General features: G+C 36.9%; 37 protein-coding genes and 1 CRISPR repeat array (1 of these 38 running past the window's edge). Of the genes, 18 read left to right on the forward strand and 19 right to left on the reverse strand.

Translation table 11 applies throughout. From position 1 onward, the window contains the following. The 8 genes from paaB to EO766_RS08595 form a co-directional block, all read left to right on the forward strand. On the forward strand, positions 1-242 hold the 3' portion of the coding sequence (gene paaB / locus EO766_RS08560; protein ID WP_081300470.1) for a 1,2-phenylacetyl-CoA epoxidase subunit PaaB. It extends 115 nt beyond the left edge of the window; the window shows 242 of its 357 coding nt (coding positions 116-357); its start codon lies off the left edge, out of view; the stop codon is at positions 240-242. Positions 243-277: 35 nt separating this feature from the next. After that, positions 278-1,117, forward strand: a complete 840-nt coding sequence (gene paaC, locus EO766_RS08565) for a 1,2-phenylacetyl-CoA epoxidase subunit PaaC (protein WP_228733218.1) — start codon at positions 278-280, stop codon at positions 1,115-1,117. Continuing rightward, the gene (paaD, locus tag EO766_RS08570) at positions 1,111-1,617 is read left to right on the forward strand and encodes a 1,2-phenylacetyl-CoA epoxidase subunit PaaD (protein ID WP_074417958.1); all 507 of its coding nucleotides are present in this window, start codon (positions 1,111-1,113) and stop codon (positions 1,615-1,617) included. The genes paaC and paaD overlap by 7 nt, the downstream gene beginning before the upstream one ends. Positions 1,618-1,626: 9 nt before the next feature. Continuing rightward, positions 1,627-2,400, forward strand: a complete 774-nt coding sequence (locus EO766_RS08575) for an enoyl-CoA hydratase-related protein (RefSeq protein WP_074420179.1) — start codon at positions 1,627-1,629, stop codon at positions 2,398-2,400. An 11-nt stretch (positions 2,401-2,411) separates the two neighbouring features. Further along, complete coding sequence (gene paaI, locus EO766_RS08580; RefSeq protein WP_074417956.1) at positions 2,412-2,834, forward strand: hydroxyphenylacetyl-CoA thioesterase PaaI; 423 nt, start codon at positions 2,412-2,414, stop codon at positions 2,832-2,834. Further along, positions 2,831-3,436 (forward strand): acyltransferase, encoded by a 606-nt coding sequence (locus EO766_RS08585; RefSeq protein ID WP_074420180.1) that lies wholly within the window; start codon positions 2,831-2,833, stop codon positions 3,434-3,436. Before paaI ends, EO766_RS08585 begins: the two co-directional genes overlap by 4 nt. Before the next feature lie 42 nt (positions 3,437-3,478). Beyond that, a complete protein-coding gene (gene obgE / locus EO766_RS08590) occupies positions 3,479-4,486 on the forward strand; it encodes a GTPase ObgE (RefSeq protein WP_074420181.1) in 1,008 nt (335 codons plus the stop codon). 334 nt (positions 4,487-4,820) lie between these two features. Continuing rightward, positions 4,821-5,240 (forward strand): hypothetical protein, encoded by a 420-nt coding sequence (locus EO766_RS08595; protein ID WP_068246008.1) that lies wholly within the window; start codon positions 4,821-4,823, stop codon positions 5,238-5,240. Between the two features lie 84 nt (positions 5,241-5,324). On the opposite strand, the gene EO766_RS08600 is transcribed toward EO766_RS08595, so the two are convergent. The 7 genes from EO766_RS08600 to EO766_RS08630 all read right to left on the reverse strand — a co-directional run bounded on the left by EO766_RS08600 (position 5,325) and on the right by EO766_RS08630 (position 14,755). Beyond that, a complete protein-coding gene (locus EO766_RS08600; RefSeq protein WP_074420182.1) occupies positions 5,325-9,116 on the reverse strand; it encodes a DEAD/DEAH box helicase in 3,792 nt (1,263 codons plus the stop codon). A gap of 167 nt (positions 9,117-9,283) precedes the next feature. Then, a complete protein-coding gene (locus EO766_RS08605; protein ID WP_074420191.1) occupies positions 9,284-10,009 on the reverse strand; it encodes a 2-phosphosulfolactate phosphatase in 726 nt (241 codons plus the stop codon). A gap of 125 nt (positions 10,010-10,134) precedes the next feature. Beyond that, positions 10,135-10,563 carry a septal ring lytic transglycosylase RlpA family protein gene (locus tag EO766_RS08610; RefSeq protein ID WP_228733217.1) on the reverse strand — a complete coding sequence of 143 codons (429 nt, stop codon included), beginning with the start codon at positions 10,561-10,563 and terminating at the stop codon, positions 10,135-10,137. A gap of 96 nt (positions 10,564-10,659) precedes the next feature. Then, complete coding sequence (gene gcvT / locus EO766_RS08615; RefSeq protein WP_074420192.1) at positions 10,660-11,751, reverse strand: glycine cleavage system aminomethyltransferase GcvT; 1,092 nt, start codon at positions 11,749-11,751, stop codon at positions 10,660-10,662. 141 nt (positions 11,752-11,892) lie between these two features. Further along, complete coding sequence (locus EO766_RS08620) at positions 11,893-14,037, reverse strand: PspC domain-containing protein (protein WP_074417954.1); 2,145 nt, start codon at positions 14,035-14,037, stop codon at positions 11,893-11,895. A 78-nt stretch (positions 14,038-14,115) separates the two neighbouring features. Then, on the reverse strand, positions 14,116-14,472 hold the full coding sequence (locus EO766_RS08625) for a PadR family transcriptional regulator (protein WP_074417953.1): 357 nt from the start codon (positions 14,470-14,472) through the stop codon (positions 14,116-14,118). 88 nt (positions 14,473-14,560) lie between these two features. Continuing rightward, positions 14,561-14,755 (reverse strand): hypothetical protein, encoded by a 195-nt coding sequence (locus tag EO766_RS08630; protein WP_143439405.1) that lies wholly within the window; start codon positions 14,753-14,755, stop codon positions 14,561-14,563. A 463-nt stretch (positions 14,756-15,218) separates the two neighbouring features. Here EO766_RS08630 and EO766_RS08635 point away from each other — a divergent pair, with 463 nt between their 5' ends. Then, positions 15,219-16,010, forward strand: coding sequence for a GLPGLI family protein (locus tag EO766_RS08635; protein WP_074420184.1), 792 nt, complete (start codon positions 15,219-15,221; stop codon positions 16,008-16,010). A 165-nt stretch (positions 16,011-16,175) separates the two neighbouring features. On the opposite strand, the gene EO766_RS08640 is transcribed toward EO766_RS08635, so the two are convergent. Continuing rightward, on the reverse strand, positions 16,176-17,369 hold the full coding sequence (locus EO766_RS08640; RefSeq protein ID WP_074420185.1) for an acetyl-CoA C-acyltransferase: 1,194 nt from the start codon (positions 17,367-17,369) through the stop codon (positions 16,176-16,178). A gap of 111 nt (positions 17,370-17,480) precedes the next feature. Here EO766_RS08640 and rlmN point away from each other — a divergent pair, with 111 nt between their 5' ends. The 5 genes from rlmN to EO766_RS08665 all read left to right on the forward strand — a co-directional run bounded on the left by rlmN (position 17,481) and on the right by EO766_RS08665 (position 21,204). Further along, positions 17,481-18,524, forward strand: coding sequence for a dual-specificity RNA methyltransferase RlmN (gene rlmN / locus EO766_RS08645; RefSeq protein WP_074420186.1), 1,044 nt, complete (start codon positions 17,481-17,483; stop codon positions 18,522-18,524). Between the two features lie 189 nt (positions 18,525-18,713). Continuing rightward, a complete protein-coding gene (locus EO766_RS08650) occupies positions 18,714-18,857 on the forward strand; it encodes a hypothetical protein (RefSeq protein WP_179853755.1) in 144 nt (47 codons plus the stop codon). A 97-nt stretch (positions 18,858-18,954) separates the two neighbouring features. Further along, positions 18,955-20,010, forward strand: coding sequence for a pseudouridine synthase (locus tag EO766_RS08655; protein WP_074420187.1), 1,056 nt, complete (start codon positions 18,955-18,957; stop codon positions 20,008-20,010). Positions 20,011-20,024: 14 nt separating this feature from the next. Then, the gene (locus EO766_RS08660) at positions 20,025-20,732 is read left to right on the forward strand and encodes an RluA family pseudouridine synthase (protein WP_287100876.1); all 708 of its coding nucleotides are present in this window, start codon (positions 20,025-20,027) and stop codon (positions 20,730-20,732) included. A gap of 94 nt (positions 20,733-20,826) precedes the next feature. Then, complete coding sequence (locus EO766_RS08665; protein ID WP_074420188.1) at positions 20,827-21,204, forward strand: GxxExxY protein; 378 nt, start codon at positions 20,827-20,829, stop codon at positions 21,202-21,204. A gap of 331 nt (positions 21,205-21,535) precedes the next feature. Here the strand turns inward: EO766_RS08665 and EO766_RS08670 are convergent, their stop codons facing one another. Next, positions 21,536-21,958, reverse strand: coding sequence for a hypothetical protein (locus tag EO766_RS08670; protein WP_287100877.1), 423 nt, complete (start codon positions 21,956-21,958; stop codon positions 21,536-21,538). 473 nt (positions 21,959-22,431) lie between these two features. Between EO766_RS08670 and EO766_RS08675 the strand changes: the two genes are divergently transcribed. Continuing rightward, entirely contained in the window at positions 22,432-23,625 is a 1,194-nt protein-coding gene (locus EO766_RS08675; protein WP_074420194.1) for a carbamoyl phosphate synthase preATP-grasp domain-containing protein, read from the forward strand. Between the two features lie 92 nt (positions 23,626-23,717). Here EO766_RS08675 and EO766_RS08680 read toward each other — a convergent pair whose 3' ends face one another. From EO766_RS08680 to EO766_RS08695, 4 genes are all read right to left on the reverse strand, one after another. Then, complete coding sequence (locus EO766_RS08680; RefSeq protein ID WP_074420189.1) at positions 23,718-24,395, reverse strand: response regulator transcription factor; 678 nt, start codon at positions 24,393-24,395, stop codon at positions 23,718-23,720. Continuing rightward, entirely contained in the window at positions 24,392-25,234 is an 843-nt protein-coding gene (locus EO766_RS08685; RefSeq protein WP_074420190.1) for a sensor histidine kinase, read from the reverse strand. Before EO766_RS08685 ends, EO766_RS08680 begins: the two co-directional genes overlap by 4 nt. Next, positions 25,180-25,818, reverse strand: a complete 639-nt coding sequence (locus EO766_RS08690; protein ID WP_143439635.1) for a hypothetical protein — start codon at positions 25,816-25,818, stop codon at positions 25,180-25,182. Before EO766_RS08690 ends, EO766_RS08685 begins: the two co-directional genes overlap by 55 nt. A gap of 97 nt (positions 25,819-25,915) precedes the next feature. Then, positions 25,916-26,407, reverse strand: coding sequence for a hypothetical protein (locus EO766_RS08695; protein WP_074420370.1), 492 nt, complete (start codon positions 26,405-26,407; stop codon positions 25,916-25,918). A 502-nt stretch (positions 26,408-26,909) separates the two neighbouring features. Between EO766_RS08695 and EO766_RS08700 the strand changes: the two genes are divergently transcribed. The 3 genes from EO766_RS08700 to EO766_RS08710 all read left to right on the forward strand — a co-directional run bounded on the left by EO766_RS08700 (position 26,910) and on the right by EO766_RS08710 (position 31,575). Continuing rightward, the gene (locus tag EO766_RS08700) at positions 26,910-29,030 is read left to right on the forward strand and encodes a ComEC/Rec2 family competence protein (RefSeq protein WP_074420372.1); all 2,121 of its coding nucleotides are present in this window, start codon (positions 26,910-26,912) and stop codon (positions 29,028-29,030) included. A gap of 42 nt (positions 29,031-29,072) precedes the next feature. Beyond that, positions 29,073-30,581: a bifunctional phosphoribosylaminoimidazolecarboxamide formyltransferase/IMP cyclohydrolase gene (gene purH / locus EO766_RS08705; RefSeq protein ID WP_074421104.1), complete on the forward strand. Its 1,509-nt coding sequence runs from the start codon at positions 29,073-29,075 to the stop codon at positions 30,579-30,581. Between the two features lie 76 nt (positions 30,582-30,657). After that, on the forward strand, positions 30,658-31,575 hold the full coding sequence (locus tag EO766_RS08710) for a DMT family transporter (protein ID WP_074420374.1): 918 nt from the start codon (positions 30,658-30,660) through the stop codon (positions 31,573-31,575). Positions 31,576-31,584: 9 nt separating this feature from the next. On the opposite strand, the gene EO766_RS08715 is transcribed toward EO766_RS08710, so the two are convergent. The 6 genes from EO766_RS08715 to cas2 form a co-directional block, all read right to left on the reverse strand. Then, positions 31,585-32,895 carry a DUF7033 domain-containing protein gene (locus EO766_RS08715; RefSeq protein ID WP_074420375.1) on the reverse strand — a complete coding sequence of 437 codons (1,311 nt, stop codon included), beginning with the start codon at positions 32,893-32,895 and terminating at the stop codon, positions 31,585-31,587. 12 nt (positions 32,896-32,907) lie between these two features. Next, positions 32,908-34,287, reverse strand: coding sequence for a LutB/LldF family L-lactate oxidation iron-sulfur protein (locus tag EO766_RS08720; RefSeq protein WP_074420376.1), 1,380 nt, complete (start codon positions 34,285-34,287; stop codon positions 32,908-32,910). Positions 34,288-34,336: 49 nt separating this feature from the next. Then, positions 34,337-34,927: a DUF3109 family protein gene (locus EO766_RS08725; protein WP_287100880.1), complete on the reverse strand. Its 591-nt coding sequence runs from the start codon at positions 34,925-34,927 to the stop codon at positions 34,337-34,339. Positions 34,928-35,265: 338 nt separating this feature from the next. Continuing rightward, entirely contained in the window at positions 35,266-35,598 is a 333-nt protein-coding gene (locus EO766_RS08730) for a hypothetical protein (protein WP_141676777.1), read from the reverse strand. Positions 35,599-35,937: 339 nt separating this feature from the next. Next, the gene (locus EO766_RS08735) at positions 35,938-37,377 is read right to left on the reverse strand and encodes an ATP-binding protein (protein WP_074420378.1); all 1,440 of its coding nucleotides are present in this window, start codon (positions 37,375-37,377) and stop codon (positions 35,938-35,940) included. A gap of 445 nt (positions 37,378-37,822) precedes the next feature. After that, positions 37,823-42,712: a CRISPR direct-repeat array (repeat unit 47 nt; unit sequence GTTGTGATTTGCTTTCAAATTCTTTTTATCAGATCTTTGATAACAAC). 126 nt (positions 42,713-42,838) lie between these two features. Next, a partial coding sequence (cas2, locus tag EO766_RS08740) for a CRISPR-associated endonuclease Cas2 (protein ID WP_287100882.1) occupies positions 42,839-43,125 on the reverse strand: 287 nt, incomplete at its 5' end.

Consider the following 43,125-nt stretch of genomic DNA (forward strand, 5'->3'; position numbering starts at 1 on the left):
AGCAGGGGCTCGATCATAAACATGTGGGTAGTTTACATGCTGCAGATGCTGCTATGGCAATTGAGAATGCCAGAGATGTGTATACCCGCAGAATGGAGGGCATAAGTATTTGGGTGGTTGAAAGTAAATACATTCATGCATCTAATCCCGATGAAGCGGATGCTTTGTACGATCCCGCTAACGATAAAATTTATAGGCATCCCACTTTTTATCAGCTGCCCGATGAATTGAAATATATGTAGTGCCTTGCACCGCCGGTTTTTTAAAAGAATTTTTCATGGAGTCAGATACAATTGTTATGAATGAAACAGCAATTACAGATGCATTGATTGATTGCACACTGCAATTGGCAGATGATAGCTTAATTATGGGACATCGCTGCAGCGAATGGTGTGGGCATGGCCCTGTTCTGGAACAGGATATTGCTTTAACCAATATTGCGTTGGATTATGTAGGGCAATCTCGCAACTTATACCAATATGCAGCTTTGTTATTGGAACAGTTACCCAAAGAAAAGGCACTATCGTTGGTAGATTTTGATATCATACCTGAGTATATAACAGAAGACAGCCTGGCTTATTTACGCGATGTGGGTGCTTTTAAAAATCATTTGTTGTTTGAACAGCCCAACAGTGATTGGGCCCAAACCATACTTAAAATTTTCTTTTTCAGTGTGTATCGGTTTTATCTTTTTCAACAATTACAAAATAATGCTGATGAGCGATTGGCTGCCATTGCAGAAAAATCAATAAAGGAAGTAACCTATCATTTGAAGTGGAGTAGCGAATGGGTGATTCGTTTAGGAGATGGTACTGATGAAAGTAAATTTCGTATGTTGCAGGCCATTGATGCCTTATGGCCTTTTGTGGGCGAATTGTTTGAACCTGCAGGATATGAAACTCTATGCTATCACTCAAATATGCTGACTTTTGAAAGGCTTCGTTCAGATTGGCTGAATAAAATCAATCAAATTTTCGAAACAGCAACCTTGCCACCACAATCAATTGGCTGTTGGCATCAAACCGGTGGAAAAAACGGTTATCATTCTGAACATTTGGGTTATATACTTGCTGAAATGCAATTTTTACAAAGAACTTTTCCCAATGCAATATGGTAAATGTATCCAATCATACTGAAGAAGCAATATGGCAGTTGCTGGAAACGGTAAAAGATCCCGAGGTTCCGGTGCTTTCTGTGGTTGATTTAGGTATTGTAAGAAAGGTTATCATTGAAGATGAAAACACAATTTCAATTGCTGTAACACCAACGTATAGTGGCTGTCCGGCCATGGATGTAATTCGAATGCAATTGCGAATATTGTTATTGGAAAATGGGTTTAAACAGGTAAATATTCAGCAGGTACTGTCACCTGCCTGGACTACAGACTGGATGTCTGAAAAAGGAAAGGAACAACTAAAAGCTTACGGCATTGCCCCACCGCTACCTAAACAAACAGTCTGCCATCCCGATGCTTTTCAGGAAGAAGAAGCCATTCAGTGCCCGTACTGTTTATCTTACCATACCCGTTTGGTTTCCCGATTTGGAAGCACAGCCTGTAAAGCATTGTATCAATGTTTGGATTGCAAAGAACCTTTCGATTATTTTAAATGTCATTAATCAAAAACAATGGCTGAAATTAATTTTGAAATACACAACGGTATAGCCTTTATTACACTAAACAGGCCTGAAAAGTTAAATGCTTTTAATCGATCTATGGCCTTACTGCTGCACGAAAAATTAAATGTTTGTATGGATGCATCTGTTCGCTGTGTATATATTACAGGCGCCGGTAAAGGTTTTTGTGCCGGACAGGATTTGGAAGAAGTAATGGATCCAAATGGTACTGGAATGGATAGGATTTTAAAAGAACAGTTTAATCCTATTATTACCCGATTACAAGAGTTACAAAAACCCGTTGTGGCTGCAGTGAATGGAGTTGCGGCCGGTGCCGGCGCCAATATTGCGCTGGCATGCGATATTGTTGTGGCGCATGAACAAGCATCCTTTATCCAGGCTTTTTCTAAAATAGGATTAATACCCGATAGCGGTGGCACTTTCTTTTTACCGCGTTTAATTGGCTGTCAAAAAGCAATGGCATTGATGCTTTTGGGCGATAAAGTTACTGCTGCCGATGCCTGTAATATGGGTATGATTTATAAAACATTTGCTGCCGATGTATTTGAAACAGCATCCAAACAATTAGCTCTTACCTTAGCCACCATGCCTACCCGGGCATTGGCGTATATTAAACAAGCAGTGCATTTATCTGCCGTTCAAACGCTGGAGCAGCAATTGGCATTGGAAGATCAGTTACAACAAAAAGCGGCCGCTACGAACGATTTTAAAGAAGGCGTAGCCGCTTTTATGCAAAAAAGAGTACCCAATTTTAAAGGCAATTAAATAATTCAACCATGCAAGTGCAAAGTAGTTTTGAACAGGTGGTGCAGCAAATGATGAAAGATGACCTTTTTTCACAATGGCTGGGTATTCAGGTATTGGAGGTAAAAGAAGGGTATAGTAAAATTTCAATGTTGGTAAGGCCAGAAATGATGAACGGTCTGGGTATTGTGCATGGCGGTATTGCCTTTTCGCTTGCCGATAGTGCATTTGCATTTGCCTGTAATAACCGCAACCAATTATCGGTGGCATTAGATACCTCCATTCAATTTTTGAAACCGGTGCATGTGCATGATATATTAACTGCTGAAGCTGTTGAATTACATAATGGAAAAAGTACAGGTTTGTATTTAATTAAAATTTTTAATCAAAACCAACACCTGATTGCTTTATTCAAAGGCACCTGTTTTAGAACCTCAAAAAAAATAATACCATGATTTATCGGTTTCGTCAGCATATACCCGTTATTCATCCTTCTGCATGGGTGCATCCACAGGCAGCCGTAACCGGAAATGTAATGATAGGCAGTGATGTGTATATAGGACCGGGCGCCGCCATTCGGGGCGATTGGGGTAAAATAATCATTGAAGATGGTTGCAATGTGCAGGAAAACTGTACCATACACATGTTTCCCGGTGTAACGGTTGTTTTAAAACAGGGTGCCCACATTGGGCATGGAGCCATTATTCATGGTGCTACTATTGGCGCCAATTGTTTAGTAGGTATGAATGCAGTGATAATGGATAATGTTGTATTGGGTGATGAATGTATTGTTGGGGCATTATCATTCATCAAAGCAGATACTGCATTTGAACGCCGAAGTTTAATTTTTGGCAATCCTGCCAAAAAAATAAAAGAGGTGAGTGATGATATGATGCAATGGAAAACGGAAGGCACAAAATTGTACCAATCACTACCCGCACAAATGCGGGAGCATTGGGCAACTTGTGAAGCCATTACTGAAATTCCGGTTCAGGTTGGAGAACAGGATCGTTCCATTGCTTACAAAACATGGAATGAATCAAAACCCAATCAGTAAATACATTGCCGTACCTTTGTATTTCAATCATGCTGTTATATTGTGTCTGAAAAAAACAATTTCATAGATTATATCCGGGTTTTTTGTCGCAGTGGTCATGGTGGTGCCGGTGCCAAACATTTCATGCGCAATAAATTAACTGCAAAAGGTGGCCCTGATGGTGGCGATGGTGGTCGCGGTGGTCATATCATATTACGTGGTAATGCCAATTTATGGACGTTACTGCATTTGCGTTATTACAAAAATGTGCTGGCAGAGAATGGTGAACCGGGATCAAAAAATAATTGTACCGGACATGACGGTGCGGATATTATTCTTGAAGTGCCTCTGGGAACCATTGCAAAAGATGAATTGACCGGTAAAATTGAAGCTGAAATTTTAGAAGATAAGCAGGAAGTAATTTGGTTGAAAGGGGGTAGAGGCGGTTTAGGGAATGCCAATTTTGCTACACCTACCAATCAGGTCCCGGAGTATGCCCAACCCGGCGAACCGGGAACGGAGGGCTGGAAATATTTAGAATTGAAAGTGTTGGCCGATGTGGGTTTGGTGGGATTTCCCAATGCAGGAAAATCTACTTTATTAAGTATAATTACTGCTGCAAAACCTAAAATTGCCGATTATGCTTTTACCACCTTAATTCCGCAATTAGGAATGGTGGAATATCGGGATGGCAAAAGTTTTTGTATTGCCGATTTGCCTGGTATTATAGAAGGCGCTGCCGAAGGCAAAGGTTTAGGGCATCGTTTTTTACGGCATATTGAACGCAATTCGGTATTGCTTTTTTTAATACCTGCCGACAGTAATGACCATGTAGCGGAGTTTAAAGTTTTATTGGAAGAATTAACCGCTTACAATCCTGAAATGCTGCAAAAAGATTTTATGATTGCTATTAGTAAAGCCGATATGCTGGATGAAGAATTAAAAGAAGCCATCCAACAACAATTACCATCCCATATACCTCACCTGTTTATATCCTCTGTAACCGGTCAGGGTTTAATGGCCTTAAAAGATGCGCTCTGGCAAATGTTGAACAAGCCTCTTTCAGCATAAACAATTCGTTTTTGCCGGATACTTTTAAATGTATATTTATTTATTATATGTATTATTTTTGGTGAAATATTATTAAAAATACAAACGATCGTTAGTGTTTTGTTTGGTAACAATTCGTTAATGTGACAATTTTTTGTGTATTGGGTTACCTTTTTTCTATTTTTGTATTAATAGTTGAAATGAAGTAGGCCTTACTGATTTTTTCTTCAACGCACCGCTTGCCTACTATGAAATACACCATCTGGTTGGTTGTCAAATGAAATCAAGTTTTTTTAATTAAAAAAGATGCTTCGGCATCGGCGGGAAATTATTATTTCATTTAAAACCAAAAAACATGAAAAAAGTAGCATTAAACAAAGTAGCCAACAAATTTTTTGCAGGTAGTTTAGTAGCAGCAGCATTATTTTTATCAGTACATGCACATGCAGCCAACAACATTACCAAAGCAGAAAACGACAACAACAAAGTTCAAATTAAATATACCGGTAGTAATGATGAGTATTTAAATTTTACTGTATCATATTCCAATCCAACTGGTAACAAATTTGATTTAACTTTTTATGATGAAAGTGGCGATGTAATTTATTCTAACACTTTTAAAGATCAGAATTTTGTAAAACGTTTCAGCGTTCCAAAATCTGCTTATCAAAAGTTAACGGTGGTGGTTAGCAATGCCAATGGTGTTGACCAAAAGAAATTTGATATTGCTATTCGTACCAAACAAGTGGATGATGTAAAAATCAGCCAACTGTAATAGTGTAAATTAAAAATTTTGTAAAAAGAAAAAGCTATTGCAAACAAATGTTGCAATAGCTTTTTTGATGGGTTGCAATGCTTTTTAGCTAAATAAATATTCCAGATCTTCTCTGCTCAGTGATTTTACAAAGCCTTCATCATCTGTTATTAAATCTCTTGCAAGGGCTCTTTTTCTTTCCTGAAGGTTTAAAATTTTATCTTCTACCGTATCAGTACAGATCATGCGATAAGCAAAAATATTTTTGGTTTGTCCAATGCGGTGTGTTCTGTCAATGGCTTGTTGTTCTACTGCCGGGTTCCACCATGGGTCAACAATATACACATAATCGGCAGCGGTTAAATTTAAACCAACGCCACCGGCTTTCAGTGAAATAAGAAATACCCTGCAACTTTCTTCATTTTGAAAACGTTCAATGGCTTTTTGCCTGCCTTCTGCCGATGTGCTGCCATCAAAATATTCATAATCAATACCCAGTTCATTTAATTTTTCTTTGATGAGTGCCAGCATACCCAAAAACTGTGAAAATATTAATGCCTTATGGTTACTGATGTTTTCAGTAATTTCTCTGCCCAATTCTTCCAGTTTAACCGAAACATTCGGGTACTTTTCATCTTCTTTAATAATGGCCGGGCTATCGCAAATTTGCCGTAGTTTCATTAAGCCCTGCAGAATGGTTAACTGCGATTTTTGAACGCCTTGTGTATCTACCACACCCAGAATTTTTTCACGAAAATCATTTCTGTATGCATCGTAAATTTTTCGTTGTTCTGCACCCATTTCGCAAAATAAAACCATCTCCTGTTTTTCGGGTAGATCCTGCGCCACCTGTTCTTTGGTTCTTCTTAAAATAAATGGGTATAATAATTTTCGAAGATGTTCTTTCTGTTCTTTTTCATTAAACTTATCGATGGGTATGGCAAATTCCTGTTTAAAAAATTCAACCGTACCCAACATGCCCGGATTTAAAAAATTCATCTGTGCAAAAATGTCGAATGTGTTGTTTTGAAGCGGTGTACCACTTAAGCATAGTCTGTTTTTCGCCTTCAGTAAACAGGCTGCTTTTGTTACTTTGCTGGAAGGGTTTTTAATTGCCTGACTTTCATCCAATACCACATAATCGAAAGGTATTTCTATAAATTGTTTAATGTCGCTACGTAAAGTGCCATACGTTGTAATGATTACATCGTAATTGGTATTGGTTAATGATTCTTTTTCTCTGGCTCCGCCATGATGCACGTAATGTGATAATTCAGGCGTAAATTTTTTAATTTCATTTTGCCAGTTAAACATCAGCGTAGTAGGACAAACCACTAAGGTTCTTAAATGGCCTTGTTCTTTTTTGATATGATACATAAATGCCAATGCCTGAATGGTTTTACCCAAACCCATATCATCTGCTAAAATTCCACCCCATTGTACTTCGCGTAAGTAATTTAGCCATTGAAACCCACTTTCCTGATAAGGCCTTAAAACACTTTGTAAGTGTGCCGGAGCAGGTGTAGGCTGAATGGCATGATTATCTTTTAATTTTTCATATTTTTTTTCTAATTGAATAACTAATTCTTCGTCGTTACGCTGCGCATATAGTTCTTCTATTATACCAAAATGATACTTGCTTAGCTTCATGTTGATGTTCTTTCCTTCACCAATTCTAAAAAGCAGCGCATATTTTTTTAGCCATTCTTCGGGTAAAATTCCCAAAGTGCCGTCGGCAAGTTGTACAAACTGTTGTTTGTTTGCCAATGCTTTTTTTACATCTGCTACAGTAATTTTTTGTTCGCCAAACTGAATTTCTACTTTGGCATCAAACCAATCTGTATGTGAACTGATGAAAATTTTGGTAGAAGGTTTTGCGGTATTGAACCTGAATTTTTTCAGGCTTTCAAAACCATAAATAGGTGTTGCCCTATCTTTTAAAGTATCTATAAAAAGAAAGAACCAATTGTTTTTAAGTACATCAACTCCCTTTAACGCCAATGCAGTTCCGCTATCAGATTGTAAGAAATGGGAATGGAGTTTTTGTATTTCCTGAATAAATGATTGCTCTGCTTCTGTATTGCGATAAATCATTAAAATTGTATCGCCCTGAGGTATAATTATTTTTTCATTATCGCCTGGTTGTATCTGGTAACCCTGGTAAGTGAATATGGGTTGAAACAATAAGTAATCGCCCTTTTCTTTTAGCAGAACGCCTGTTTCGGGTTTACTGTCTCTTACTTCTTTTTTGCGAATATTTCCAAATTGTATGTTGTATTGTTTAGAAAGCGGAATGATGAATTGCTCTAATTTATTTTTCCATTCTTCTGCTGCAATCACAATTTGCCCATCCGGCAAAAATTGTTCAATCAATAAAATATCTTCCGGTCGTTCCCAGTTATAAAATCTGCCATTATTTAAAAATATAAATGGGGTATTTATTTCGTTTTCATTTACACTAATTCTGCCAACAGGTAATTTGGCATAACATTCTATAATGTATTGATTATCTTTTTGCTGAATAAAAAATTCAGGTACAAGTGTTTGCTGTTCAAATTCAGCCGGTTCAATATTTGCGGTAGTAAAATTTTTTCCGGCGGGTAAATAGAAAGTAAAATTACTCTCGGCCAGTTCAACAAATAATTTTTTGAATTTAGGGTGCAGGTATTCGTTAATCAGATGTTTGGTTTCTTCCGGCAATTCATCGCCATGTTGCTGAATAATATTATCCCAAATGCCGCTGAATGGTGAGTTTCTGGTTAAATATCTGCTTACTTCTGTTGGTAATAATTTACGTAATTGTTGTACTAAAATTTTATCCTCTTCATTAAAAACTTCCGTATTAACAAATTTATTTAAATCAACTTTTTCAATTTTACCGGTGTATTTGCTAAAGTCTTCATCAATTTCTCCTTGTATGGCATCTACTTGTATGTATGGGTATTGTGGTTGATTTAATATAATAATGGTACCCAACTTCTGTTGTATTTTGCCGATAATGGTATTGGTTTCCTGAACTGCCTGTTCGGCAACATGATTTTGTTGCTGGTTTCTTTCTGCAAGATATGCAGGCTGAGGTACCAATTCGGTATGTGTATTTTGGGTAATGCGTTTAATAGATGGATCTAATACTTTTAAAAATGGCTTTCCATTGGTATAAGTAAACTCAAATTTGCCGGATAAGTCATCAGTTAATGCATAGCCATAGAGTGATAATAGTTTATTTTTTTCATTGTCCCAATTTCTGATGGAATCAAAATAATTGGGGCCATAATTATTGAGTAATTGAAGCAGTACAATGGTTTTATGAACACATAAAGGGTGATGTGTATCACTGTTACAATTACATCCTGTATCAAAATTGCGTTCTTCATTTTTTTGCAGAAAAATGGTGAACTTTTGTTGATCAATGAATAGTTCGGCAACTACTTTTTCATCTTTTGCTTCAATAATATTGGCAGTATTGGAACGAACAAAATTTTCCGCAAAAAAATAGTTCTCCTGGCCGGCGAGCATGCGGATAAGCTTTACGTCTAAAACTTTCATTTTAACAACCGTATGCTTTTGGTCGTAACTAATGTCTTTTTCGCCCAATAAATTTTTATCAATCATTTCCTGCAACTGGAATAATGCACCGGCTTTGTGCCTGCAAATTTCAGTTAAGTTATAAGGACAGGTACAACGAAGCGAAAGTGTTTTAGGATCTTTATAATGTTGAATATAAACTTTGTAAAAAGTACCGTAGGTATCGTCTTTTACCCTGAAAACAACGCTGTTCATTAAAGCATCATGTTCAATCAGTTCTACGTTGCCGGATGCATGTATTTTTTTTCCACGGCGAATGACTTCTTCGGCTCCGTTATTATAAATATGCTTAATTAAATAGGGTAATGCCATAATTCCTGAACACTGCTAATATGAATAATTTGCTTTTCAAGGATGCCTTTTTTTACTGAAAAGTGCAATTTGCAAATTTACGGCTTTGTTGCGTAGCAGGTGTCAAAAATTTTGATTATTATATGAAATGTTTGTTAACTCACTGGCTTAGCTTTCTATTAAAAACCTTAATGCATGGCCAATAATGCACCATTTTTATACAGTGGTAAAACATTGGCTACATTTGGAGTTACACAATATTCTAAATCTTTTTCCAGACCATATGCCGATAGGCGATGCCAGTGTGTTGTTTTTCGGATAAATGTGTGCATATTATCTTGATGCAAGGTATACATTTCCTGTGCCATGAGCGATGCATCACAATGAATTTTAAAATGATTGGTCACTTTGTTTACAACAGCCCCTGCAAATAGGGTATCTTCTAAATTAAATTTATCTTTCCAGGCTGAGCATCCTAAAATAACATTCTTTTTTTGTTGCATTAAAAATTCTGTTACTGCAGCAAGATTTGGAAAAGAACCTGTTATAATTTCTGCAGCACCATTGTTTAATGCCATGTGTAACAAGCGGGTACCGTTAGTAGTTGTTAATACCAATGTTTTACCCTCAATAAAAGATTTAGGATAATCACCGGGTGAATTACCATATTGTAATCCTTGAATTACTTTTCCATCCCGTTCGCCGGCGGTAATACTGTTTGGCGTGGCTTTCCCAATTGATATGCAATTTTCAACACTATCAACCGGAATAATTTTTTCCGCTCCATTGTATAAAGCAGTAGCAATAGTTGAAGTGGCTCTGAACACATCTATTATCACTACAATCGTATTGCTTAAATCATATAAATGTAAAAGTGCAGGCGATAAAACAGTATGCAAAACCGGTTGCTTCATTGATGATAATTTAAAATATGCGTTGCCGTTTAATGGCGAATGAGCAGGCATAAAAAAAATAATGAATGCCTAAACATGTACAAATATACTGGCTGTATTTGAATGTTAAGGGCAGTGATGAATGCTTATTTTCTGTATTCAATTTTTACTTTCACCACACCACTTCGCAACATATCTAAACTTTTGGCTGCATTCTTACTTAAATCAATAATTCTTCCTTTTACAAACGGCCCTCTGTCATTAATACGCACAATCACCGATTTTTGATTGGCTAAATTAATAACTCTTACCTGGGTACCAAAAGGTAAATGCTTATGTGCTGCCGTAAAAGCAGATTGATGAAAAGCTTCGCCGCTGGCAGTTTTTCTTCCTTCAAATTTATCGGCATAATAAGAGGCGTAGCCCATTTCTGTGTGTATCCTTCCACTTCCTGCTAAAGTATTTTCCGGAATTGTTTTTCTATGACAGGCAACTGCCAGTATGCAAAGCAAAAGAATAATGCTTTTTTGAGGCAACAATTTGTTTAAGTTCATTTTTCGGAAGAATATCATCATGTATTTTATTTTGTAAACGATGGGATGGGTGCAATATATTAAAAAAAACAGGCAACAAAATTTGTTGCCTGTAAACAATGCTTTATTAAAAATTTATCAGGATAAAAAGGGCATTTTTACAATTTGTGCTTTCACTAAACTATTCCTGATTTCTATAAAAATAAAATTGCCCAATGCGGCATTTGCTGTATTTACATAGCCCATTCCAATTCCTTTGTTCAATGAAGGGGCTTGTGTACCACTGGTAACATGGCCAATGGTTTCGCCCTGTTCATTTCTTATCAGGTAATGATGGCGTGGAATACCCCGGTCAATCATTTCAAATCCAACTAATTTTTTTTGTATGCCATTTTGTTTTTGTTCCTGTAAAATAGATTTGGCAGTGAACTCTTTGGTAAATTTTGTAATCCATCCTAAACCAGCTTCTAATGGGGTAGTGGTATCATTAATATCATTACCATACAGGCAATAACCCATTTCCAAACGTAAAGTATCTCTGGCGCCGAGCCCTATTGGTTTTAATCCCTGTGGTGTTCCGGTTTGCATGATGGCATTCCAAATGGTTGCTGCTGAACCATTGCTGTCTTCAAAATAAATTTCAACTCCGCCTGCACCCGTATAACCGGTGGCACTAATTAAAACATTTTCAATACCTGCAAATGTTGTTTTGATAAAAGTATAATAAGACAGGTTCAAAATATCTGCATCCGCTAATGGTTGTAAAATTTTGGTGGCATTGGGGCCTTGTATGGCCAGTAAGCAGGTTTTATCGCTAATGTTGTGCATTTCGGCACCAAAAGTTTCATTATTTTGACGAATCCAGTTCCAGTCTTTTTCTATGTTGGCTGCATTTACAACCAGCATATACGAATGGTTTTCATCTAAGCAATACACAATTAAATCATCTACAATACCTCCGTTTGTATTGGTTAGACAACTGTATTGCGCTTTACCTTTTGTTAATTTTGAAGCATCATTGGTGGTGATTTGTTGAATGAGTGGTAATGCCTGTGGGCCTTTCAGAATAAATTCGCCCATATGGCTTACATCAAAAATACCTGCATTGTTTCTTACAGTTTGGTGTTCATCGTTAATGCCACTGTAACTAATGGGCATGTTGTATCCGGCAAATTCTGCCATTTTAGCGCCTAACGCTATGTGGTACTGGGTAAAAGCTGTGTTCTTCATGTATGCATTTTGTTGGTAACAAAAATAAGTGAAGTAACAATGGTGTAAAAAAATAATTGCATACATGTATTAAATGATATATACAAAGTGCCTCTACCGTGAACGGCAGTGGCACAGAGGTATTCCCAACTTCAACCTATTTTAAATCGCGAATCGCGTTCTTATTAAGTCTGTTACATTTTGTTGCAGAATATCAATCGAGTCGTTGGTATTAGCGGTAACCTTTGTTTTTTTGGGTGCTTCGGGCTGGTAGTGATAGCGGTTGCTGTCTTTGCTGTCCGGTTGGTTCAATTCTTTTTTTAAATCTTCCGATTCTTTTTGTAATTGCTCTAATCGTTGTTGCAGTTCTTTTTTGCTTTCTTGCAGGTTGGTATCATTACTGTCATTATCATTTGAAACATCGTCTAAATCTTTTAACCCATTTTTAGTCATTAAATAAGTTACATTTGATTTCCAGTTGAATGCTCCATTGTCATTCCAACCCCAGTTCCAATTATCATCAAACCCAAGCGAAATATTGTCTGTACCATCATCCCAATTGTTTTTGCTGGTAATTTTTATTTTTTTCCCTACCGGTACAGCTATGGTAACAATTAAATGTTGGTTTCTGAATTTATTGTTTTGGTTAATAGCAATGCCATTGTTAAACCGGATAGTAGAATCGTTTTGTGTAAGCTGAAAAGTAATGGCATCTGCATTTACATTGGCTACAGTTCTGGATGAACCATTGGCTAATTTTACAGCAGTGATGTAAAAACTGTCGGTAGCTGATTGTATAATACGAATATTGATATTTCTTACAAATACACTATCTTCATCTATACTAGTAAAAGGTTCTAATCTAAACCAGCGGTTATTGTTATAGTAAAATTTATTTTCATTCCCGCGAATAATTTCTAAATAGCCTTTAGATGGTTGTTGAATGCTGATGTTTTGTTCAATGGGGTTATTGCGGTATCTGAAATCATTGCGCAATGAAACCATTAATCCAATAAAGCAAAACAATCCAATTAACCAAAGTGCCGTAAAACTATAGCGGATAATGTTTTTGTTGCCTTTTACATTGGCTATTTTTCTAATAATAAAAGTAACAATACCAATTACCGGCACCCAAATAAAGAACAGCAATGTACCCCAGGCAAAAATGCTTTGCCAACCACTTTCTAATATGTAATTTTTTAATGGCATTAATCCGGTAAACACTACACCCAACGCAAATAATGCAGCTACAATAGCAAATACTACCACACCAATAATGAAGTAGGCAAATATTTTAAACAACAATACAATTACATCACCCAATCCTCTACCTGTTTTGCGTGCTACGTTAGTTGCTTCTGTACCCATTTCTGTACTCTTTTCGTTAAAGCTTTTGCCAAATTCCTGTGCTTTATTTTTAATATCGTTTCCCATTTTTTCAGCACGTTCTTTAAAGCCTTCCATATCGCTCTGAATGGTATTTTTAATACTTTCTACATCTACCTTTTCGCCGCGTAGTTCTAATTTTTCAGCAGCCGTTTTTGCTTCGGGTAATACTATCCAGAATATAATATAAATTACCAATGCACCCGGGCTGAATGAAAAATTTACAAAACTTGGAAAATCAAATAATCCCCAATGCCAGTGCCTGAAAGCAAATGATATAAAAGGCAGTATGAATAGTGTCCTTGGTATCCAAACATTGATGCCAAAATATTTTGATAAGCCACTGCACACACCTGCAATCATTTTATCATCCGGATCGCGGTATAATTTTTTGCGTTGTGCGCCAATCATTTTGGAAGCAGTACTGGGTACTGCAATCCATAAAACCAAATAGGGAATGAAGGTTACACCAATAAAAATGGCAGTAAGAATACGAATAATTAGGGGGTCAATATTTAGGTAGTTGGCAATGCCACTACACACACCGCCCAAAATTTTATTGTTTTCATCGCGAAATAAACGATTGCCGGAAGTTGAGCTGCTGCCGGTATTGTTTCTTTTGTTTTCTGCAGTGGTTTGTTCTGCACTGTTTACGCCTTCTGCATCAAAATCCTGTGGCCTTCCCATACTATTTAATACAGATTCTACATCTGCATCTGTAATACAGGTATTGCCTTTTTGAAGCACTTCTGCAAATAGTTCTGCAATTCTTCCTTCTATGTCATTAATAATTTCATCACGCCCTTCTTCATTAGCAAAATATACACGCAGGCTGTCTATATATTGCTGTAAATTGTCATAGGCAGATTCTTCAATGGGAACAACTCTTCCCTGAAAATTAATGTTGATTACCTTTTTCATGGTTAAATGTTTTGTTTGCCGAATAAAATGGGTGCCGACATGGTATGGCCGTTTCCATCATTCCATTCAGAAAGTTGGTTAAGGTTGGTCTGTTTCGTTGTTTTGGTTTTTAGGCTTAGTTAAGGCATGAACGGCATCGGCCAGTTCGTTCCAGGTATCTTTTAATTCTTCATAAAACGCCAAACCTTTATCCGTCATCATAAAGTATTTCCTCGGTGGTCCACTACTACTTTCTACCCATCTGTAACTAAGCAGGCCTGCATTTTTTAAACGGGTAAGTAATGGGTACAATGTTCCTTCTAAAATGTTTAAGTTGGCGGCTTTCATTTGTGCAACAATATCGCTCGGATACACTTCGCCCTGGCGAATGACTGATAAGATGCAAAACTCCAATACCCCTTTACGCATCTGGCTTTGTGTGTTTTGAATGTCCATACTTTTCGGAGTTTTAATGTTTGCTTTTTTTAAAGCATTTGTTTTTCAATTCTTTTGGTATCAGTGGGTCGGTTTTTAAAACCATCTGTTAAAATGTCAAATACCTTCTCTGTACCCTAACTCTTTTCATTCTGTGAATATTCCACAAATTGGCTGCACTTAATACCGGTTTAGCGGTTTTTAAAATTGTTGCAGTGGCAACAGTTTCTTTTGTTTCGGCGGTTAATTGTGCTACTTCTACTTGGGTTAAGTTAGCGAACAATTGTTTTTGTTGTGTTTTCATTTTTTTATGTTTTAATGGTTTTTGTCTCATTGACAACACAAAGATGCAATTTTATTTGGTACTATGCAACACATAGTACCAAGTTTATTTTAGTAATAGGCTGACTAAGGAATTCTATGATTATCTCAAATAAATGATTATCAATCATTTATGTAAAAATTCATGATTTTTTTCTTCGACTGATTAGGATGAACGGTAAAATAAAGTGATGAAAACAGCCTTAGAAATAGAAAACAAGCCGGTATTTAATTTTTTTCCATCCATAATATAATAGCTTAAAAAATGCCTTTAGCTTAGAAAAAATGGCAGATATAAATGGCAGATATAAAAACACCCGCTAAACCCGTTGCAAAATTTTAATCAGTTGCATCAGGAAAATATATTAAAAAGATATATATTGTAGAATTGAGTATATGATACCTGCCTGAGGATTCAGTTTTGAAAAAAAATCATTAATAATCATATGAAATTTTTTAAAAATTTTAAAGTGGGAAGAAAATTTATTTCTTACCTGTTACTTTCTGCAATTAGTTTTCAATCTTTAACGGCACAACCAACCGGTAACCAGGGTTATGCAGTTTATAACCTGTTAAACGGTTATAATAATGAAACGATTGATTTTTGGTTTACAGATAATATTTATATTTATAAATTTCGAATACAGGACTTTAGAGAAAGCAGTGATTATAAAAATATGATTAAAACAATGTCAAAAAAAGATTCCTTAGCTTTTGAAAATGTTGTAAACAATATTAATAAAAAAAATAAAGAACTACCTACCAAATACATATTTGGTGCTTTAAATAAAAACTTTACGATGCAAAAAGAATTGAGAAAGAATTTAACGGAACTCTGTGTTATTGACACATTACAGTTTATAAAATGGGAAGTATTACCAGACACGCTAACTATCAATGGCCTGTTGTGTCGAAAAGCAAATGGCTATTTTGGTAGTATGAAATACATTGCCTGGTTTGCGCCATCTATACCTGTTTCGGTTGCGCCTATGCAATTAAGAGGGTTACCCGGATTGCTGGTAAAATTAAATAACCTGAATACCCATGCCCAGGTAATGATGACCTATTTGGAGTGGCCTTCAAGAATTATGATCAATGCAACCTCTTGTGCGATTGCTACAGCAATTGGAAGAGCCGAATTTATTGCTCAAGAGAAAGTTGCAAAAGAACAAAAGGATAAGCAAATACGCAACGCTAAAACGGTAAGTGATTTATTAAATTCAATTGAACACGAATAGTTAAAGTAATTTTATACGGGCTTCCCCTTTTTAATAACATAAAAAAATTAGAAAATTTCTTTTAAAAGCTATTGAACAAAGTGAAGCGAAGGCGTAGCCGAAGCGTAAAGAAACTCTATAGCTTGTTCTTTTTTTTCCGATATACCCTTGGTAGTAACCTGATTATCATAGCCCCTCATACACAATGGCTGCACCCTGACCAACCCCCACGCACATGGTAGCCAATCCATATTTCGCTTTTCGCTTTTTCATTTCATGTAACAATGTGGTTGAAATACGGGCACCACTACATCCCAAAGGATGGCCTAATGCAATGGCACCGCCATTTACATTTATTTTAGCAGGATCCAGTGATAAATCGCGCAGGCAGGCAATACTCTGGCTGGCAAAAGCTTCATTCAATTCTATTAAATCCAATTCACTGGCCTGCAAGCCGGCTCTTTGCAAGGCTTTACGGCTGGCGGGTACCGGTCCTATACCCATAATGGCAGGGTCTACCCCGGCAGTTCCCATACTTACTACCCTGGCCATGGGTTGTAAGTGGAATAAACGTACGGCTTCTTCGCTGGCTAATAATAAGGCCGAAGCACCATCATTAATGCCGCTTGAATTACCGGCAGTAACTGTTCCATCTTTGGCAAAAGCAGCTTTTAATCCGGCTAATTTTTCCAAACTCGTTGGGCGTGGATGTTCATCTTCGGCAAAAACAGTTGGCGTTTTGTTTTCGGTAATTTCAACCGGAATCATTTCATCTTTCCATTTACCTTCAGCCAGTGCAGCTGCATATTTTTGTTGTGAGCCCCATGCAAAAGCATCTTGTTCCTCACGACTTATTTTCCATTTTTTGGCCACATTTTCGGCAGTTTCACCCATATTGTAGGGATGATATAAAGCTGCCAACTTTTTATTGGTAAAGCGCCAGCCAATAGTGGTATCGTAAGTTTCGGTTTTACGGCTCCAGGCACCATCGCTCTTGGCAGTTACAAATGGCGCTCTGGTCATGCTTTCCACGCCACCGGCTATATACAGCATCCCATCGCCACAGGCAATGGCCCTTGATGCATCCATAATGGCTTGTAAACCACTGGCACATAAGCGGTTTACGGTATTGCCACCCACGGTAATCGGTAACCCTGCTAACAAAGCTGCCATCCGGGCTACATTTCGATTGTCTTCTCCCGCCTGATTGGCAGCACCGGCAATTACATCTTCAATCAAATTCACATCTATATTCGGATTGCGTTGGATTAGTGCAGTGATCATCAATGCCAGTAAATCATCGGGCCGCATGGTGCTTAATTTGCCGCCATAACGGCCAATAGGGGTGCGTACAGCATCAATTATATAAACCGCTTTCATATATAAATTATTTTTTATGAAGTATCATCAAATAAATGTGTTGCAAAGGAAAACAAATCACATTATCTGGCAAAATATACCTCTTGGCGCTTCTGTACTTATCTTTGCCGCATGAATCAATTACCGAATATACGTGCGTTGAGTAACGAACAGTTAGCTGGGTTTATGGAAAGCATTGGCGAAAAAAAATTCAGAATACAACAAATACAGGAATGGCTTTGGCTAAAACATGCCTCCGGGTTTGATGATATGACCAATTTAAGTAAGGTACTTCGGCAACAACTATCCGAACATTTTTCACTGCCCGCATTAACCATCGATACTACACAAAACAGCGCCGATGGTACCGTTAAAACCCGTTTTACTACCTTCGATGGGCATAAAATAGAAGGCGTTTTAATTCCTACCGATGAAAGAAAAACCGCTTGTGTTTCCTCGCAAATAGGATGCAGTTTAAGTTGCAAATTTTGCGCTACCGGTTATATGAATAGAAAGCGAAATTTGAATTTCGATGAAATTTATGACCAGGTCATGCTCATTAACCAACAAAGTGAAGCCTTGTACCAAAAAAAGTTAACCAATATTGTGTTTATGGGCATGGGCGAACCCTTGTTGAATTATAATAATGTGTTAAAAGCCATTGATCGCATTACAGCAGAAGATGGCATACACATGAGTGCCCGCCGCATTACTGTTTCAACTGCCGGGGTGGCCAAACAAATTAAAAAGTTGGGAGATGATGGCGTGAAATTTAAACTGGCGCTGTCCTTACATGCGCCCACCGATACCAAACGCAATGAAATTATGCCCATTAATGAAACCAATAACCTGAAGGCATTGGTGGAAGCACTCAATTATTTTTATGCCAAAACAAAAAATGAAATCACTTTTGAATATATTTTATTTAAAAACTTTAATGACTCACAAAAAGATGCGGAAGATTTGATTAAATTATATCGCCAGGTTCCTGCCGATTTGGTGAATATTATTGAATACAACCCCATTGATGCATTTGCTTTTCAAAAACCGGATGAAGAAGGAATGGAACGGTTTATGCAACATCTGGAAAAAAACAGGGTAAATGCCCGTTTGCGTAGAAGCAGAGGGAAAGATATTGATGCCGCCTGTGGCCAATTGGCCAATAAAGGCAAATAAAATTATTGATTAGTCCTTATTAAATCGTTAAGAATGGCAGCTCTTACATTTTGGGCTGTTTTTTTCATTATATTCATGCCTGAATAAACCTATATGCTATTTGTATTCCAAACGCTAAAATATAAGCATAATAATGAACATTAATATTTAAGTTCCTTGGTAATACAATAAAAATCAAAACATGAGCACATGAAAAAAATTTGGAGTGTACTTTCGGTAGCCTTATTGTTAAGTTTTGGTGCAATGGCCCAACCTTATCATTTCAAAGGCAAAAGCAGGCATCGCCATGCATGGCATAAACACATTAAAAAGTACAATAAAAAGCATTTGTAACGCCGGGTGCAAATGCCTGTACACTGCTTTAATGCCTTACCGTACATTAATTTACATACTTTTGCGCTGCCTGTTGTAAAACAGTAAATAGCAAAATATGGCAAAAGCATTTGAAAAGTTTATGGATAGCAGCCCAAAGGGTGCTAAGAAAAAAGAAGCTATCCGTCAGGAAAAAAGAAAAGCCAAAGCTGCTTCCCGGGCAGAAGGTGAAGCATTCCGGAAAAAAAAATGGGAAAAAAAACATGGTATTGCTACTGCAGCACCTGCCCCACCATCCCGATCAAAAAAATTTGATAAAACCGCACTTAGCCCTGAAAAAGAGGTGCGTCAGTCCTCTAAATCATTTCCCGATTCCTCAAAGCAAAAAGCAACTGCACCCGTTATTACGGTAGCTGCCGATCCCCTTGCGCCTATGCCACTAAATAAGTTTTTAGCGCATGCCGGTATTTGTGGAAGGAGAGAAGCGGCTGAATTAATTAAAGCCGGACAGGTTACAGTAAATGGCGATACCATTTTTGAACCCGGCTATAAAGTGTTGGGGAATGAAGATGTGAAATGGAAAGGTAAACGTATTTTTCTTCAGAAGAATCTGGTATACATACTGCTCAATAAACCGAAAGACTATATAACCACTGCCAAAGATCCGGAGGGCCGTAAAACGGTATTGGATTTGGTGAAAGATGCTGCCAAACAAAGGGTATATCCGGTAGGCAGGTTAGACAGAAATACAACCGGTGTTTTATTGCTCACCAACGATGGAGCATTGGCGCAAAAATTAACGCATCCTTCCTTTCAGGTGAAGAAAATTTATGAGGTTAAATTAGATAAACCTGTTGCCAAAAAAGATTTGGAAGCCTTACTCACGGGCTTTCATTTGGAAGATGGATTTATTCAGGCCGATAGCGCTGCTTATGCCGATGCAAAAGATAAATCGGTAATTGGTATTGAAATTCACAGTGGCCGTAACCGCATTGTACGCCGTATGTTTGAACATTTGGGCTATGATGTGCGTGGGTTAGACAGAGTTTTGTTTGCCGGACTTACCAAAAAAAATATAGACCGGGGCACCTGGCGTTTTTTAAACGAAAAAGAAATCAGAAACTTAAAGTTTATGAACGGTTCCGGATTTGTGAAAGATAAAAATCATGCTTAAGTTCAGTTGCAATTATGATGAAATTGGATATTATTCTTGAAAACGAACAATTCATTGCCATACACAAACCATCGGGTTTATTAAGTATTCCCGACCGAATAGGAAAGGAGCTGAGTTTAAAAGATATATTGAAAGAAAAATATGGCAATATCTACACCGTTCACCGGTTAGATAAAGATACCAGTGGGGTGATTGTTTTTGCCAAAGATGAAGCCACCCACCGCACGCTCTCTCAAATGTTTGAAGCAAGGGAAGTGAACAAAATATACCATGGCCTGGTATATGGCGTTCCGGTGCATACAACAGGCACCATTAATGTACCCATATTTGCACATCCCGGCAAAAATGGTTTAATGGTAACAGACAACAAGGGTAAACCTGCTATTACTGATTATGCATTGGTAGAAAATTTTGGAAAATATGCCTGGATGCAATTTCAAATTCATACCGGTCGCACCCACCAAATCAGGTTGCACATGAAGTATATTGGGCATAGTATTGTTTGCGATGCTTTATATGGCAATCCTGCACCATTGCTGCTTTCTTCCATTAAGCGCAATTTTAAGTTAGCAAAACAGGCAGAGGAAGAAAAACCTTTGTTACAACGTTTGGCATTACATGCTTCTGGATTATCTTTTAAATGGAACAATGAAACATTCCAATTAGAAGCTCCCATCCCTAAGGATCTTCGCGCTGTATTACAACAATTACGTAAGTGGTAATATTGCTGTTTTCTTTAAATTATTTAAATTAGCCTTACTGCAAATAAGTATAACGAAAACATTAATAGTGTTATCATTTATTTTGAATGAGTCTATGAATGAAAAAGAATTATCATATAAAATAATTGGTGTGGCTGTAGATTTGCATACCCAATTAGGACCGGGATTATTAGAGTCTGTTTATGAAACCACTTTGGCCTATGATTTAAGGGAATTAGGGCTTGAAGTGAAAACACAGGTTCCAATGCCATTGGTTTATAAAGAAGTGAAGCAGGATATTGGCTATCGGATTGATTTACTGGTTGAAAATAAGGTAATTATTGAGGTAAAGTCTGTTGAGAATTTAGCTGCTGTTCATTTTGCTCAAACATTAACCTATTTAAAACTGGCAGATAAAAAGTTAGCACTGCTTATTAATTTTAATACAAAACTTTTGAAAGACGGTATTCACAGAATTGTGAATCGATTATAAATTTTGCTCTATATTGTTCTTTGTGCTCTTTGCGAGAAAAAATATGTTGCACGCAAAGCACGCTAAGATTGTTCGCGAAGCCCGCAAAGTTTTTATTGGTATCATTTCTTTGTGCTCTTTGCGAGAAAAAATATGTTTCACGCAAAGCACGCTAAGGTTGTTCGCGAAGCCCGCAAAGTTTTTTTTGGTATCATTTCTTTGTGCTCTTTGCGAGAAAAAATATGTTTCACGCAAAGCACGCTAAGGTTGTTCGCGAAGCCCGCAAAGTTTTTTTGGGAGTATGATTTCTTTGTGCTCTTTGCAAGAAAAAATAAGTTGCATGCAAAGCACGCTAAGGTTGTTCGCGAAGCCCGCAAAGTTTTTTTGGGAGTATGATTTCTTTGTGCTCTTTGCAAGAAAAAATAAGTTGCACGCGAAGCCCGCAAAGTTTTTTTGGGAGTATGATTTCTTTGTGCTCTTTGCAAGAAAAAATAAGTTGCACGCGAAGCACGCTAAGATTGTTCGCGAAGCCCGCAAAGTTTTTTTGGGAGTATGATTTCTTTGTGCTCATTGCGAGAAAAAATAAGTTGCCCGCAAAGCACACTAAGGTTGTTCGCGAAGCCCGCAAGGTTTTTTTTGGTATCATTTCTTTGTGCTCTTTGCGAGAAAAAATATGTTTCACGCAAAGCACGCTAAGATTGTTCGCGAAGCCCGTAAAGTTTTTATTGGTATCATTTCTTTGTGCTCTTTGCGAGAAAAAATAAGTTTCACGCAAAGCACGCTAAGGTTGTTCTCGAAGCCCGTAAAGTTTTTATTGGTATCATTTCTTTGTGCTCTTTGCGAGAAAGAGAAAAAATAAGTTGCATGCAAAGCACGCTAAGGTTGTTCGCGAAGCCCGCAAAGGTTTTTTTGGTATCATTTCTTTGTGCTCATTGCGAGAAAAAATAAGTTGCCCGCAAAGCACGCTAAGGTTGTTCTCGAAGCCCGTAAGGTTTTTTTTGGTATCATTTCTTTGCGCTCTTTGCGAGAAAAAATAAGTTGCACGCAAAGCACGCTAAGATTGTTCGCGAAGCCAGCAAAGGTTTTTTTGGTATCATTTCTTTGCGAGAAAAAATTTACTTAAAAGGCATATCGCCCAAAACTTTCCAATCTGTGTTTTGTATGCTTCATTTTTCTATTTTCATATTTCATTCAAAAAAATATGCTCAAAAAAATGAGAGGTTGTTACATTTGCACAATTTCATACTCATGAGCAATAACCTTCTTCACAACGAATCCATCCCATCTGCACGAAAAAAAATCATTGTTTTAGGAAGCGGCCCCAACAGAATTGGCCAGGGTATTGAATTCGATTACTGCTGTGTGCACGGCTTATTAGCCATTAAAGAATGTGGATATGAAGCCATTATGGTAAACTGTAATCCTGAAACCGTATCTACCGATTTTGATATGGCCGATAAATTGTATTTTGAACCAGTGTTTTGGGAACATTTGTGGGAAATTATTGAATTAGAGCAACCGGACGGGGTTATTGTACAATTGGGCGGACAAACCGCATTGAAATTATCGAAACGCTTACATGAAAAAGGGATTAAAATCATTGGCACCTCATTCGATGATATGGATATTGCCGAAGACCGCGGCCGTTTTAGCGATTTGTTGAAACAATTGGATATTCCTTATCCTGAATATGGCACCGCTTTTACTGCCGATGAAGCTATTGAAGTGGCCAACAGAGTGGGCTATCCTGTTTTGGTAAGGCCGAGTTATGTTTTAGGCGGACAAAGAATGCGGATTGTAATTAATGATGAGGAAGTTGAAAAAGCAGTAGTGAGCCTTTTAAAACATATTCCGGATAATAAAATATTAATTGACCATTTTTTAGACCGTTGCCAGGAAGCAGAAGTAGATGCCATTTTTGATGGCGAAAACTTTCATGTAATGGGTGTGATGGAACATATAGAGCCGGCAGGTATTCACAGTGGCGATAGCAATGCCGTGTTGCCCGCATTTAACCTAAGCCCTTTGTTGGTGGAAACTATGGAGTATTACAGCGAGAAAATTGCACGTGCTTTAAATATAAAAGGGTTGATTAATATACAATTTGCCATTAAAGGCAATACGGTGTATGTGATTGAAGCCAATCCCCGAGCCAGCCGTACCACACCATTTATTGCAAAAGCCCATCAGGTGCCTTATTTAAACATAGCTACCAAAGTAATGCTGGGTGCTGCAAAATTGACCGATTTTGTGATTGAAAAGAAATTAGACGGCTATGCCATTAAAGAACCGGTATTCAGTTTCGATAAGTTCCCCGGTGTAAGTAAAGAGCTGGGTCCTGAAATGAAAAGCACCGGCGAAGCCATCCGGTTTATTAAAGATTTACGTGACCCTTACTTCAGAACCCTGTACAAGGAAAGAAGTATGAATTTGAGTAAGTAATAGGGAAGAAACTTCTTGGAACTTAAACCGGTGGCTCCGTTATTGAATTATAACATTGGGTAGTGCATAACTGAGCAATGGTTTCAAATGAATTACAACTGATTAATATCTACCAATTTATTTCTTAATGCATAAATGGCCAGGCCCATGCGGCTGTGTACATTCAGCTTTTCAAAAAGGGCATTGCGGTAATCATCCAATGTTCGGGGACTGATGAACAAACGTTCGGCAATATCTTTATAGGTTAATTCGGTACAAATTAAACGTAAAAAATCTTTTTCTTTTTCGGTGAGTGTTTCTGGTTCAGAGGCTTTTTGAGCGCCACTTTGCAAACCACTGATTACTTTACCGGAAATGGTATCAGATAAATAAAAATCTTTGTCCAACACTGAATCTAAAGCGCCATTCAATTCTTCCGGTTCTACATTCTTCATTAAAAACCCTTTGGCTCCTAATTTTATCATTTGAATAATATTGGTATCATCGCTTTCCATTGAAAGCGCCAATATTTTAATGTGCGGATGGTGTTTGGTTAACCAACGGGCCGTTTCATAACCATCCATTTCTGGCATATTAATATCTAACAGCACAATATCGGGCAATACCTGTTTACTTAATTTTTCAATAAATTCTTTACCATTACTGGCTTCAAAAGCAACGGTATAATTTTCGTAACTGCAAATTAAACGGGCTAAAGCACTGCGTAATAAAACATGATCGTCAACTACTGCTACTTTATAGGATGGTATATTATTGGCATTGCCAATCATAAGTCAGCGTTTTGTTGTAAAATATGGGTGGTTGATAGCGGTAAAATTATTTTAATTTCAGTTCCGTACTCTAAGATACTGCTAATTTCTATTTCTGCATTAATCATTTTTGCCCGGTTATATAAATTGCTTAACCCAAGCCCGGAGTTTTTAGATGCTTCTTCCATTTTTTCTTTTATACTAAAGCCCACGCCATTATCTTTAATACTCAAAACAAATTTATTTTCTTCCGGATAATACATACAAATATCAATAGCAGTAGCATGCGCATGTTTAATAATATTACTGAGTGCTTCCTGAAACATGCGGAATAAAAATATATTGGTTTCTTCATTAAATTTTACCTGAAAATTACTGGTAGGGTATTCAAATTTTACCTGGTATTTGCCACTTTCTCTTAAACGGTCTACTTCATTTGAAATGGAGAATTCCAAATTAATTTTTTCTGCTTTTTCTGTATGCAGGGTTTTAGTGAGGCGCGATATATCGGCAATTACAAACTTTAAACTATTGGCAGAGCTTATCAGCATTTCTTTGGCCTCAGGTTTTTGAAGCATAATGCGGGCAGTACTTATCGTTAATTTAATAACCTGTAATTGCTGGCCAATGCTATCGTGCAGTTCCTGTGCAATATTGGTCATGGTACGTTCCTGTACAATAATTCTTTCCCTTAAAATTTGCTGTTCGTGGCGTTGTTTCAGCAGGGTCATTTCCCGTAAAAAATTATGCTGGCGCCGTTGGTACAACAATACCATGCCCACAATGAAACCTACCAGACTAAAACCTAGTACGGTTCCAAGTACAATGATAGAGGTGATTTCGTTACCTTGAATCGGCATAAGAATGCAATACTAAACATTGTATACAATATAATATTCAAAATCTGAATGAAAAGATTAAAATTTTTCAGCAAAGTATGCGGTAAGCTCATAACAAAATTGGTAAAGCCATAAATGGGGAAACTCACCGCATAGAAAAACAGCAAGCCGCTGCAAATCCAAAAATCGGGCATACGCACAAGGGTAACCGGTGTGGGGCGGAACAAAATTTCAAAAAAATAATACACTGCACAAAATACTACTACCAAACAACCGGCTGCATAGGTAATGGTATGAAATACCATGATGCCCTGGATGAAGAAAATATTAATAAATGCCGCAAGGCCATACACTACTATGATATATATAAATATTTTTTTTGCTATTGGACGGTGAATGAATTGGCGAATGGTGTATATATAAAATAGGAATTCAAAAGTGGTAAAAATATTATATAATGGGATGGTAGAAATAACTTTTGAACTGAGGTAGGCTCCTGTAATTTCAATAATAAATGTAACCAATAAAAAAATAGCAAATGAGAATAATTTATTAGGCTTAGATTCTTTAATATGGTATATTAAAGATGTAAGCCAACTAGTCATTAAAATTGATAACGCAATAAAATTCATAAATGAAAATAAAAAAAAGAATCAATTATTTGATTCTTTTGAATAAAATTTTATTTAAACAATAGGAATGTTAAATTAAAATCATACCGTCTTCCCCTTTGTCTACCAAAGTAACCCCCAGTTCATTGTCATCAATACTTTTGCCCAATGTGCCTGAACAATAGGGTGGGCATAAACTCATTGCGTTATACGCCAGAATATTGCTTTGCCCGCTGGCATCGGTATAGTAAATATCTTTATTCAACATGCCTACGCCGGTTTCGTTGTGTTTGGTACCTACCATTACTAAGGTTTGGCGGCCGGCATATTCCGGTTTTTCCGCATAATCGGCATCGTAAGCGCCAAAATAAAATTTAATACCATCGGCACCATGGCTTTTGGCTTTGGCAATAAATTCCTCCATCTCTTCTATGCTCCACCATCCACTTAATGAATCTTCTTTACCAATTCTTTCACTGTTGTGTACCCAACGTTCTTGTTTGTAATTACGGATTACTTTGTCAACATGAGCGGTATTTACGTATTTACCAACCTTTAATGATTTTTTTTCAATAGTTTGCATAGCTGTAGGTTTTTTAGATGTTTAAAAATTTGTTGTTTTTGAATGACAGAGTAAAACTATTTAATAGTTTTTTTGAATTATATTCAGAACCCTTTGTTTATCAATCAATTACAGATTAATTTCATTCATAAACAATTCAGCACTAACCTTTTTTATGTACAAACCCGCAAAAAAAACCGTAAAAACACGGGGTAAAAAACCGTAAAAACACGGTATCAAAAACACGTAGTAACCCGCAGAAAAAACCCCGTAAAAGCACGGTAAAAAATACCGTTTTATTTTTTTTAACAATAATTACCTCAATTCAAAATAAGTATAGAAATTAGCTATGGGTTGACCGCCAACCGTTTTTACAAATCCAATATCCTAAGGCTTAGCCCAGTTATTTCCTCAAAATTTCTTCTGAATGTTTTGGGGAAATTTTTTTATACCCTGCCGTAAACAGCAAAAACGTCGATAACATTTTCCTGATTGTGTAATCTGTTGTATTTTTCTTTTTTCTATGCATACATCTGCCCACCCCATACCGCAACATTTTGGCCCCAACTGGCTGCAAAAAGCACCCATGCTGCGTTTGCTGGTTCCTTTTATGGCCGGTATTTTGTTGCAATATCATTTTTCCATTACTTTTTTAACGCTGCTGGTGGGTGGATTGGGCGGTTGCCTGTTGCTCACTGCTTTTCAATTATTACCACTTGCCTGGCGCTACCATTGGTTTTGGGTAAAAGGATGCATACTGCAGTTTATTTTTATAGTATTGGGCATGAGTGTGTATACGCTGCAGGTACAACAAACCCAACCCGCACCCTTGTTACAGCCGGGAAAACAGGAAATACTCGTACAATTTGATGAACCGCTTACAGAGCGTGATAAAACTTATAAGGGGGTAGCCACTTTGCAACAACAAATTGTGAAGGGCAGGCCACAAATGGCTAAAGGTAAAATCATCCTCTATTTTCAAAAAGATACGGCTTTGTTACGGCATATTCCGGCTATACAAGCAGGAACATTGTTGTTAATGCAGGCTACTGTGCAACCCATTGCCAATTCGGGTAATCCCGGTGCTTTTAACTACATAGCCTGGTGCCACCGGAAAGGTATTTATTATCAGAGTTTTGTACCCATGCGGCAATGCGTTGTGGTAACCGGTGGACATTTATCAACCCTGCAAACTACGTTATGGCAACTACGCAAAGGTGTTTTACAAATTTTAGATAAATATATTCCGGATAAAGATGCCCGGGGTGTGGCTGCAGCTTTGTTGATTGGATATCGTAATTATTTAGACCGCGAACTGGTGCAGGCATACAGCAATGTGGGTGTGGTGCATATCATTGCCATTAGCGGGTTGCATTTGGGAATGATATATGGGTTATTGTTCTTTTTACTGGCACCATTGGAACGTTCGGCAAAATGGCGGCCGGTGAAATATTGCTTAATGTTAAGTGTTATATGGCTATTTACCGCAATTGCCGGTGGCGTGCCTTCTATTGCCCGCAGTGCAGTAATGTTTTCATTCATTATTTTGGGGCAATGGTTAAACCGTAACACCCATATTTACAATAATCTGGCCGCTTCTGCATTCTTCTTGTTATTGTACAACCCTTTTAATTTATGGGATGTGGGTTTTCAGCTTAGTTATGCAGCGGTATTGAGTATTGTGTTATTTCAGCCCATTATACAACAACAACTGAACTGGCCGGGACTGCTTAAAAAAATAGGACAATTAATGGCCATTACGCTTGCTGCACAAATACTCACTTTGCCCATCAGTTGGTACCATTTCCATCAGTTTCCGGTTTATTTTTTATTGGCCAATATTTGGGTGGTGCCATTGTCAGGGTTGTTATTATATGGGTTAATGGCACTTTTATTGGTGCATAGCTGGCCTGCGGTTGCGGTACTTTTCGGTAAATTTTTGAACAATGGAATTGAATGGATGAATGCGGGTATTACTGCTATTGATCATTGGCCGCATGCGATTTGGGGTGGTATTCAAATCAATGCATGGCAGACAGGGTGTGTAATCATAGCCATTGCCGGCATGGGTTATTGGTTTTTACAGAAAACAACAGCAGGTATTTATTGGGCACTCCTGGCTACTTTATTGTTTGCCGGCATTCGTTCGGCTGATTTATTGGAAAAGCAACAGCAAACCAAACTCATAGTTTATCAGGTGCCCAAAACGACAGCTATCGATATTATTCAGGGGCGTAACTGCCGGTTTATAGGGGCGCCTGAACTTTTGGAAGATGGATATCTGCGAAATTTTCATTTGCAGCCCTCCCGTATTTTACATCGTATACAAACTATTCAGGTGTTAGATACCCAATTAACCGCACCTAAAATCATTACCCTGCAACAAAAACAGATTGTATGGCTCAACAATCGGCTAACTTTATCCTCATTACCGGCTCCGTCTATACATCCAGAAGTAGTGATTCTTTCCCAAAATCCAAACGTTTCGCTGCTGGAAATACACCGGCAATGGCCTTGTAAACAGTTTGTTGCCGATGGTAGTAATTCCTTGTGGAAAATCAATCAATGGAAAAAAGAAGCCGAGGCTTTACATTTGCGCCTTCATTCCATTCCCGAATCGGGGGCTTTTACTTTAAATTTATAGCCACCGCGGGTTATTCCGGCAAACAACCAATCGTACCATAGTATGCAAAAACAAATGAAGTCGGCCCTAGTTTCAGTTTTTTATAAAGACGGATTAGCGCCCATTGCCCGGCAATTACAGGCATTAGGAATTACTATTTATTCAACCGGTGGCACCCAACAATTTTTAGAAAAAGAAGTGGGTGTACCCTGTGTAGGCGTTGAAACACTTACCCATTATCCGAGTATTTTGGGGGGAAGGGTAAAAACCCTGCATCCGGCCGTTTTTGGCGGAATTTTAGGCAGAAGAGCAGAAGCACAGGATATGGCCGAAATGCAACAGTATGCCATTCCTGAAATTGATTTGGTGATAGTGGATTTATACCCTTTTGAAGAAACTGTTGCTGCCACCCATGAAGAAGCAAAAATTATTGAAAAAATTGATATTGGCGGTCCGTCAATGATTCGTGCGGCTGCCAAAAATTTTAAAGATGTAATGGTAGTGGCAGCTAAAGAAGATTATGCTGCTTTACTGCAATTGCTTACTGAACAACAAGGTGCCACTACATTGGAACAACGGCGTGCCTTTGCCGCCAAGGCTTTTGAAGTAGTGATGCATTATGATGTAGCTATTCACCAATATTTTACACCCCCGGCTTCTTTAACAGAGCAAGTGTTGCGTTATGGAGAAAATCCGCATCAGAAAGCCGCATTCAGGGGTAATTTAAGCGCTTTGTTTCAGCAACTGCATGGAAAAGAATTATCGTACAATAATTTGGTAGATGTAGAAGCGGCCATTCAATTGTTGTTAGATATTAAAACGGTAGCCAAACAACCGGTATTTGCCATCTTTAAACATACCAACGTATGTGGCATTGCTGAAAGGCCTACTTTGAAAGAAAGCTGGGAAGCTGCTTTAGCCGGCGACCCGGAAAGTGCTTTTGGCGGGGTGTTGATTACCGATCATATTGTAGATGCCGCAACCGCAACCGCTATTCAGGAAATATTTTTTGAAGTATTGATTGCCCCGGGCTTTGATGCCGAAGCCCTGCGTATTCTGCAGTTAAAAAAGAACCGTATTTTATTGCAATTGCATCCTGAAATTACATTGGAAAAACAACAACAAAAATCATTACTCAACGGCATATTGCAACAAACTGCCGATGAAGGAAATATTTTGGAATACAAAGAAACAGGTGGAAGAACTACAACCGAATGGGAAAAAGAAAATTTATTGTTTGCCAATTTGGTTTGCAAACATTTAAAAAGCAACGCAATAGCATTGGTGAAGGATAAACAGCTGGTGGGAAAGGGTTGCGGACAAACTTCGCGTATTGATGCCTTGCGGCATGCCATAGAAAAAGCGCAGCAATTTAATTTTTCACTGAAAGGTGCTGTATTGGCCAGTGATGCTTTTTTCCCTTTTAATGATTGTGTACAAATTGCACATGCTGCCGGCATTGAATGTTATATTCAACCCGGTGGTTCTATTCGCGATAAAGACAGTATTGATTATTGTGTGGAAAATAAACTGGCTATGGTATTTACCAACTTGCGCCACTTTAAACATTAAACACAACCATTGTAGTGCTTTTTATTAATCTGATTCAATTAGGCCACTTCAGTTTATAAGTGGCCTTTTATACACCATGCAAACAAAAACTAAAGCCTATATTGCTTTTGCTGCCACCGGTATTTTATGGGGCAGTACATGGGAAGCCAGTAAAATTGGGGTAGGTACCTTACCCGGTTTACAATTTTCAGCCATACGGCAGTGCATTGCCGGATTGTTGATAATAGGTTATTTTATGGCTAAGGGGCAACCACTACCTACACGCAGACAATTTGTATTTTTAGCAGGAATGGGTTTTTTTACTTTCTTTTTATCAAATGGAGTGAGTACCTGGGGGCTTAATTATATTTCCGGGGGTATGGCTGCACTCATTGCAGCTATGTATCCATTATTTGTTGTTCTCATTGAAATTATTTTCTTCAAAAAAAATATAGCACGTCCTGCCACTTTTTTGGGGCTTGCAATGGGTATAGGCGGTATTGTATTGGTATTTTATGAAAATGCCATACATCAAAACACGCCGCATTATTGGAAGGGTATATTACTTTGTTTAATTGCTACGCTCGGTTGGAGTGTGGGTACTATTTTACTGGCCGGAAACACTTTACAAATACATCGGCAATATGCATTGGGTTGGCAAATGTTTTCTGCTTCTTTTTTTATAGGTTTCCTGGCATTTGTTACCGGTAATCATATTCCGTTTCATCAAATTACACTTACTTCATGGTTCGCTATGGCTTATCTTGTTGTAGCGGGTTCAATCCTGGCTTTTAAAGCATTTTTGTATACGATGGAACATTTAACACCTTCGGTGGCTGCATTGTATGCATATATTAACCCAATTGTAGCTTTGTTAATTGGAGCTGCTTTATTGAATGATGCTTTAACTTTTACAAATATTGTTGGTTCGCTGATTACTTTGGCAGGTGTTTATATTGTGAATAGAAGTGTACAAGTCCATACAATGACCATTGCCGATGCCGAGGGCATGTAGTACCCATATTTACGGTGTTGTAAAAAAATTGTAAAAAGCTTGTTTCCACGCTTTCATATTCCACTCATTACTAATGCAGTGATTATGCCATACCGGCATGCAAAAACCATTTACCGATTGGGTTATTGTTATCAATTGCTGTAACTCGGTATAAGCGGCCTGTGGTGTTAGCTTTTGTTGAAAAATGGCAGCAGTATCCATCCAGCAAAAAGGGTAAACCGTTAGGTGGGTGGTAGTTTCTTTTGGTAAATGATACCATTGAAACGGTTGTGCATACGATGCCCTGAAACCATTTACAGTGCTGTATCCCATTGAATAGTCGGCGGTAATTCCTAACTCAATCAGTTGTTCATAGCTTTCCGGTAAATGAAAGTGTAAGTAATGAAATCGGTTTTTGGTGATGGGAGATTTTATAAGGTTAGTAAGGATTTTTATTTCCTGCTCAGCTACGGCTAAGTTCGGTGCCGTACTGCTTTGTACCGATAAATGAATGCCCGTTTCAAATTGCTGGCTGATGCGTTTAATGAGCCTTTGCATTCCTTTTTTATAGGGTGCAATATTTTTATCTAATTTATGTTTATTTTGGGATAGCAGAAAAAAGAATAATGCAGGAAGGTGCTGGGTAGTTAATATTTGAGTCATCTCATCAAATACGTCAAACGGATCACGTTGGTTGCCGGTAAATACACGTGCTGATTCTGTAAATTTCTCAAAATTTCCTGTTATCATGGCTTTAAAAAAATCTGCCATGTTTTTTATGATTCCCCGGTAATGGTATTTAAATGCCATATCAATATCAAAACCGGGAATAAATGTGAATGAATGTTGGGGTAATTGGTATGCAGGAAACAGGCATTGCATCTTTTTTTCAAACTGTTGCAACCACAAATCAATTAAGGGTATTTGGAGAAAATTTTCACGATAGGCTAAGCTTTTGTTTGCAGGGAACCTGCCAAAACTATCCGTTTCATGTGGTAAGTATTCTTCGTAACGGGATAGTAAATAAAATGATGCAGCAAAAATATCAAAGCCTAATTCACTCGCAAAACAAAAAAAAACGGGTGGTTTAAACCAATTGTCAATATATATCCGTTGTTTGTGTATATCGGTTTGATGTAACAGTCCGTGTGGTATAACATTTAAGCAAGGGCACTGAACCGTTAAAGTGGAGTAATTAATTTTAATGGATTTACACTTTTCAAAAAAGCGCAGGTCATGCGTAATTTGCCAATGTTTGCCTAACAAGGTTTCTATAATATAAGTTAACCTGGGCGAGGGTTCTTTTGCAAACAGCAAGTGTGTGGGGTTAGCAGCTTTCATAGGTAATACATGCTATCGTTTAGGTGCCTGTTCTTTCCACAACTCATTAAAAGTTTTTGGGCTGAACTGTAATGCGGTTCTGTGTTTAGTCCAGTCTTTGAATAATCGATGCACCATTTTGGTTTTCAGCTTTCCATTGCCTGTATTCATCATGCCTCTGTGCAGGCTGGCCATTTTCCAGGCTTTCCAGGCCAAACGTTCTGAGAGTCCACTATTGCCTTCCTGAACCGATTCGTGCCTGTTTTCTAACAATAATTCATGCAGATTAATACGTACCGGACAAACCTCTGTGCAGTTACCGCAAAGTGAGGATGCAAAACTGAGGTGTTGATACTCCTTCATTCCCTTTAAATGGGGCGTAATTACACTGCCAATGGGGCCGCTGTAGGTGGTTTCATAGCTATGGCCACCAATATTTTTATATACTGGGCAGGCATTTAAACAGGCACCGCAGCGTATACAGTACAATGCTTCACGGGTTTTTGCATTGGCCAAAAGGTTGGTGCGGCCATTGTCTAATAATATCACATACATTTCTTCAGGTCCGTCTGTTTCACCGGGTTGCCGCGGCCCTGTAATAATGGAATTATAAACGGTAATTTGCTGGCCAGTGCCAAACGATGACAATAAGGGCCAAAACAAAGGCAGGTCATACACCGAGGGTAACACTTTTTCAATTCCCACAATTACAATATGGGTATTGGGCCAGGCGGTTGTTAAACGTGCATTGCCTTCATTTTCAGTAATGGCAATACTGCCAATATCGGCCAGAATAAAATTGGCACCGGTTATCCCAATTTGCGCCGCAGTATATTTTTCCCTCAATTTTTGCCGGGCAATCTGCGTAATTTCACCGGGGGTTAAGCCACCGGGAACACCCAATTTATCGGCAAACAATTTAGCTACATCTTCCTTGCTTTTGTGCATGGCAGGGGTAACAATATGGTAGGGTGGTTCGCCATCCAATTGTTGAATGTATTCTCCCAAATCGGTTTCTACACTTTCAATGCCATTGGTTTCTAAAAAATGGTTTAAGTGAATTTCTTCGGTAACCATACTCTTGCTTTTTACAACAGTAGTACAGTTTTTAGCTTTACAAATATGGCCAATGGCAGCCAGTGCCTGTTCGGTATTTTCGGCCCAGATAACCTGCGCCCCACGGGCTGTTATTTGTTTTTCGAATTGCTCTAATAAAGTATCTAATTGTTCAATAGCACGCCATTTAATATTCTTGGCTTTTTCGCGAACAGCAGGCAGGTCGGCAAATTGTTGTTGCCCTTTTGGAACGGCAGCATTGTATTTGCCAATATTGAAATTAATTTTTCGGCGATGGTCTAAATCGGGTGCTTTAATGGTGCTTTTTGCAATAAAACCTGCTGCATTTTTGTTCATATCCTCTCAATTTAATGCTGATAAACACTTGCAATTTGAATTCAAAAAATTATTTTTTGGCCAGGCGCATATTTTCGGCGGTTGCTGACAGCGCTTCATAAAATTCGGTACCATATTTTCGAATCAGTGCATCTTTTAAGAAAAGATATACCGGTACTTTTAGTTGTTTACCCAGCGAACAGGCCGGACTGCACATCTTTTCCCTTGGTTCATAATTTACATATTCCACATCTGTATGTTTTTTACTGGCCGAAATGCGAATGGGGTATAAGTGACAGCTGATGGGCTTTTTCCATTGGGTTAGGCCTTGCATATATGCTTGTTCAAAAGCGCAAAGAATAACACCTTGCGCATCACGTTTGCCATAAATACAAATGCCTGAGCCAATGGTTGGGGTTACCCAGCCAAATTCCTTATCGTACACTGCTTCACCCTGTTTTTCCAGTTCTTTCAGTCCTGCTGCACTCATAAACGGCTTAGCTGCGGCAATGCTATCTTTTATTGATTTCAATTCGTCCATTTCCAGGGGCGCACCGGCATCGCCATCCTCGCAACAACTGCCTTTACATTTATTTAAATCGCATACAAATTGTTCTTCTACTACGGCATCGCTGATTAATACCTGATCAATTGCTATCATTTTATGTAATCGGGTTTAAATGGGTATTGGTTACAAAGGTAAAAGGTTTGGGGAAGTGATGGGTTATTTGCGGAAGATAGCTTTTTGATGAAGCAAGAAAGCCAAAGGCTACAGATTCATTTTTCTAAAAATTCTCAGACATTCATTGTGAAATCAGCATTCATATACATTTTGTTCGTTTTATTATAATAAAGCGAAAAGAGAGTAATTCAGGCCTGTGCTGATAAGGCACATTTCTGATATAACCCTCTTGACGATGTAATAAAAAGGTGATGTAATAAAAATAAGAGAATGTAGAGATTTTTGAAAGTGAATTGTTTGGATTGATAGAATCTTTTTTAATGATTCTTAATCTGCCTGCTTACCTTATTTTCCTGGTGGTTAATTTTTTCCTGTTGTTCTCTGGTAATATGCCCGTCATGTTTAGCAGCCATAGCTCTTTCTTCTTTGCGTATAGCACGATCTTCTTTGTGTAATTTAGCAGCTTCTGCTTTGCTCATTTTGCCATCTTCCACCTTATCATGAATGCGGGTATTCTGATTTTGTAAACGATCGTTTACCTGATCGCGGCGGGGATGGGTTTTATCCCATTTTTTTTCTTGTGCAAATGATGCAACAGAAATACTTAATAGGGCTACAACGGCCAATGGTAATAGTTGTTTTGTTTTCATGATAGTATTTTTTAATTGTTTAAAGGTAATAGACTTGAAGAATAATGCAAGGTTTAAATGAACACAAGGGCAAACTGACATGTTCTGAAATAGGTTGACAGAACTGTTCACTTTATTTTGCATAAAATGAGTCAAAAAAAGAAAAACAAAAGAGGAAATTGTTGCCGGATATTTTACAAGCAACTACACTTATCTTTGATTACAACGATAAAGGTGATTATAGTAGAGATGTGCCTTAAAAACACTGGCTCGAAAGTAATCATCTTTATTTTTTAAAAGGTACTCGTTGTGATTTGCTTTCAAATGCTTTTAATCAGATTTTTAATGGCGTTCTATTGTTCATGTGTTTAATCTTTGCTTTTGTAAAATAGTGTTCTTTCCAACAGTGTATGCATAAACTGATGCAGGAATATATTTTAATTTTAAGTCGTCTATTTCTTTTGTCCCTTCTTTGTCAATAGTTGTAATTAAAGACGTTTTCAAGTTGTTGTCTCTTAGGAATTGCAGTAGAGGTTTTAAGTCGCCTGGTTTTTCAAAAAACTGATTACTCCATTTGATTTCTACAGCCCATTGCGGTTTAAAATTTTTGTCGTCAAGTTTTACCATATCAACTTCTCCTTTCTGCCATCTGGCATAATATGGAGTGAACCAATCTCTGTGCAGCCATTGAGCATAGATAGCTGTTTCTACCATGTTTCCTATGAACGGGTCAGTTGGTTGTAGCGGAGCAAACAACGCACTTCTCAATGAAGGATTAGTCAGGTAAATTTTGAACTGTGTTGCTCGTTGAAATTGTTTGGGCTTATTTGAAATTTTATGAACAACTTTTATAAGAAATGCAGCTTCTAAGTATTCAATGTAACGTTTAATGGTGTTCTTTTGAACGCCTGAATTTTTACTCAATTCTTCAAGGCTTACTTCTCCGGCACTGTTATATGCAATTGCCGTAAATAGCGAATTGAGTTCTTGAACGTCTCTTATTCCGTAAAGGCTGGGCAAGTCTCTTAATAAAACTTTGTCGATAATGTCACTTCTGATGTAGCGTCCCGGATTGCTTTGAATTTTATCTGAGAAAATAACTTCGGGATAACCACCATAATTGATATAGTCCAAAAAATACTTGTTAAGTTCATTTATATTATTGGTGCTGTAAAACTTTGTCAAACTACCTTGCCAGTCCAAATTGGTTTCTGTGATTAGTCTGTTTAATTGTTTTAAATGTAGAAACTCATTAAAAGTTAAAGGTGGTAACATGAAATCTGTGAATCTTCCTGCACCGCTCTCGTTACTCTTAAGTCGTAAAGCAGCTGCAGCAGAACCCGAGACCACAAATCGAGTATGAGGATAACTGTCAACCAATGACTTTAGATGCACTTCCCAATCTTTTAAATATTGTATTTCGTCAAAGAAAATAAACCACCCTTTAGGACTATATTGTTTTGTTGCTTTTCGGCAAAAGGTAAAAAGTTGCTCTAAACTAATATTGTTGTAAATAGGCGTTTCAATAGATATGAAAGCTATTTTCAGAGGGTCAATTTCGTTTTCAAGAAGATTTTGAACTGCATGATACATCATTACTGTTTTCCCAACTCTTCGAGGTCCCATTAGAACAACAGCACGTCTAACACCTGTCTCTGTAACGAGTGGCATGAATAAGTCAAAATATAATCTCCTTTGCATCGAGGTATAATAATCTTCTACTGTTCCTGTCACCCACCAAGGATTTTCAAATCTTAGTCGGTCGAGAACCTGTTCTTCAGAGTATGGTAATAAAGTCATTTTTAGTCATTTAATATCGCAAAAATACAATAATAAGATTATTGTACAAATCTTATTTATCATAAAATTGTGTCAATAAGGAAATTTACTTTAATAATGTTGCTTAATTGTCAGAATTGGTTGACGCTAAAATACGCTTGCTATCAACAGTTTGCGTGTTGCCGTAGTTGGCAATTTCGGTGCACTTCACTGTCAACCTGCACAAAGGTTTGATAGTATGTCTCGACCTAAAAAAAGTTTACACTATTTGGTTAATAATCCTAACACAAGTTTACATATAATTGTTAATACTAAATAAGGTTAACATTAAAAATGTTAATTGTTGCCGAGTATTTGACAGGCAACTACACTTATCTTTGATAACAACGATAAAGGTGATTATAGTAGGGATGTGTCAAAAAACACTGGCTCGAAAGTAATCATCTTTATTTTTTAAAAGGTACTCGTTGTGATTTGCTTTCAAATTCTTTTTATCAGATCTTTGATAACAACAAAAACTTAATGATGTAGAAAATGTCATTTGTTGTGATTTGCTTTCAAATTCTTTTTATCAGATCTTTGATAACAACATTTAAACCTTTTAAATGCCACGGGGCATCGTTGTGATTTGCTTTCAAATTCTTTTTATCAGATCTTTGATAACAACTGTTTTATCTTTTTCCGCAACCTTATTGCGGTTGTGATTTGCTTTCAAATTCTTTTTATCAGATCTTTGATAACAACTGGCCATGGAATTACTCAAACAATCCACCTGTTGTGATTTGCTTTCAAATTCTTTTTATCAGATCTTTGATAACAACCTCTGTTTGGTAAGCAAAGAAAACAATACCGTTGTGATTTGCTTTCAAATTCTTTTTATCAGATCTTTGATAACAACTTCAGTTATTTTTGAAAGAATAACCATACTGTTGTGATTTGCTTTCAAATTCTTTTTATCAGATCTTTGATAACAACCGCATTTCCCGTAAAGTTTCCCGTTTTTGTGTTGTGATTTGCTTTCAAATTCTTTTTATCAGATCTTTGATAACAACCCGGATAAAAAGTTTGGCTACGGATTTCAGTTGTGATTTGCTTTCAAATTCTTTTTATCAGATCTTTGATAACAACAGGCTATGCCAATAAAAATGGCTTTGAGCTGTTGTGATTTGCTTTCAAATTCTTTTTATCAGATCTTTGATAACAACATAAATGAGTTAGTTAGGTTAGCAAATGGTGTTGTGATTTGCTTTCAAATTCTTTTTATCAGATCTTTGATAACAACGAAAAGGCTGAAAAAGAAAGAATTGAAGCCGTTGTGATTTGCTTTCAAATTCTTTTTATCAGATCTTTGATAACAACGGCAACACTGGATTCACATTAATCCTGCTCGTTGTGATTTGCTTTCAAATTCTTTTTATCAGATCTTTGATAACAACAGGCAACACTGGATTCACATTAATCCTGCTGTTGTGATTTGCTTTCAAATTCTTTTTATCAGATCTTTGATAACAACAACACAAAATGGCGAGGTTATTATATATTAGTTGTGATTTGCTTTCAAATTCTTTTTATCAGATCTTTGATAACAACATAAGCTATTCAAATCAAAGTTATGGCTAAGTTGTGATTTGCTTTCAAATTCTTTTTATCAGATCTTTGATAACAACCTTTATCGTCTTTTTCAATAGTAGTAGTATGTTGTGATTTGCTTTCAAATTCTTTTTATCAGATCTTTGATAACAACAGCGATAGAATAAACAATGAGCTTTTGTATGTTGTGATTTGCTTTCAAATTCTTTTTATCAGATCTTTGATAACAACTAAAATATTTGCAAATTTTATCATATTCATGTTGTGATTTGCTTTCAAATTCTTTTTATCAGATCTTTGATAACAACATACAATGGTAAATTCATTGTTATTAAAGAGTTGTGATTTGCTTTCAAATTCTTTTTATCAGATCTTTGATAACAACAACAAAAGGCCTTTAACACTCCCTGTTATTGTTGTGATTTGCTTTCAAATTCTTTTTATCAGATCTTTGATAACAACAAACCCTTCTAAAGCAGGAGTAACATGTGAGTTGTGATTTGCTTTCAAATTCTTTTTATCAGATCTTTGATAACAACAAAGAAAATTATAAAAACGGGGAACGTGATGTTGTGATTTGCTTTCAAATTCTTTTTATCAGATCTTTGATAACAACGCACCCATACTGGGATGATAAAGGCGCCTAGTTGTGATTTGCTTTCAAATTCTTTTTATCAGATCTTTGATAACAACATCTACTTGATTTTGCTGACCAATCTTGTGTTGTGATTTGCTTTCAAATTCTTTTTATCAGATCTTTGATAACAACATTATCTAAATATGGTAATGGTGTAACTAAGTTGTGATTTGCTTTCAAATTCTTTTTATCAGATCTTTGATAACAACAAAAGAAACGAAGCCGGTAAAAGAAGCAGAGTTGTGATTTGCTTTCAAATTCTTTTTATCAGATCTTTGATAACAACAACTTTACAGCTATGATGATTAAAGAACTTGTTGTGATTTGCTTTCAAATTCTTTTTATCAGATCTTTGATAACAACTTCTCTTCATTATATTGGTATTGCGTTCCGGTTGTGATTTGCTTTCAAATTCTTTTTATCAGATCTTTGATAACAACTGAGTTGGCTAAATACAAAGGAATGACACAGTTGTGATTTGCTTTCAAATTCTTTTTATCAGATCTTTGATAACAACCAAATAGATGGATTTGATAAAGATTTAACTGTTGTGATTTGCTTTCAAATTCTTTTTATCAGATCTTTGATAACAACTCATTGCTCCTGATAATGAGGTATTTAATGGTTGTGATTTGCTTTCAAATTCTTTTTATCAGATCTTTGATAACAACTTCCCCGTTGTACCTGATGACATACCATTGGTTGTGATTTGCTTTCAAATTCTTTTTATCAGATCTTTGATAACAACTTTTTTTCATATTTTTAATTTTAAGCTATTGTTGTGATTTGCTTTCAAATTCTTTTTATCAGATCTTTGATAACAACCCATCCTCTTTAAACCCCGTAACCTTTCCGGTTGTGATTTGCTTTCAAATTCTTTTTATCAGATCTTTGATAACAACGAAACTGTGAAAGCTGATATTGAAGCCGCAGTTGTGATTTGCTTTCAAATTCTTTTTATCAGATCTTTGATAACAACAATCCGCTTGGTTAAGAAATCTGTTGCCATGTTGTGATTTGCTTTCAAATTCTTTTTATCAGATCTTTGATAACAACTTTTATAGCAATTTTGTTGCATGGCAACAGTTGTGATTTGCTTTCAAATTCTTTTTATCAGATCTTTGATAACAACTGATGATATTAAACTAACCACAAGGCAACAGTTGTGATTTGCTTTCAAATTCTTTTTATCAGATCTTTGATAACAACTTTAAACCTGTACAGATTAACATGTTTCAGTTGTGATTTGCTTTCAAATTCTTTTTATCAGATCTTTGATAACAACTCAAAAGCTTTCATTTCACGGCGTTTCCAAGTTGTGATTTGCTTTCAAATTCTTTTTATCAGATCTTTGATAACAACCATTATTCACAGCAGGTATGGCCGGTAATGTTGTGATTTGCTTTCAAATTCTTTTTATCAGATCTTTGATAACAACGACCAGCTTAAACAAATTGGAGAAAGAGTAGTTGTGATTTGCTTTCAAATTCTTTTTATCAGATCTTTGATAACAACTATTCCTTCCAAAACATTTCAAAGGTTACTGTTGTGATTTGCTTTCAAATTCTTTTTATCAGATCTTTGATAACAACACATATTGATCGGCACTGAATGCACGTTTGGTTGTGATTTGCTTTCAAATTCTTTTTATCAGATCTTTGATAACAACTGTATCCACGTTCGCTTTGTCGTATTGCTGTTGTGATTTGCTTTCAAATTCTTTTTATCAGATCTTTGATAACAACTAATTCACTTTTGGTGCGTACCATGTCTGGGTTGTGATTTGCTTTCAAATTCTTTTTATCAGATCTTTGATAACAACTAACCCGAATATCACCAAAGGCATTAATGAGTTGTGATTTGCTTTCAAATTCTTTTTATCAGATCTTTGATAACAACCTTTTTTTCTGGTAGCGCCTCCGCAATTCTGTTGTGATTTGCTTTCAAATTCTTTTTATCAGATCTTTGATAACAACTGGCGACACCATCTTAGAGACTATGTATGGGTTGTGATTTGCTTTCAAATTCTTTTTATCAGATCTTTGATAACAACATACACATCTTCAATGTTAGGCGTGTTTGGTTGTGATTTGCTTTCAAATTCTTTTTATCAGATCTTTGATAACAACATGGTTAATGATAGTATCTGCCACATCTGTGTTGTGATTTGCTTTCAAATTCTTTTTATCAGATCTTTGATAACAACGATGGCTCAAATTTTTCAATCAATACATCGGTTGTGATTTGCTTTCAAATTCTTTTTATCAGATCTTTGATAACAACTCCAATCCGTTTGAACGAGCAACACGTGCTGTTGTGATTTGCTTTCAAATTCTTTTTATCAGATCTTTGATAACAACTCAAATGTTGATTTAGATATTTTAAATTCCGTTGTGATTTGCTTTCAAATTCTTTTTATCAGATCTTTGATAACAACTTCTTAGCCGGAATGGGCTTAATTACTTCTGTTGTGATTTGCTTTCAAATTCTTTTTATCAGATCTTTGATAACAACATTGTTAGATGCCAAAGATGATTTGATGGTGTTGTGATTTGCTTTCAAATTCTTTTTATCAGATCTTTGATAACAACGCTAAAGAAAAAAAGTTAGAATGGCTAACAGTTGTGATTTGCTTTCAAATTCTTTTTATCAGATCTTTGATAACAACCGAGCTTATTAATGCCGCAGCCGAGCAATGGTTGTGATTTGCTTTCAAATTCTTTTTATCAGATCTTTGATAACAACAACGACTTTAAAAATAATAAACATGGCTAAGTTGTGATTTGCTTTCAAATTCTTTTTATCAGATCTTTGATAACAACAACCACTAAAATAAAAAACAATGAAGTACAGTTGTGATTTGCTTTCAAATTCTTTTTATCAGATCTTTGATAACAACAGGTAATTATACGGGAGCCATAAAGGTCTGTTGTGATTTGCTTTCAAATTCTTTTTATCAGATCTTTGATAACAACTAATAGTATCTTTTCTGTTTAGATCACGACGTTGTGATTTGCTTTCAAATTCTTTTTATCAGATCTTTGATAACAACTTCGGCGCTGAAACAATGCGGGATGGGGGTGTTGTGATTTGCTTTCAAATTCTTTTTATCAGATCTTTGATAACAACAGTAAATGCTGTAATACAATGACTGTAAGGGTTTTCAAAGAAAATAGAAAGAAAAAAATGATTGAAATGGCTGTGCCTGCAGTTGGCAGGGCAGCCTTTTTACTTTTCTATTTTTGTTATATTGCATTAAAATAACTCTAATTGCTGGGGTATGGGTTGTGCCGGCGCTTCTTTTTTACCCTGAAATAGCTCCATCATCCCAAATTGTTTGTCGGTAATGGTCATAATGCCCACATGCCCTTTTTCAGGTAATATTTTTTTAACCCGCTTTATATGCACGGCGGCGTTTTCCATGCTGGGGCAATGCCGCAGGTATATGGAAAATTGAAACATTACAAAGCCATCGGCCATAATTTTCTTCCTGAATTCTTGTGCCGTTTTTCGCTCTGTTTTGGTTTCGGTAGGTAAATCGA

This window comes from Hydrotalea sp. AMD, from assembly GCF_004100315.1.
Classification (GTDB): domain Bacteria; phylum Bacteroidota; class Bacteroidia; order Chitinophagales; family Chitinophagaceae; genus Hydrotalea; species Hydrotalea flava.

Coding starts and splice junctions, on each gene's coding strand:
- EO766_RS08610 (WP_228733217.1), bottom strand. CDS start 10,563: ATGATGATATTCTTCCGAAAAATGAACTTAAACAAATTGTTGCCTCAA.
- purH (WP_074421104.1), top strand. CDS start 29,073: ATGCAAAAACAAATGAAGTCGGCCCTAGTTTCAGTTTTTTATAAAGAC.
- EO766_RS08600 (WP_074420182.1), bottom strand. CDS start 9,116: ATGGCATTACCCTATTTAATTAAGCATATTTATAATAACGGAGCCGAA.
- EO766_RS08720 (WP_074420376.1), bottom strand. CDS start 34,287: ATGAACAAAAATGCAGCAGGTTTTATTGCAAAAAGCACCATTAAAGCA.
- EO766_RS08690 (WP_143439635.1), bottom strand. CDS start 25,818: ATGACTAGTTGGCTTACATCTTTAATATACCATATTAAAGAATCTAAG.
- EO766_RS08655 (WP_074420187.1), top strand. CDS start 18,955: ATGGCAAAAGCATTTGAAAAGTTTATGGATAGCAGCCCAAAGGGTGCT.
- EO766_RS08710 (WP_074420374.1), top strand. CDS start 30,658: ATGCAAACAAAAACTAAAGCCTATATTGCTTTTGCTGCCACCGGTATT.
- EO766_RS08640 (WP_074420185.1), bottom strand. CDS start 17,369: ATGAAAGCGGTTTATATAATTGATGCTGTACGCACCCCTATTGGCCGT.
- EO766_RS08715 (WP_074420375.1), bottom strand. CDS start 32,895: ATGAAAGCTGCTAACCCCACACACTTGCTGTTTGCAAAAGAACCCTCG.
- paaD (WP_074417958.1), top strand. CDS start 1,111: ATGGTAAATGTATCCAATCATACTGAAGAAGCAATATGGCAGTTGCTG.
- EO766_RS08635 (WP_074420184.1), top strand. CDS start 15,219: ATGAAATTTTTTAAAAATTTTAAAGTGGGAAGAAAATTTATTTCTTAC.
- EO766_RS08675 (WP_074420194.1), top strand. CDS start 22,432: ATGAGCAATAACCTTCTTCACAACGAATCCATCCCATCTGCACGAAAA.
- EO766_RS08595 (WP_068246008.1), top strand. CDS start 4,821: ATGAAAAAAGTAGCATTAAACAAAGTAGCCAACAAATTTTTTGCAGGT.
- EO766_RS08735 (WP_074420378.1), bottom strand. CDS start 37,377: ATGACTTTATTACCATACTCTGAAGAACAGGTTCTCGACCGACTAAGA.
- paaI (WP_074417956.1), top strand. CDS start 2,412: ATGCAAGTGCAAAGTAGTTTTGAACAGGTGGTGCAGCAAATGATGAAA.
- EO766_RS08680 (WP_074420189.1), bottom strand. CDS start 24,395: ATGATTGGCAATGCCAATAATATACCATCCTATAAAGTAGCAGTAGTT.
- EO766_RS08625 (WP_074417953.1), bottom strand. CDS start 14,472: ATGGACATTCAAAACACACAAAGCCAGATGCGTAAAGGGGTATTGGAG.
- EO766_RS08730 (WP_141676777.1), bottom strand. CDS start 35,598: ATGAAAACAAAACAACTATTACCATTGGCCGTTGTAGCCCTATTAAGT.
- EO766_RS08585 (WP_074420180.1), top strand. CDS start 2,831: ATGATTTATCGGTTTCGTCAGCATATACCCGTTATTCATCCTTCTGCA.
- EO766_RS08685 (WP_074420190.1), bottom strand. CDS start 25,234: ATGCCGATTCAAGGTAACGAAATCACCTCTATCATTGTACTTGGAACC.
- EO766_RS08650 (WP_179853755.1), top strand. CDS start 18,714: ATGAAAAAAATTTGGAGTGTACTTTCGGTAGCCTTATTGTTAAGTTTT.
- EO766_RS08605 (WP_074420191.1), bottom strand. CDS start 10,009: ATGAAGCAACCGGTTTTGCATACTGTTTTATCGCCTGCACTTTTACAT.
- EO766_RS08620 (WP_074417954.1), bottom strand. CDS start 14,037: ATGAAAAAGGTAATCAACATTAATTTTCAGGGAAGAGTTGTTCCCATT.
- EO766_RS08665 (WP_074420188.1), top strand. CDS start 20,827: ATGAATGAAAAAGAATTATCATATAAAATAATTGGTGTGGCTGTAGAT.
- EO766_RS08725 (WP_287100880.1), bottom strand. CDS start 34,927: ATGATAGCAATTGATCAGGTATTAATCAGCGATGCCGTAGTAGAAGAA.
- EO766_RS08630 (WP_143439405.1), bottom strand. CDS start 14,755: ATGAAAACACAACAAAAACAATTGTTCGCTAACTTAACCCAAGTAGAA.
- EO766_RS08700 (WP_074420372.1), top strand. CDS start 26,910: ATGCATACATCTGCCCACCCCATACCGCAACATTTTGGCCCCAACTGG.
- EO766_RS08695 (WP_074420370.1), bottom strand. CDS start 26,407: ATGCAAACTATTGAAAAAAAATCATTAAAGGTTGGTAAATACGTAAAT.
- gcvT (WP_074420192.1), bottom strand. CDS start 11,751: ATGAAGAACACAGCTTTTACCCAGTACCACATAGCGTTAGGCGCTAAA.
- EO766_RS08660 (WP_287100876.1), top strand. CDS start 20,025: ATGATGAAATTGGATATTATTCTTGAAAACGAACAATTCATTGCCATA.
- paaC (WP_228733218.1), top strand. CDS start 278: ATGGAGTCAGATACAATTGTTATGAATGAAACAGCAATTACAGATGCA.
- EO766_RS08575 (WP_074420179.1), top strand. CDS start 1,627: ATGGCTGAAATTAATTTTGAAATACACAACGGTATAGCCTTTATTACA.
- rlmN (WP_074420186.1), top strand. CDS start 17,481: ATGAATCAATTACCGAATATACGTGCGTTGAGTAACGAACAGTTAGCT.